At 41.4% G+C, this 57,671-nt stretch carries 46 protein-coding genes and 2 pseudogenes (1 of these 48 running past the window's edge); 17 read left to right on the top strand and 31 right to left on the bottom strand.

The features are described from left to right. A protein-coding gene (locus ASL19_RS09360; protein ID WP_057178128.1) for a Fur family transcriptional regulator crosses the window boundary here: on the bottom strand, positions 1-351 show its 5' portion. 135 nt of this gene lie to the left of the window's left edge; 351 of the gene's 486 nt are visible here — the first part of the coding sequence; it begins with the start codon at positions 349-351; the stop codon falls past the left edge of the window. Between the two features lie 156 nt (positions 352-507). Between ASL19_RS09360 and ASL19_RS09355 the strand changes: the two genes are divergently transcribed. Continuing rightward, on the top strand, positions 508-987 hold the full coding sequence (locus tag ASL19_RS09355; RefSeq protein ID WP_057178127.1) for a CRR6 family NdhI maturation factor: 480 nt from the start codon (positions 508-510) through the stop codon (positions 985-987). Positions 988-1,057: 70 nt separating this feature from the next. On the opposite strand, the gene ASL19_RS09350 is transcribed toward ASL19_RS09355, so the two are convergent. Then, positions 1,058-2,011, bottom strand: a complete 954-nt coding sequence (locus tag ASL19_RS09350; protein ID WP_057178126.1) for a glycosyltransferase family 9 protein — start codon at positions 2,009-2,011, stop codon at positions 1,058-1,060. A 102-nt stretch (positions 2,012-2,113) separates the two neighbouring features. Here ASL19_RS09350 and ispD point away from each other — a divergent pair, with 102 nt between their 5' ends. The 3 genes from ispD to ASL19_RS09335 all read left to right on the top strand — a co-directional run bounded on the left by ispD (position 2,114) and on the right by ASL19_RS09335 (position 3,752). After that, a complete protein-coding gene (gene ispD / locus ASL19_RS09345) occupies positions 2,114-2,791 on the top strand; it encodes a 2-C-methyl-D-erythritol 4-phosphate cytidylyltransferase (RefSeq protein WP_057178125.1) in 678 nt (225 codons plus the stop codon). A 32-nt stretch (positions 2,792-2,823) separates the two neighbouring features. After that, the gene (scpB, locus tag ASL19_RS09340) at positions 2,824-3,327 is read left to right on the top strand and encodes an SMC-Scp complex subunit ScpB (RefSeq protein WP_057178148.1); all 504 of its coding nucleotides are present in this window, start codon (positions 2,824-2,826) and stop codon (positions 3,325-3,327) included. 80 nt (positions 3,328-3,407) lie between these two features. Continuing rightward, complete coding sequence (locus tag ASL19_RS09335) at positions 3,408-3,752, top strand: DUF760 domain-containing protein (protein ID WP_006277113.1); 345 nt, start codon at positions 3,408-3,410, stop codon at positions 3,750-3,752. Positions 3,753-3,887: 135 nt separating this feature from the next. Here ASL19_RS09335 and ASL19_RS09330 read toward each other — a convergent pair whose 3' ends face one another. From ASL19_RS09330 to ASL19_RS09280, 11 genes are all read right to left on the bottom strand, one after another. Further along, positions 3,888-4,457, bottom strand: a complete 570-nt coding sequence (locus tag ASL19_RS09330; protein ID WP_006277112.1) for a peptidylprolyl isomerase — start codon at positions 4,455-4,457, stop codon at positions 3,888-3,890. A 42-nt stretch (positions 4,458-4,499) separates the two neighbouring features. Then, entirely contained in the window at positions 4,500-4,961 is a 462-nt protein-coding gene (locus ASL19_RS09325; protein ID WP_057178124.1) for a DUF29 domain-containing protein, read from the bottom strand. Between the two features lie 29 nt (positions 4,962-4,990). After that, the gene (locus ASL19_RS09320) at positions 4,991-5,443 is read right to left on the bottom strand and encodes a DUF29 domain-containing protein (protein ID WP_006277110.1); all 453 of its coding nucleotides are present in this window, start codon (positions 5,441-5,443) and stop codon (positions 4,991-4,993) included. Between the two features lie 31 nt (positions 5,444-5,474). After that, positions 5,475-7,697, bottom strand: coding sequence for a GumC family protein (locus ASL19_RS09315; protein WP_235528969.1), 2,223 nt, complete (start codon positions 7,695-7,697; stop codon positions 5,475-5,477). Between the two features lie 241 nt (positions 7,698-7,938). Next, the gene (locus tag ASL19_RS09310; protein ID WP_057178123.1) at positions 7,939-9,135 is read right to left on the bottom strand and encodes an RNA-binding domain-containing protein; all 1,197 of its coding nucleotides are present in this window, start codon (positions 9,133-9,135) and stop codon (positions 7,939-7,941) included. A 4-nt stretch (positions 9,136-9,139) separates the two neighbouring features. Then, positions 9,140-10,891, bottom strand: a complete 1,752-nt coding sequence (locus tag ASL19_RS09305) for an NFACT family protein (RefSeq protein ID WP_057178122.1) — start codon at positions 10,889-10,891, stop codon at positions 9,140-9,142. 12 nt (positions 10,892-10,903) lie between these two features. Continuing rightward, positions 10,904-11,176 (bottom strand): hypothetical protein, encoded by a 273-nt coding sequence (locus ASL19_RS09300; protein ID WP_057178121.1) that lies wholly within the window; start codon positions 11,174-11,176, stop codon positions 10,904-10,906. Positions 11,177-11,416: 240 nt separating this feature from the next. After that, positions 11,417-11,908, bottom strand: coding sequence for an RNA-binding protein (locus ASL19_RS09295; RefSeq protein WP_006277102.1), 492 nt, complete (start codon positions 11,906-11,908; stop codon positions 11,417-11,419). 171 nt (positions 11,909-12,079) lie between these two features. Next, a complete protein-coding gene (locus ASL19_RS09290; RefSeq protein ID WP_057178120.1) occupies positions 12,080-14,281 on the bottom strand; it encodes a M48 family metalloprotease in 2,202 nt (733 codons plus the stop codon). Between the two features lie 39 nt (positions 14,282-14,320). Continuing rightward, positions 14,321-15,946 (bottom strand): peptide chain release factor 3, encoded by a 1,626-nt coding sequence (prfC, locus tag ASL19_RS09285; RefSeq protein WP_057178119.1) that lies wholly within the window; start codon positions 15,944-15,946, stop codon positions 14,321-14,323. Between the two features lie 32 nt (positions 15,947-15,978). Next, positions 15,979-16,533: a GNAT family N-acetyltransferase gene (locus ASL19_RS09280; protein WP_057178118.1), complete on the bottom strand. Its 555-nt coding sequence runs from the start codon at positions 16,531-16,533 to the stop codon at positions 15,979-15,981. Between the two features lie 49 nt (positions 16,534-16,582). Here ASL19_RS09280 and ASL19_RS18615 point away from each other — a divergent pair. The 6 genes and pseudogenes from ASL19_RS18615 to ASL19_RS09255 all read left to right on the top strand — a co-directional run. Continuing rightward, a pseudogene (locus ASL19_RS18615) lies at positions 16,583-17,440 on the top strand (sulfurtransferase); the annotation flags it as partial. A 30-nt stretch (positions 17,441-17,470) separates the two neighbouring features. After that, positions 17,471-18,592, top strand: coding sequence for a histidinol-phosphate transaminase (locus ASL19_RS18610; RefSeq protein ID WP_057178146.1), 1,122 nt, complete (start codon positions 17,471-17,473; stop codon positions 18,590-18,592). 10 nt (positions 18,593-18,602) lie between these two features. After that, positions 18,603-19,493: a tRNA (5-methylaminomethyl-2-thiouridine)(34)-methyltransferase MnmD gene (locus ASL19_RS09270; protein WP_057178117.1), complete on the top strand. Its 891-nt coding sequence runs from the start codon at positions 18,603-18,605 to the stop codon at positions 19,491-19,493. A 52-nt stretch (positions 19,494-19,545) separates the two neighbouring features. Next, entirely contained in the window at positions 19,546-21,993 is a 2,448-nt protein-coding gene (locus ASL19_RS09265; protein WP_057178116.1) for an endonuclease MutS2, read from the top strand. A 156-nt stretch (positions 21,994-22,149) separates the two neighbouring features. Further along, on the top strand, positions 22,150-22,752 hold the full coding sequence (locus ASL19_RS09260; RefSeq protein WP_369806395.1) for a DUF3038 domain-containing protein: 603 nt from the start codon (positions 22,150-22,152) through the stop codon (positions 22,750-22,752). Positions 22,753-22,765: 13 nt separating this feature from the next. Further along, positions 22,766-24,226 (top strand): DUF4335 domain-containing protein, encoded by a 1,461-nt coding sequence (locus ASL19_RS09255; protein ID WP_057178115.1) that lies wholly within the window; start codon positions 22,766-22,768, stop codon positions 24,224-24,226. A gap of 5 nt (positions 24,227-24,231) precedes the next feature. Here ASL19_RS09255 and bchD read toward each other — a convergent pair whose 3' ends face one another. Continuing rightward, a complete protein-coding gene (gene bchD, locus ASL19_RS09250; protein WP_057178114.1) occupies positions 24,232-26,241 on the bottom strand; it encodes a magnesium chelatase ATPase subunit D in 2,010 nt (669 codons plus the stop codon). Positions 26,242-26,347: 106 nt separating this feature from the next. Between bchD and ASL19_RS09245 the strand changes: the two genes are divergently transcribed. The 4 genes from ASL19_RS09245 to ASL19_RS09230 all read left to right on the top strand — a co-directional run bounded on the left by ASL19_RS09245 (position 26,348) and on the right by ASL19_RS09230 (position 31,868). Then, positions 26,348-27,145, top strand: coding sequence for a PD-(D/E)XK nuclease family protein (locus ASL19_RS09245; protein WP_057178113.1), 798 nt, complete (start codon positions 26,348-26,350; stop codon positions 27,143-27,145). A gap of 109 nt (positions 27,146-27,254) precedes the next feature. Further along, on the top strand, positions 27,255-29,627 hold the full coding sequence (recJ, locus tag ASL19_RS09240) for a single-stranded-DNA-specific exonuclease RecJ (protein ID WP_057178112.1): 2,373 nt from the start codon (positions 27,255-27,257) through the stop codon (positions 29,625-29,627). Positions 29,628-29,791: 164 nt separating this feature from the next. Continuing rightward, positions 29,792-31,096, top strand: coding sequence for a carboxyl-terminal processing protease CtpB (gene ctpB / locus ASL19_RS09235; RefSeq protein ID WP_057178111.1), 1,305 nt, complete (start codon positions 29,792-29,794; stop codon positions 31,094-31,096). A 76-nt stretch (positions 31,097-31,172) separates the two neighbouring features. Continuing rightward, positions 31,173-31,868 (top strand): response regulator transcription factor, encoded by a 696-nt coding sequence (locus ASL19_RS09230; RefSeq protein ID WP_057178110.1) that lies wholly within the window; start codon positions 31,173-31,175, stop codon positions 31,866-31,868. Positions 31,869-31,933: 65 nt separating this feature from the next. On the opposite strand, the gene ASL19_RS09225 is transcribed toward ASL19_RS09230, so the two are convergent. The 5 genes from ASL19_RS09225 to ASL19_RS09205 form a co-directional block, all read right to left on the bottom strand. After that, complete coding sequence (locus tag ASL19_RS09225; protein WP_057178109.1) at positions 31,934-33,397, bottom strand: serine protease; 1,464 nt, start codon at positions 33,395-33,397, stop codon at positions 31,934-31,936. Between the two features lie 32 nt (positions 33,398-33,429). Further along, positions 33,430-34,296 (bottom strand): outer membrane protein, encoded by an 867-nt coding sequence (locus tag ASL19_RS09220; protein WP_161808593.1) that lies wholly within the window; start codon positions 34,294-34,296, stop codon positions 33,430-33,432. Between the two features lie 67 nt (positions 34,297-34,363). Continuing rightward, positions 34,364-36,928: a tetratricopeptide repeat-containing serine protease family protein gene (locus ASL19_RS09215; protein ID WP_057178107.1), complete on the bottom strand. Its 2,565-nt coding sequence runs from the start codon at positions 36,926-36,928 to the stop codon at positions 34,364-34,366. Between the two features lie 95 nt (positions 36,929-37,023). Continuing rightward, positions 37,024-37,581: a COP23 domain-containing protein gene (locus tag ASL19_RS09210; protein WP_006277083.1), complete on the bottom strand. Its 558-nt coding sequence runs from the start codon at positions 37,579-37,581 to the stop codon at positions 37,024-37,026. Between the two features lie 166 nt (positions 37,582-37,747). Then, entirely contained in the window at positions 37,748-42,820 is a 5,073-nt protein-coding gene (locus tag ASL19_RS09205; protein WP_057178106.1) for an FG-GAP-like repeat-containing protein, read from the bottom strand. Between the two features lie 215 nt (positions 42,821-43,035). On the opposite strand from ASL19_RS09205, the pseudogene ASL19_RS18605 reads away from it, so the two are divergent. The 3 genes and pseudogenes from ASL19_RS18605 to ASL19_RS09195 form a co-directional block, all read left to right on the top strand. After that, a pseudogene (locus tag ASL19_RS18605) lies at positions 43,036-43,143 on the top strand (RNA-guided endonuclease TnpB family protein); the annotation flags it as partial. Positions 43,144-43,191: 48 nt separating this feature from the next. Further along, positions 43,192-44,340 carry a DNA polymerase III subunit beta gene (gene dnaN / locus ASL19_RS09200; RefSeq protein ID WP_057178105.1) on the top strand — a complete coding sequence of 383 codons (1,149 nt, stop codon included), beginning with the start codon at positions 43,192-43,194 and terminating at the stop codon, positions 44,338-44,340. Positions 44,341-44,461: 121 nt separating this feature from the next. Continuing rightward, positions 44,462-45,052, top strand: coding sequence for a peroxiredoxin (locus ASL19_RS09195; protein ID WP_006275732.1), 591 nt, complete (start codon positions 44,462-44,464; stop codon positions 45,050-45,052). Positions 45,053-45,099: 47 nt separating this feature from the next. Here ASL19_RS09195 and ASL19_RS09190 read toward each other — a convergent pair whose 3' ends face one another. The 12 genes from ASL19_RS09190 to ASL19_RS09135 all read right to left on the bottom strand — a co-directional run bounded on the left by ASL19_RS09190 (position 45,100) and on the right by ASL19_RS09135 (position 57,312). Further along, positions 45,100-45,927: a hypothetical protein gene (locus ASL19_RS09190; protein WP_057178104.1), complete on the bottom strand. Its 828-nt coding sequence runs from the start codon at positions 45,925-45,927 to the stop codon at positions 45,100-45,102. Positions 45,928-45,961: 34 nt separating this feature from the next. Further along, on the bottom strand, positions 45,962-46,918 hold the full coding sequence (locus ASL19_RS09185; protein ID WP_235528968.1) for a hypothetical protein: 957 nt from the start codon (positions 46,916-46,918) through the stop codon (positions 45,962-45,964). A 311-nt stretch (positions 46,919-47,229) separates the two neighbouring features. Next, positions 47,230-48,756 carry a tetratricopeptide repeat-containing serine protease family protein gene (locus tag ASL19_RS09180; RefSeq protein WP_057178102.1) on the bottom strand — a complete coding sequence of 509 codons (1,527 nt, stop codon included), beginning with the start codon at positions 48,754-48,756 and terminating at the stop codon, positions 47,230-47,232. Then, positions 48,753-49,538 (bottom strand): serine protease, encoded by a 786-nt coding sequence (locus tag ASL19_RS09175; protein WP_057178145.1) that lies wholly within the window; start codon positions 49,536-49,538, stop codon positions 48,753-48,755. The genes ASL19_RS09180 and ASL19_RS09175 overlap by 4 nt, the downstream gene beginning before the upstream one ends. An 84-nt stretch (positions 49,539-49,622) precedes the next feature. Next, positions 49,623-50,240, bottom strand: a complete 618-nt coding sequence (locus ASL19_RS09170; protein ID WP_235528967.1) for a COP23 domain-containing protein — start codon at positions 50,238-50,240, stop codon at positions 49,623-49,625. 30 nt (positions 50,241-50,270) lie between these two features. Further along, positions 50,271-50,966, bottom strand: a complete 696-nt coding sequence (locus ASL19_RS09165; RefSeq protein WP_057178100.1) for a COP23 domain-containing protein — start codon at positions 50,964-50,966, stop codon at positions 50,271-50,273. 51 nt (positions 50,967-51,017) lie between these two features. Then, positions 51,018-51,674 (bottom strand): COP23 domain-containing protein, encoded by a 657-nt coding sequence (locus tag ASL19_RS09160; RefSeq protein WP_057178144.1) that lies wholly within the window; start codon positions 51,672-51,674, stop codon positions 51,018-51,020. 94 nt (positions 51,675-51,768) lie between these two features. After that, the gene (locus ASL19_RS09155; protein ID WP_057178099.1) at positions 51,769-52,428 is read right to left on the bottom strand and encodes a COP23 domain-containing protein; all 660 of its coding nucleotides are present in this window, start codon (positions 52,426-52,428) and stop codon (positions 51,769-51,771) included. Between the two features lie 55 nt (positions 52,429-52,483). Then, a complete protein-coding gene (locus tag ASL19_RS09150) occupies positions 52,484-53,701 on the bottom strand; it encodes a DUF1565 domain-containing protein (RefSeq protein ID WP_115538679.1) in 1,218 nt (405 codons plus the stop codon). Between the two features lie 136 nt (positions 53,702-53,837). Beyond that, positions 53,838-54,497, bottom strand: coding sequence for a COP23 domain-containing protein (locus ASL19_RS09145; RefSeq protein ID WP_057178097.1), 660 nt, complete (start codon positions 54,495-54,497; stop codon positions 53,838-53,840). Positions 54,498-54,857: 360 nt separating this feature from the next. Then, complete coding sequence (locus tag ASL19_RS09140; protein WP_057178096.1) at positions 54,858-55,823, bottom strand: DnaJ C-terminal domain-containing protein; 966 nt, start codon at positions 55,821-55,823, stop codon at positions 54,858-54,860. A gap of 199 nt (positions 55,824-56,022) precedes the next feature. Then, on the bottom strand, positions 56,023-57,312 hold the full coding sequence (locus tag ASL19_RS09135) for a glucose-1-phosphate adenylyltransferase (RefSeq protein WP_057178095.1): 1,290 nt from the start codon (positions 57,310-57,312) through the stop codon (positions 56,023-56,025). Between the last annotated feature and the right edge of the window lie 359 nt (positions 57,313-57,671).

Raw genomic sequence — 57,671 nt, 5'->3', positions numbered from 1 at the left:
AGGTAATTCCACGTGTACATCAATAACTTCATGATTGTCAATACAGCTAACATGACTATGAGCTTGGGTAACACTGCCATATAATCTGCCATGACTATGTTCAATACACTCAATAATCCCTTGACTGGAGAGCAATTCCAAATTTTGATAAACAGACGTATGACCTATTTCCTTACCTTTTCTATTCAGACGATCATAAATCTCCCTAGCTGAGAGATGTTCCTTAGATTCCCAAAGTAACTCTAATATAAAGCGACGCTGACGGCTAATTCGCAGGCCTAAAAGTTGACATCGTTCTAAAGCATCTTCCAGGGAATGAATCCCCAGTGTAGAAATAACAGGTTTCTGCATATTTTTAGTTTTAAATGTATGAATATGGCTTTAGCTGGAACTGGCTTCGCTCCATTTGATTTCCCCCCCCCACTGGGAATCGGCAAATTGCTGGCATTAGGAAATGAAAACTGCTACCGTTGATGTAGAAGTACAGATCAATAAGCCAACAGGTCAATGACAATCAGCATTCAGGTAGGTCGGGATTCTATCAATAACTTAGATTTATCACCCGCACTAAAAGTAATTGAATCAATTCTCCAAAAAGAGTCAATCATATCCCAGGAGCAGCAACTGCGCTTTGATATTGACTACCCAAGACAAGATGACGATCCCAGAGAAATCTCAGAAATTCCAGAGATCCGACTATGGTTTGTGCGATTAGATGCCCAATATCCATGGCTACCATTTTTACTAGACTGGAAATCTGGCGAGCTAGGACGTTATACAGCCATGTTAGTACCTCACGAATTTCACAAGAAAGAAGGTATACAATATAACCCTGAATCTCTAGAAATTTTCTTGATGCACAAAATTTTTATTTTGAGTAACTGGTTAAAGCAGAATCAGATACCTGCCAGGTTCCGTTTAAAATCTCTAGCGCAAATGTTAGGTTATGAATTAGAAGATGGTTTTTTTGAAATGATTGATAGTTAAGAGGATTTAGCTATTAACTACGACTATAATAGCAAATAGCAAAAATTTTGTCCCCTTCCCTCTTAACTACCTAACCCCCCCAAATTGTTTTTAAAACACTTGCTGGTGGAATATCAGCTGTTTTACCTGTGGGGGATTTAATAGCTAAGAACTTGTAATTAACGGGCATTAACTTAGTTGAATCCGCAGAGCTTAGTAAGGCAATAGTATAGGTTTGTATAGCTATGGCTAATTGTAAAGGAGAACCATTAACAGTAATCATTAAACTGGCACCACCAATAATAGCAGCCAATTTACCAATGTCGGGAACGGGAATAGCCTTAATGTCAGGGAAAGATTCTAATAAAGAAGGGACAAAATAGTCATCACCCTGTTCCTTAACCACTAAGATGGGCAAATCTGCCTGTTTTTGCTCACATTCTCCAATAATTTGCCGCCAACTATCTATAGGGTAGATATTGTCGGGATCAGAAGATAAATCACCATAACCACCATAAATCAAAATGTAGCCTGTTTCACCAATACCTAATCGTTTTTGTTGCTGTTTAGCCCACTCCACATCTGGTTTGAGCAAGTTGATGGCTAGGGGTGGACAAGCTGTGTTAATGCCTAAAGGCTGTAATAGATCATGGTAGATATGAGGTATGTATTGGGAAGTGTTGGGAGAAATGACATGGGTAAGAAAATTGGACCCACTACCCTGGAAGCCAATACGGGTAGGAATACCACTCAACCAAAGAAACAAACCAACAAACCAACTTTCTCCCGCAGTAATAGCTACGTCATACTCACGGTCGCGGATTGTTCCCAACAGGTTGCTCCAATCTGCTAAACTATTACGGTCTTTGTAATCAAAGAGAAATACCTCGTGAACACACTTGTTCACCTGGTAAGCAACCTTTGATCTAGGTTCCACAATCACATCTATCCAGGCATTTGGATAAGAACGCTGTAGAGAATCTAAAGTAGGAAAGAAAAGAATCTGATCGGCAATGGAACCAGGTACAAGGGCTACTACTCGCATAAATAATATATTTATTGAGGCTTATCGTTCCTATTTTATCGAAAATCGGGATCAGAAAATTCCTTTTCTCAAGTCTTAGTGGTCGTAAAATCGAGGAAAACAGTGTATTTATTAATTCCAGCCGCCGGTAGCGGCAAAAGAATGGGTGCTAATTGCAACAAATTGCTATTGAAGGTTCACTCTCAGTCTATTATCGCTTGGACCTTATTGGCCGCAGAAGCTGCCAGCCAGATCCGTTGGATCGGGATTATTTCTCAACCCTCAGAATGGCACGATTTTAAAGCTATTGTGGCTGGTTTGGCTATGACTAAACCTGTGGAGTTTATTCCGGGCGGTACTACTAGACAAGAATCTGTTTACAATGGATTACAAGCATTGCCATCAGAGGCTAAGGAAGTGTTGATTCACGATGGAGCACGCTGTTTAGCAACACCAGAATTATTTAATGCCTGTGCGATCGCCATTCTCAATTGCCCAGGACTGATTGCTGCAGTACCAGTAAAAGATACAATCAAGGTGGTGGGTGAAAGTGGTATAATTGAGTCCACGCCAAAACGGGAAAAGCTTTGGGCAGCTCAAACCCCCCAGGGTTTCAATGTGCAGTTGTTAAAACAATGTCATGCAGAAGGGGTACGTCAAGGGTGGGAAGTAACCGATGATGCAGCCCTATTTGAAAAGTGTGGCATCCAAGTACGCATAGTCCCAGGAGAAGAAACCAACCTAAAAGTGACAACTCCCCAAGATTTAGCGATCGCTGAATTGATCCTCAGTCTCAGATGATTGCCCTCCATATCAACAGCAAATCTCCCAACATGTCCCAAGAAAATATACCTATATCTCTGAAAATAGAGGCAGTTTTATACTTAAAGGGTCAATCCTTGTCTTTGAGTGAAATTGCTGAATATGTAGGATGCGATCGCTACACAATTGAAGAGGGAATAATAGAACTAATGGACAATTATGCCCGTAGGGAAAGTGCCCTAGAAATTGTAGAAACAGAAGGTAGTTATGGTTTACAACTAAGAGCAGACTTTCAAGATTTAGTACAAACCCTAATACCGGTAGAGTTGGGAGTCGGGTCCTTACGAACATTAGCAGCGATCGCCTTAAATAGTCCTATTTTGCAAACTGACTTAATTAATTTACGAGGGTCCAGTGCATATCCGCATGTTGCTGAACTGGTAGAGTTAGGATTTATTCGCAAAAAGAAGGATCCCAATTCCCGGTCTTACTCCCTACAGGTAACATCAAAATTTCATCAATATTTTCAGATAGACGAGCTACCGCAGCAGAAAATCAAGGAGAGAGAAATATAAAAGGTTTCTCACCCGGGCTACCCTTTTTCTTCCACTATGAGCTAAAGTAGGATTAGCAACTAAGGTAAGAAGAATTGCCAATGGTGTTTGATCCTGACTTTTTGAATGACAACTCTGAGGAACACGGTAATCAGGTTCTGAACGGTCAATTTGGGGAAAATCCAAACCAACTATTAAAATATTTACAGCATCAATCTCCTGACGTTCTAGCCCGTGTTGCCCAGTCCGTCACGCCGGAAATCAAACAGATTATCTCCCAAAATGTCCAAGGTTTGGTAGGAATGCTACCACCAGATCATTTTAATATCCAAATTACTACGGATAGGGATAATTTGGCTGGACTTTTAGCATCGGCCATGATGACCGGTTACTTTCTCAGACAAATGGAACAAAGAATGGAGTTGGACTACCTATCCAATCAATAGAAGTACCCACCTAAGAGAGCAGGGGATTGAAACAGCCTAAGTCCACATTACCTATCTAAGGATAGTTATAGCTATGTTGCTTAGACCTTACCCCTCCCCCACCTAAGAGAGTGGGGGGTCTCCAGGAGGGAACAATTACTGACGGAAAATTTCTACACTATCCAGGGTCACATCTTGGTTAGGGCGATCGCGCGTGGTAGAAACATTAGCGATCTTATTGACCACATCCATACCATCAACCACATAACCAAAAACACTGTGTCTTCGATCTAAATGGGGAGTTGGTCCTTCCGTAATAAACCACTGAGAACCATTAGTTCCAGGTCCTGCATTAGCCATGGATAAAATACCCGGTGCATCATGCTTTAGATCGGGATGAAATTCATCAGGGAACTTGTATCCGGGACCACCGGTGCCCCAACGACGAGCCAAATCGGGGTAAAGGGTGAGAGGGTCTCCACATTGAATCATAAAACCAGGAATCACACGGTGAAACCTGACACCGCTATAAGCGGAGGTTCCTTGCATAGATTTGCCAGTTTGTGGGTCTTTCCAGTCAATTGCTCCGGTTGCTAGACCAACAAAGTTTTTAACGGTGTTGGGGGCACGCTCTTCTTCTAGTCTCACCACAATTTTACCCAGAGAAGTATTTAGGTTGGCGTGAAGTTTTCCCTCACCGGCGATATTAATTTCTGGAAAGTTCATTACTTATCCTGCTTTTCAAACTGTCTTAGCTATTATATCTCATTATGGCAAACCCCAGGTTTCATCCAAGAACTCTCCTAGGTTCCCGAGGGGAGCAAGGGGGATTGTTTCCGTGGAAAGACTAGCTTGGGTGAGGACAATTTTTCTAGCATCTGCATAGGATTGATCAAGTATCTGTTCTAAATATGACCTTAAACTAGGACTATCTTCCAACTCTTGTCTGATTTGCTGGCGAAAATTGAGAATTTCTGATTTCCAGTGGTTAGCATTTCTTTCCACTTCCGTTTGCCAATATTTGAGCTTGAGCAAATGCTCAATAAGCCGTTTTAAGAGATTTTGCACTTTCCTCTTTTGTCTTCTACTCAGATCGAACACTTCCTCAATTAAATTATCCCAGTCTAGGGAAGAGAGATTTCTATCTTGTAACTGTTTAACAGTTTCCAATACCCATAAATGGTAATCAGCATTATACAAACTTCCAGTAGTTTTTTCCACCTCAATCATAGGTTCCACCTCACTGATAGCATGAGTAACTAGTTAATTCCGTTATTTTCCTCTTCTAGAACGAACGGGAATTTGTCATCCATTAAGGATTCCCAAGTGTAAGGACAAGCGGAGGGAAATAGCTCCTCGGGAAGATTTGTCTGTTTAATTGCTCCTTTGCGCCCATATTTATAACCTTTTGCAATCATTTCATCCAGCTGCTGTCTTAACCCAGGATTATCCTCCAATAAACGCTCTAACTGAATACGCTGTTTATCAATGGACATTTTCCAGCTAGGGGAACGGTGATTGGGTTGAAACTGCCATTTGAGCAGATGCAATGATAACTGCTCTATAGCTGATACAAGGGCTCTATATTCACTCCTTCCCAAATCTTCAATTTCCTCAATAATATGATCCCAGTCAACCTGCTGAAATTTTTTCTCCCGTAGTAATTGAGCTTGTTGTAATGCCCATGTGTAAAAGTCTTGATGGTACAGCATATAGTCTTAGTGTGGTTTGATCAAATGACCATTATCTTTTTATAGCCAGTGAGTCACCCTCCCGTTTGTCTTTTAAATCACCATAATAACCTCTATAATAATAATATCCTCCATATCCGCTATCTTCACTGACACCATTGACCACCATACCTAAAACTGGCACTTTTGACTGAATCAGTAATGAATTGGATGCTTTCACAGCTGAAGATTCTACCTGACCAGGGCGGACAACTAATAACACTCCATCCACCAACTTGCCCACAATCAGTGCATCAGCTACAGCAGTTAGGGGTGGTGTGTCAATAATTACAAAGTCATAGTCCTGGCGAGCTGCTGCGATTAAACTGGCCATGGATTGGGAATCGAGTAGCTTAACTGGATTGGGCGGAACCTTACCAGCTGTTAAAACATTTACCGAGGATACATCCTGTAAGCAATTTTCCAGTTGTGTTTGGGCAACTAGCACGTTACTGAGTCCCACAAAGTTGGGCAGTCCCCACACTTTGTGTTGACGGGGACGACGTAGATCCGCATCTACTATCAAGACTCTTTTGCCTAAATGGGATGCTGCTAGGGCTAAATTGGCCGATACAAAGGACTTACCTTCACTGGGAGAGGAACTGGTGAGTAAAATGACCCGCAATTCTTTATCCGTAGCAAAGCCCAGATTAGTTTGCAACATTTCAATGGATGTGCTAACAGGTGAATAGGGGTTGTCAAGAACGGGTAACTCTCTTTGATTTTCTTCCTGCTCTTGATTTTTCCGTCTTTTAGTGTTCTCGTACTGGGGAATAGTTCCCAACATGGGTAAATCTAGTATTCGATTTAACTCCTCAATATTCTTGACGGATTTATCCAAGGTTTCTAATAGTAGTGCTGTTCCCACACCCAAAACCAGACCTACAAGCGCCCCAATACCAATATTGAGTGCTGTTCTGGGGGAGATTGGTATTTCAGGAACTAACGCGCTGGATATGACCCTGGCATTACCAACATTTTGATTCTCCAGTACCTGAACTTCTTGTAATTGTTTTAATAATTGTTGATAAGTGCCTTGTGCTACCTGTAATTGTCTTTGCAGTTGCAGTTGTTGCTGCTCCAATCGGGGTAAGCTGTCTAAACGTCTTCTGTTAATGATAAATACACTCTGTAAAGCTTTAACCTGATTAGCTAGTGCTAGTCTTTCTACTTCCGATCTCACCAAATCTTGAGTTAGTCCTTGTTTTAACTCTCCTATTTGCAAGTTACTCTGTTGTAAAACTTCCGCATTACCTAGGGTTTGGGATACTCTCTCTTGCAATTGCTTTTTCAGGGCCTGTTCCTTGAGCTGCAAATTGACCACCTTGGGGTTGTCACTGGTATAGGTTGTTTCAGCTATAGCCAACTCCTGCTGGGTCTTCTGATATTCTGTCAGCACCTGCTGCACTCCTGGAATTTGACTGATGTTACTGAGAGCGACTGCTTGCTGGGTACTCAGTTGTAACTCATTTTGTAGTGCTAATGATCTAGTAGAAGCTGCTGCCAATTGACCTTGGGCTTGGGTAATTACCTCATCTATCTTACCCAGGGTTTCTATACCTACTTTAGCTTCCGCATCTAGGGCTACTACTCTATTAATTTCTTTAAACCGACGTAATTCCAGTTCTGCTTTAATAACTTGTTTTTCTATCCTTGGTAATTCCTGAGATAAGAATTTCCTTGCTGCTGTTGCTTCTGAACGATTGATGAGAATATTATTATCTAGGTAATATTTCATTAGGGTGTTGACTGTATCCGCTGCTTCCTGGGGGTTTGTACTATTATAAGAAAGCTCCATTACGTCCGTACCCCGAATTGTTTGCAGTTTCAGTTGTTTCAGAAACCGGTCAATTTCTATGGGTTCACCTTTGGTATTTTTTATCCCTAGTTGATTAATAGTCTTTGTAATCAGAGGATGGGAACGAATCACTTCCGCTTCTGTGTCTATAGGGTTACTATTATTTCCAATTCCTCCTAGTTCTCCCACACTTGTGGCTAAACTTGTTAGGGAAGAAACTCCATCTTTTTTCTCAAACAGCAGTTTTCCCTTGGCTTGGTAAACTGGTTTCTGGGAATAAGTGTAGGAAATGGCAGCCCCCAACACTGAGGCCATGACTAGTAATATTACTAGCCAACGTCTTTTAAGTATTAGCCAATATACTTGTAGATCAATTACATCTGTTTCCTCTTGGTTAATGGCCATATAAACTCCAGTCGCAATAACAGGTTCTACCATAACACAAAATATTAGCACAACAAAAAGACCAGCTTCCCACAGCTGGTCTCAAGAATGTTGTTCGTTTTTTCTTCTTAGTAGAGTCAAACCAAATTGCACGCGTCTAATATACAATGAGCAATGGTTAAACTGAACCGTTCGACGTAGTCAAAGACGTATTTTCCCGACTTTCTGTCATCAAGAATTGTAACAGAAGAATTGTAACAGTCGGTACAGATTTTGGAAAACGGCAAGAAATTGCTCAGTCCTCATCGCTCGTATAAGAGTTTGATGTGGCATCTATATGCTCTTTTTTATAGATAGTTGTTTTAAAAAATGCGTTGGTACTCTCAAAGTTAGGTAGAAGAAGGTTTTGAGAACGATAAAATTTGATGATTTTAAATAGTCCTCTCCCCAATCTATCCATCAGACCATAATCTTTGAGCATTTGGGCAATCAGAGGATTGCGATAATAGGAAATTCCAGCTAAAGCTCTCTCTAAGCTCAGGGTGTTAGGTAAACTACCAGGGGAAAATATTTCCAGGCGATCGCCAAATAAAGACAGACGAATACGTTGACCGAAAATAGACCAGTCTCGGTGGGCAAAAGCATTAACTAGTAGTTCTCTAATGACAAATGGTTGATAGTCAGGTAGGTCATGACGACGGGTTTCTTCTGGGTTAAAAATAGGAAGATGACGAGAATTTCTTCTGACAAAGGATTCACTAAATTCTATAGCTTCAGGAATGGTTTCGGTTAAGGTTAAACTATCAATTATAGGAGAGGTAATATCATTACCACTAAAGGCATTTAATTCAATTCCTGCTTGTGGTAATATTCTGGCTACTTGTCTGGAAAAAAAAAGACTTCCTGCAATGGTCAATCTTTCTTGTTCATCGATTATTTGTAGGTTATACCAGGTACGTGGGTTGTTCTCTTCTGCTGATAAATCTCTCATTTTTTGACAATAGTAACCCAGTCTTAATGGTTCTAGATCTATTATTCCCGTTCCGGGTAAGGAGGAAATCTCAAAGTGAAATTGTCCGCCATCTTGTAATAATCTGACCAATTCTTCTTGGGTTGGCTCAATGGCCACCGTACCCGCTCTAATATAATAGCGATTTAGGGATTTTACCTTATAAGGTTTGCACATACCTTTTTCAATTTCTATAACCACAATATATTTATCCTGATGAGGAATTGATATCAGTTCGGGAATTAATGGTGGTTGAATGTTATTGCGGCAAATTTGAATGATTCTCTCCATCAATTCCTGGGAATTTTCTACTCCTGAAATTTCGCCATTATCTTCCACCCCCACGAATATTGTCCCACCCTTCATATTAGCAAATGCCACAATTTCTTTGGCTAAACTTTCATTGCGAAAGCCACCAGATTTAAACTCTACCCGGGAATTTTCTCCCAGTTTAATTAGGTCTAAAAACCTACTAATAGACATACTTCTATACTCCCTGCTGCAAGTGATTAATTACCTGACTAATTTTCCCTGGGTTACCCCATATAATTTTCTCTTGCTTATAAATTACTAGTCCTGGCTTGGCACCTTTGGGTTTATATACTCTATTGGGTCGAGTATACACTACGGGAACCTGTTCGCTATGACGAGCGCGACTAAAATAGGCTGCTATGTTGGCTGTATATTTTAAATCCGCTTCTTCAGGAACTGTGCCAGGTGGCAATCTCAATAAAACATGACTTCCGGGTATTTCCTGCGCGTGAAACCACAGGTCATAATCCCCTGCTACTCTAAATGTTAAATAATCATTCTGATGATTATTACGACCAATTAAAATTTCTAACCCACTGGGGGTGCGATAATGGTGAAAATTATGGCTGACTGTTTCACTCTGACTGGGACGACGATATTCTAATTCCTCTAAGTACTTTTGTTCTATTAGTTCGTCTCTAATTTCTTCTATTGCTTCTAAATCTTCTTTTGTTTGATAACTATCTATTTGATTAATAGCAGCTTCTACTTGCTCTAGATACTCTATTTCTCTATTTACTTCCAGTAGTAAAGGATATACTGCATTTCGGGCGCGTTTCAATTTCTGATGTTGTTTATAAAACCGTTGGGCATTTTGCACAGCATTTTTGTCCGCTTCCAGGACAATCCTCTGGGGTTGATCTGTCTCAAAGTCTGGAAGGATAATTTCTGTCATACCTGGTTGCCATTGATGCAAGTGCGCCATTAACAAGTCAGCTTGCTGTTTGTACTTATCCGCATCCTCGGACTGTTCTAACCTATCCTTAAACGCTTTGGCTTTAGTATTTAATTTACCAAGAATATTTTGCAGTTTCTGGTTCAATTGATGGCGCAGTTGATAAAATCCTTGTTGATTAAGCTGCTGCGTATAATACTGATTAATGAGTTCTTGAATGTTCTCAACTGATTGGATTTCACCCCATCCCATAACAGTATAACCTTGGTTTGTCCACCCCGGTTTAAAATTACCCTCCTCTAGCCTCCGTAACCACTCTTGCCATTTAGCAAATAGTCTAGACCAGTCTTGATTAGTTAAACTGGTAGTGGTAGTTTCAGGAGATATGTGGGCTACTAATAACAGGGAGTCCAATAATGCAGCACTAACTCCACTATAACTTTTCAATATTTGCTTTTTAATACTTCCTGGGACTAAACTTACCCTTTCTTGCCATCTGGCCTCAGTTTCCGTTAAATTTGGTATATTCCCGGTAAGTTTGGGCGGAATTTCGTAGGGTTGACCAGTTTGAATAGGACGAACACTAGATTGTTGTTGACTCACCTGATGAGCAGCAGTAATGATTTCATTTTTGGCATCGGTAAGAATGACATTACTGTACTTACCCATAATTTCCACATACAAATGATAAAGGGGCGATTCCCCTGGACGACGGGCAAATTTTAGGTCTATTACCCTTTCCCAAGGGGCGATAAAGTCCATAGCTACTAGTGCTAACCCCCCTAACTGATGTACAAGCTGGTGGCTAAAGGTAAAAGTATCAGGAATACGTGGCGGCGGTTCGCCGATGCAAATACGAGTAGCTTGCGGATGCCATGATATATCTAGCCAGTCCCGCTTTTTCATGGTCCGCAGGGCCAGAGATATGGTGTGGCGATCGCGCTGGTAGACCTGTTCTGTACGAGCTGGTAGCCAGTTAGTTCTCAGTTGACTACAGATTGCGGTGAGGGTAGTGAAGTCGAGGGGTTGCAAAATAGTTAGAGATTATCCCCAAGGTGAGGGAATAGCTGTGGTGGATAAGATTTTACTGGCCATCAGTCTAATTGCAGTTTTACCACAATTGGGACAGGGAACTTCTAAGAACTGTGAGGATGTGATATCTACCTCACTCAAAATCCCTTGTCTACAATGCCAGCATTCAAATATGACCCTACTAACTGGTTGATTACAATCCAGTACTTTGATATGTTGTGAAGGGGTTGGTTGGGTTGATATTTTTCTGGGCTTAGGCAGTTGTTTAATTTCTTGGGTTTCCATATTTTTGCTTGTGCGTTAGCTGTATCCGATAGGTACACGCGCTTATTTTTTGGTTGTGTAACTCAACCTAAGTTGAACTACTGGTAAAATCATATTACAGCAACTGTTGAGTTGTCAACTTTGTTGGTTCTGCTCATTTCCATATTCCGCCTAATTTACATGGAAAAGATAGATATAGCCCATACAAATATTAGTTGTTGCATGGACTTGATTAACTTACCCCACTTCCCAAAGATAGGTTTACGGAGCAGTAGCAGTTAACATCTGCTTGATTTTTGTTAGCTGTTCAGCCCAGCGGGGATCGGGACGAATTGCATCCGTATCAACTGATGTTGTACTTTCCACAGGTGACCCACCACGCTTGGATTTTTTGGAACTTTTTTCACGACGACTCTGTTTGTTGGTGCTGGGAACTGGAGCTGGTGTACTAGAAGATTGTAGAACTGGTTTGGGGGTTTGCTCCTCACCCTCTTCACCTTTGGTTCTAGGTAATGCCTTTTCTAGTTTAATGGCCGCATCCTTGAACATTTGACCATTATATTTTTCGATAATTTGGTCTGCTTGGTCGTCATTGTTAACTGTCAAGAAGCCAAAACCACGACACTTACCTGTTTTTCTGTCTTTTATTAGTTTGGTAGTAACTGCATCACCCTCAGCAGCAAATACAGCTTGCAACTCTTGACGGTCAATTTCTTCTTTGGGTAAATTACCTATATACAGACGAACGGACATGAATTTTTCCTCCGAGGTTTACATGAAAGTGAGAAAAGAAAAGTATTGACTTTTGGCTCTTACATAGGCTCTTATATAAATGCTACTAATAAAATCGCCGCAAACCAATTTTTTTAATCCCATCTGTTAAACTATAGTTTCAAACGACATGAATACATGCTTCCAAAGTTTTTAAAGTCCACCGACAACAGGTTCCATTAATAGAATATAAGCACCCCAGAACTGAGCAATCAGTGCTATTACTGTTGACCAGATGGGATGGTGACCATAAATAATCTTACCATTTATGGTTTCTAAACTGTGAACATCAACCCAGGGTGTAGCTCCCCGTCGTAACCAACCCGTTAGGGTAATCTGCTCTCCCATTAGTTTTCGCCAGGTCGGGAACCATACATGGTGTAATTTGATTAAACCAATTTCCGATTCCAAAATTAGATCCTGACCTACACAGTTACCAGAACCCCTCCTACCCAAAAGTCTACCGGAGATTCGGATGTTGAGGCTATTAATTGGTAGAACTACAGGGTTAGTTAGGAATTTTAGCATTTGTTTTTCACTGTTTAGGTTCTCCGGTTTAATTCCGGGAAACAAGGCGTTTAACCTCACAATTGTGCCAATACTAAATCCAATCATTAAGAATCCTACCAAAAAAGACCACCCATCATAAATCCATTTTAAGTGAAACAGCTCCAACCCATAACCTATTTGCCAAGTTAACCACAGTATCACCCCCATTCCTAAACCTATAGGGATTCCTAAAAATGGGGCGATTTGTAATAAAAATGACTGCATTGTTATCTGGGGTGAATTTGGTTTCATCGGGTACAGTTCTGTATCTAAGTACCACTGGTGAGCAATTTGACACAGATTTTCCAGGCGATCGCCCAGGAGGGGATGGCTATTATTTAGTGTAAACCATTGGCGGTATGGTTGATTGTTTTCCCATATTAATAATGATTCCCAGGTGAATTGACCAGCAGTACTGCCTAAAAAAAGGCTGTGTTTATAATCTACAGGAGCAACTATATTTAAACTTTCTAGTTCCCAGCTTGTCTGTTGTTGATTTTTAATGTTTCTGGCTATGCCAATGGTAGTCTTTAACAGGGCGCGAATTAGTCCATTGGGATTTCCTGTCATTTCTACTGCCTGGCGATCGCTATTTTTGAAACGTAGGCGAGAATTAATGAAGGTTGTAGCGGTAAACAAACTCCAGATTCCATAACTCACACTACCCAACGCCGTGGTAATCCAGTGCCATAATATATTTTGATTTTTAGTTGACCAGATGGCTGTTTGCTGATAAATTAGGTAAAATGGTAGACTTATTAAAACAGCTAAGGACATAATCCCCAAACCCCAGGAGTCAATTTGCCCTAGGGCGAGGGCATAAACTGTCCCTATTTCATCCTCTGCTAGTTGTGTGAGCATTCCTTGGCTGACCACGATTCTGGCAGTCTGAGGTAGGTTTCCATAGGTAAATATAATTGGTACTGTTAGGGGTAGGATTTTTAGTTGAGGTAGGGGGAACTTTCTCAGTTGACAGGTTCTTTGGATAATCCTTACAGACTCTCGACTGTATCGGTGTAAAGCTTCCTTGGAAAATGCCTGTTGGTGATAGAATTTTGCCAGTAATCCATCCAATAACCAAGGAGACATTATAAATAATAACAGGAATAATAAGCTAGTTAAAATCAATAAAGTTGGGTTTACATATAAAAAAGGCAATGGATCTACATAAGGCAATCTATGTAAAACCTCATTCATTGAAATAAATATCAGGCTGATCACAAATTGCCAAATAAAAAATAAGGCCATCATAGTGATCATTCCTGGAATTGCAAAACGGATAAAGTGGTACTTCCGCAACGGTTGCCACACTTTAGCCCGTTTAGCCTGTCGCCAATAAATACTTGCTGTTTCTATGTTAGGACTATTAGCAATATTTGATTTAGTATTGGTACGCTCAACCTGATCAGAGTCCTCATAATCTTCATTAGATATGGTTTGTTTTGAATCTACTAAATGGCGGTCATTCTGTAAATTATACTGAGCAACTAAACGAGACTGTTTAGCTTGTTGTCTTTGTTGCCGCTTAATTAAATGTTCAATAGCAACCTTTGCCCATTGTTGTACCTGGGAATTAGTTGGTTGAGCATTATCATTACCAACTAAAGTCCTACACACAGCGATCGCCTTAGAAAGTTCCCCTGTGTGTGCATAAGCCATAACTAGACCCACTTGAGCCTGTAACTTAATATGATGGTTATCTGGTCTATTCACAATAGGCACAAGACTACTAATTGCCGCGTAGTAACTGCCTTGTTTAAGAGCAGACAAACCCTTCTCTAGAGAGGACTTTTGGGATGGAACCATAGGAGGAGTAGGAAAGAGTAAAAGAGCGATCGCTGGGGATTATTCGACAGTTTGCCCAGCGGAGAACACTGGTGCAATTGAGCTGAGTTTTAACTCTGGATGGTCTCCTTGTAATTGTTGACAGTTCCACTCGTTACGGAATAGTAAAACGGGTCTTCCCATAGAATCCTTCACCGTAATAGTATTAAATAAACGTCCTACCTTATTCAAAGTATCCCAACCACCATCTACCCATCGAGCTACGGTATATGGCAATAGGTCAAGGATCGTTTCCACACCATACTCATTTTGTAGTCGGAACTGAACAACCTCAAATTGTAACTGACCAACTGCTGCCAAAATCGGATCTCGTTTAGCCTCATCCGTTGAATACATAATTTGTACAGCACCTTCTTCTCTTAACTCAGAAACACCTTTTTGAAATTGCTTGAATTTTGATGGGTTAGGATTTCTTAAGGTGGCAAAAAGTTCTGGAGAAAAATAGGGAATTCCCTCATATTCTAGCTTTTGTCCCGTATAAATTGTATCCCCAATAGCAAACACACCGGGATTATTTAACCCAATCACATCACCCGGGTAAGCGACATCTATAGATTCTCTTTCCTGGGCAAAAAGTTTCTGAGGTCGAGATAGACGAACTGCTTTACCTGTGCGAGCATGATTGACTGTCATATCTTTTTCAAATTTGCCTGTGCAAACCCGGACAAAAGCGACTCTATCTCTATGTTTAGGGTCCATATTGGCTTGCAGTTTAAATACAAAACCCGTAAACTCTGGGTAAGTCGGTGCAATTTTACCTGCGCTGCTGTGATGATCTCCAGGTTTGAGGGCATATTCTAAAAAGCATTTAAGAAACAACTCCACCCCGAAATTGGTCATAGCACTGCCAAAAAATATGGGAGTCATTTTTCCCTGGTGGACTAAATCTAAATCCAGTTCTTCGCCAGCACCTTCCAGCAATTCTAACTCATCCTTGAGTTGGTGGTAAAGATCCTGATCTAACAATTCCTGAATTTTAGCATCTCCCAGATTGACCATTGTACTGCGAGCTTCCTTACTTCCATGGGCGCTCCGTTCAAATAGATGGATCTGGTTATGGTTACGGTCAAATACCCCTTTAAATCTATCTCCCATACCTATGGGCCAATTTACGGCGTATGTCTGTAAACCCAATTCCTGTTCAATTTCATCCAATAATTCCAGAGGTTCTCTCCCGGGACGGTCAAGTTTATTGACAAAGGTAAATATGGGAATACCTCTTAATTTACATACTTCAAACAGTTTACGAGTTTGAGGTTCTAGACCCTTCGCAGCATCAATTAACATTACCGCATTATCAGCTGCTGCTAAAGTTCTATAAGTGTCCTCACTAAAATCTTGGTGTCCAGGGGTATCCAGCAAGTTAATTTGACAGCTATGATAGACAAATTGTAAAACTGTAGAGGTAATAGAAATACCCCGTTGTTGTTCCATAGCCATCCAGTCAGAAGTCACCTTACGTTGGTCTCTTCGAGCTTTAACCGCCCCAGCTTCATGAATAGCACCCCCGTATAATAACAGTTTTTCTGTCAGAGTAGTTTTACCAGCATCCGGGTGAGAAATAATGGCAAAATTGCGCCGTTGCTCTACTGCTTGACTCAGTTCTTCAGTTAGTTCAATTGTCATAGTTGTTAGTAAGCTTAACTTGAGATATTATTTTACTTAAGACGTTTATGCAAAAAAAACTGTCGGGAGGGTAAGAAAAAATCCTGCCAACTGGACTCCACCCTATAGATTTCATATCCCATCTTCAAGTATAGCTTCCTAGCTTGATGATTTTTTTCCAAAACATGAAGATAAATGTCTTGAAATCCCCAACTTTTACACACTTGTTCACAACTAGTTAGTAAACTAGAACCCAAACCATATCTCCGATATCTTGGATCAACAGCCAAGTTAGACACATAAGGCGATAACCTGTTGTAGTTTGTCCAGCTATGGACAAATCGCACTCCCAGTTCTACTGTGCCAAGAACCTGATGGTTACCTGACTGGCTGGTATGGATAGCGACTAAACAAGTCTGGTGAGGCATTAATGTTTGGAGACGGTATCTGAGATCTTCATAAATGCCAATTTTAAACAATGGGAAGGCCCATCCCCATAAACCATTCTGGGAATAAAAGCTTTCGGTTATTATTTGGGCAATTCCAGACAAATCACTAGAAGTGGCCACACGAACTTGCCAATCACAAGCGTTTAAACTCACAAGCATTTAAGGGAGATGTCATTGTATTATCAATGTTGTTGAGATTCCTGGGAACATGAACCAATTAAAATATTGTCAGCAATTGTTTGTTAGTCCACAGTGGTTATTTGGTAATATTACCAATCCAGATAATAATACACAGGATGACTCGTGTATAGTAGTTGTGGATTGTCGATTTTCCCTGACGGATCCCCTACTGGGAAGGAGTCAATACCAGATGGGTCACATACCAGGTGCTTACTACTTGGATTTAAACCAAGATTTGTCTGGTGCGGTTGGTCAACATGGGGGAAGACACCCTTTACCAGATGTGTCTATTTTGGCTGATAAGCTGGCACAAATGGGGATTAATCATGGGGAATCTTTGGTAGTCGCTTATGATGATTCTCGATTGGCATTTGCATCTCGACTATGGTGGCTATTACGTTACCTAGGCCACGAAAATGTGGCCGTTTTAGATGGCGGTTTTTCCGGATGGCAAAGTTTGGGTTACCCCATCTCTAATATACCATCTACCATACCGGGAACCAGGGGAAATTTTACTCCCCACCCACAAGCAACAAAAATTGTGGATTTTAATTATGTTAAACATTATGTAGAACAAATTAATCAGTCTACACTAACAGAAAACAAACCAGTTTTAATAGACGCAAGGGAAGGCGATCGCTATCGTGGGGAAAGGGAACCCATTGATCCAATTGCTGGTCATATTCCGGGTGCTATAAATTACCCTTGGCAAGGGGTAACAAATGGCCAGGGCTATTTAGTGTCAGAACAAGGAGAAAGATGGCAAGCAATAGCAAATAGTCCGGAAATCATTGTTTATTGTGGTTCAGGTGTCACCGCTTGTGTTAATTTGCTATCCTTAGAAATGGCGGGAATTTCCACTGCTAAACTTTATCCTGGTAGTTGGAGTGATTGGATTAGTTATCAGACAAACAATATGTTTTCTTTTATTCGCCCGGATTTATCCGAATTCACATCTTATAAACCTCATCCCAGTAGTGATACGTTAGAACCAGTAAAGACTGAACTGGATAGGCTTGATACTAATGAAAGTCCTTACGATTTGCCACAGGAAATTAAGAAAAAACTGGCTGAGACTTTTCAATACACTATAGAGTCTAATCGCTATCCCGATGGAGGGCACGAAGCACTAAAAGCGGAAATAGCTCAATATGTGAGTGAATCCGCTGGTCTATCTTCTGATTCTTTCAGTGCTGTTAACATTTCTGTGGGTAATGGTTCGGATGAGTTAATTCGTTCCCTACTAATTTCCACCTGTTTGGGAGGAGCAGGCTCTATTTTGGTTGCCAATCCTACCTTCTCCATGTACGCTATCCTGGCACAAACCTTGGGTATTTCCGTAGTTAGTGTGGGTAGGAACCATGATCACTTTGAAATGGACTTAGCTGCTGCTCAAACAGCTTTAAAAGGAGCAAATCCCCCCGTGCGGGCGGTTTTTGTTGTCCATCCTAACTCTCCCACCGCCAACTGCTTGACCATATCAGAGTTAAATTGGTTGCAAGGTTTACCACCGGACATATTAGTGGTTATTGATGAGGCTTATTTTGAATTCAGTCAAAACACCCTGGTAGAAAAATTAATCAAACATCCTAATTGGGTAATTTTACGGACATTTTCCAAAGCTTTTCGACTGGCCGCCATGCGGGTAGGTTATTGTGTAGGTCATCCCCAAGTAATTTCTATTTTAGAAAAGGTTCGTCTACCCTATAATTTACCGAGTTTTTCCTTAGCTGGTGCTTTGGTGGCACTACAAAATCGCCAACTTTTACTGAGTTCTATCGTTGAAACTCTCACAGAAAGAGATAAATTGATTCGAGATTTATCCACACACCCCATTTTAGAGGTAGTTCCCAGTAATACTAATTTTATTTATGTCCGGTTAAAACACAATCATTCCCCCGATGGAGTGTTAAAAACCATCAGTCAGAAATTAAGGAGTCAAGGTACTCTAATTAGATTATTACCTGGTGGATTACGAATCACCATAGGGACACCCGAGGAAAATGCCCGCACATTAAACAGACTTGGGCAAATCTGAGAGAAATACTATGGATTTTCTACCCCAGGTCACAAAAGATGGTTCCCTCACTTTTTTCTCTGGAGAGTTTCAAGAGTCTTTCCACAGTCTTTATGGTGCTAAACAGGAGAGTTTTCTCAAGTTTGTGATTCCCACTCAAGTACCCCTATTCGCCCAAACAGGAAATGTTAAAATTTTAGATGTTTGTTACGGATTAGGTTACAACACCGCCGTAGCGTTACAATCTATTTGGGGAGAAAATCCCAATTGTCGGATAGAGGTTATAGGTTTAGAGTCGGATCCTCTGGTTCCCCAAGCCGCAATTTGTCACAATGTTTTTGCCGATTGGCATCAAGAGCATAAACTAATTTTGAGGGAGATTGCCTTTAAACACTGTTATCAAGATGATAATTTAAGTGTTAGACTAATTATAAATGACGGGAGAAAATCCATTCAGGAGGTATTTTCCTCTGGTTTTTTAGCAGATGTGATTTTTCTAGATCCTTTTTCTCCACCCCATTGTCCCCAACTATGGACTGTAGAGTTTATTAAAAAGGTTGCTCTTTGCTTGCAACCAGGTGGATTGCTGGCAACTTACTCGTGTGCTGCTGCTGTTCGTACAGCTTTAATGTCTGCTGGATTGATAATTGGCTCTACCACTCCTGTGGGAAGACGCACTCCAGGAACCATTGCTGGTTATGCTCCACATCAGCACAAGTACATCACAGAAACTTATCCCCTGGGTGCAGCAGAAATAGAACACTTAAAAACCCGTGCGGCCATTCCCTATCGTGACCCTCAACTTCAAGACCAAGCTCCTGATATCATGAAACGACGAGAACAGGAAGTTCTCACATCTACTCTAGAATCTACTTCTCAGTGGAGAAAAAGATGGCTGACAAATCACCCCCCAACTCAATAAAAGATAAAACTATTTAAGTCTACATTTAAACTCAGTTAAAACTTGACAATTCATGATAGCAACGGAAACTTTAGAATTATTAGAATGGTCTAGGCTTTGTCAACATCTTTCTAGCTTTGCTGCAACTAAGTTAGGCACAATAGTTACTCGCTCCCTACCAATTCCATCCACACTGGAGGAAAGTGAAGGGTTATTGTGCCAAACCAAGGAGGTGTATCAGTTAGAAAGCCAACTGATTTCAGGATTATCTTTTGAGGGAATTCAAGATATTGGTGATTCCCTAGAAAGAGCTGAACTTCATGGTTTGTTATCAAGTGAAGAACTGTTGGCTATAGCTACTACCTTAGCAGGAGCAAGAAATTTACGTCGAGTAATTGATAATCAGGAAGATTTACCCATTCTCTGTAATTTGGTCTCCCAATTGCGAACTTATCCTGAGTTAGAGCAGGAAATTCATCACTGTATCGATGAGCGGGCCCAGATTGCAGACCGCGCTAGTCAAAAATTGTCCGAAATCCGCGAGGATTTACGTAAATTACGTAGTCAAATTACCCAGAAACTCCATAATATTATTCAAGTTAAGTCTAATGCTCTACAGGAACTGATTATTACTCAAAGAGGCGATCGCTATGTATTGCCTGTTAAAGCACCACAAAAAGATGCAGTTCCCGGGATTGTTCATGACTCTTCTACTAGTGGTGCTACCTTGTATATTGAACCCAATAGTATTGTTTCTATGGGCAACCAATTGCGTCAAACCTTAAAACGAGAACAGGTAGAAATAGAAGCCATACTGAGAATATTAACTACAAAAGTAGCAGAAGTAAAACCGGATTTAGAAAAGTTACTAGCCATTGTCACCACTATAGATGTAGCTGCAGCTAAAGCTAGATATAGTCTTTGGATAGAGGGTAATCCGCCTAGATTGATTCACCCTTCCATACCAGGAGGTTCATCTTCCGAAATTATCACTCTGCGGCAATTACGTCATCCTTTGTTAGTTTGGCAACAAAAACACGAACAGGGACATCCAGTGGTTCCAGTAGACTTACTAATTAGTCCCCATATTAAAGTTGTCACTATTACTGGACCAAATACCGGTGGTAAAACTGTAACCTTGAAAACTTTGGGTTTGGCCGCATTAATGGCTAAAGTAGGTTTATTTATTCCCGCACGTGAACCGGTGGAAATACCCTGGTTTAGTCACGTTTTAGCTGATATTGGAGATGAACAGTCCTTGGCACAAAGTTTATCCACCTTTTCTGGTCATATTCGTCGCATTAGTCGCATTTTAAATGCTATTGGCGAAGAAAGACAGTCCTCACCCTACCAAACCAGTCATTCCCTGATTCTTTTGGACGAAGTAGGAGCAGGTACTGATCCAGTGGAAGGTAGCGCCCTGGCGATCGCACTGTTGAAATATCTTGGAGATCACGCTCAATTAACCATTGCCACTACGCACTTTGGGGAATTAAAATCCTTAAAATATGAGGATATTCGTTTTGAAAATGCCTCAGTAGAATTTAATGAAACCACCCTTTCTCCCACCTACAGATTATTGTGGGGGATTCCGGGACGTTCTAATGCGCTGGCCATAGCTTTGCGGTTGGGGTTAAAACCAGAGGTAGTGGAGAATGCTAAAAGCCAACTAGGAGAAACAACGGATGAAGTTAATCAAGTAATTGCAGGACTAGAAGCTCAAAGACGGAGTCAGGAAACAAAAGCTGCAGCGGCCCAGGAACTACTCAAGCAGACGGAGAAATTATACAAAGAAGTTTCCCAGAGAGCCACAGCGTTAGAAGAAAGGGAAAAAGATCTGCGAGCTTCCCAAGAGATAGCGGTACAGAAAGCCATTACTCAAGCCAAGGGAGAAATTGCCCAGGTAATTCGCCAGCTCCAACAAGGTAAACCCACAGCTCAAGATGCACAAAAAGCAACTAAGTTACTAACTGAAATTGCGGATAAATACCAACCGGTAGCTCCCCCAAAAGTGAAACAAGGATTTATCCCCGAACCTGGTGAAAGGGTGCGCATACCTAAATTAGGGCAAACTGCCCAGGTAATATCTGCTGCGGATGGAAATGGGGAATTGACAGTGCGATTTGGAATGATGAAAATGACGGTAAACCTGGAGGATGTGGAATCCCTAGATGGGGAAAAACCATTAGTACCCAGCAAAACCAAGGTCCCACTTGCTGTAGTTTCTGGGCAAAAACAAGAACTTATAGCAGCATCATCAACATCGACTGAGAATTTAGAGATGCGCACATCCAAAAATACTGTTGATTTACGCGGAAAAAGGGTAGGGGATGCTGAATATATCTTAGACCAAGTTATTTCCCAAGCAGCAGGACCAGTATGGATTATTCATGGACATGGAACTGGTAAACTAAAACAAGGAGTTCATGAGTTCTTGCAACAGCACCCTAGGGTCAGTCATTATGAAGCAGCATCCCGGGTGGACGGTGGTACTGGTGTAACTATCGCCCATATCAAATAGGCAAAACTTAAAAACTTCTCACAATTAAGACAATAAATTTTCATTTCCCATAAAACCAAGACCTATTCTCTTGTTTAAACTGGGTAGTTGAGTCAACCAAAACCAATCAATCTTTGTTGTTGTCATGCTTGATAGCTTTTATTTACCGGATCACCTATGACAAAAGTTATGCAATCGACTGATAAGTCAGTCAAAGCCAATTCCCCATGGCAAGAATTAAGTCAGTTTCCAACTCCTAACTCGGTAGAATGGGATAACATTAAAACTCAATTGGATTTAGTGCTTTTAGCCCTGGAAACTTTAACTGGTATTGGCTCAGATGCGATGTTATCTGCAGCTACCCATCTGGATTTGGAATCAAAAGTACCCGATAGAATAGCTTTATGGCGATTACGCCAATCTAACCCCCTACGCAAAAGTCCAGGAGGGAGAAAAAAGCTAGATGTGGATGAGGCTAGATCTCTGGTTTTAATTACTTGTTATCTTGCTAAACAACATCAAGAGTTAATTCGGCGCGCTGTAGGTTTATTAGAAAAAATAGCGGCTAATCACCAACAACTTCATCAAAATGCTTTACTGGCAGATTATACAGATAACTTCTGCAATGTTTACCAGGAAAGAATGGAGGAAGATGATAAAATTTCTACTGATTTGTTGACTAATTTAGCAGTTAAACTACTGATAGATTTACTCTTTTATAGCTCTCCTACTGGACATCGCCGACTCTGGTTAACATTGCTAGACCGTTCCACAAGATAATGGTATTTTTACTATGCCTGGATCCAATTCTGTTGTTCGCCGTTATACACCGCCCACTTGTACGTTAGAAATTCTAGCGGAAAGCTCACCCTTATCTCGTTGGATGAGTCAAACTGTGGTGGATCAGCTACGTTTTCAATTGCATTTTGATGATCCAACTTTACCACAAGATTTGAGAATACCTATTGAGGGTAATCGGGAACAGTTGGAGGTTTTATGTAATGCTGTAAGCAGCTACGTGCAGCAACTTTTGCAAGAGTCATCCGATAGGTTTTGTGTGATTTTTCGGGAATCTACACCTTCCAAACCCCCTACGTTACCCTCGGAAGCGGAAGATATTGCTTCTAGTGCGTCTCCAGCATCTGCTTCCCTTCCCCATCATAGGGATAATACGGGGGTTTTAGAGGCTACTATTTATCTAGAATTCCAGGAGAATCTAACTCATAAACTATACCTAGGTTCCCTAGCTACCCAAAGATCTGGACCGGTGATTGAACTGACTCTATTACAGTTATTTGATTTATCTAGTGCTTTGGATGAGTATTCTGCTGATATAATTGCATTACCAACTATGGGAGCTGAAAGGTTCATAAGTTCCAAATTGCCCAGATGGGCTCCTGTAGCAGCAGTGTTAACTTTGGCTTTGGGTCTAACTCCCTTCACCTGGCAATATGCTAGTAATATGCGCTCGGTGCGAGTAAGTGAGCAACAAAAACCTCAAGAACCTATGTCAACCGGGGCACCTACTATGAACCCGGATGCTGGTGTTAAGTCACCTGATTTAGCTGACCTACCTTCTGGTTTACCCAATTTTAATTTACCCAGTCCTAACCAGGAAAATTTGGATGTTCTTAGATCGGGCACAGTCTTCCCCACACCAACCCCTGGTACAACAGGTAAAAATCCCCTAAAAACACCAGAAATTGCAGGAGACATTATCCCTAATAGTCCTAATAGCACCCAAGTGCCCCCTAAAATACTGGGATATCCTACAGATCCACGAATACAAGGTAGAATGCCTAATTCTAACATACCTCCGGGAGATGTCAACAGGTTACCCGACAGTCTACCTAATCCTTCCCTACCTCAGACACAACCATTAAATAGAAGTAATAGAACTGGGGAGAATGACACAGCAGGAACTGCAAAACAAGACCTAACCACCATAACCAGTCAGGAAAACAAATCTTACGATACACCCCAAGTAGCAGAAGCAGGAAAGTATCTTCAAGGTAAATGGCGCCCACCCGCAGATTTTACTCAAACCCTAGAATATAGTGTTACCCTGGAGGTTGATGGCACAATTCAGCGGATTTTGCCCTTAAATCAAGCTGCTAGAGAATACATTGATAATACAGGTATGCCAGAAATTGGTAAACCCTTTGTTTCTAGTAATAAAGCAGGAAAAACTCTCAGAATTAGAGTTGTTTACTCCCCCGATGGCAAAGTCAAAACCTTTACAGAAACTCCATAAGTCCCCTACTTTCTCATCTCCTCCATGGCCCCCCTGGCCATAGCTGCGATCGCTCTATCAGTTGCTTTCGGTAGTTGATAATATTTGCCTCCCGCTGTTTTCGCTAGTTCTTTGGCAAAACCAGTTGAAACAAATTTACTTTCTGTATCTATTACCAGTAACTGCATCCCGGAAGCTCTAATCCTCCCTGCAATATCTAGGAGCTCTCCCTTAATATCTGGTTTTTCTCCTGGTTCCTGGGACTCCCCTAGGGATCTGGAGAGCGGTATATTACCTCTACCGTCGGTAATTGCCACTATCACCACTTGTCCAATGTCTCCTCCCATTTGGGCGTTGACACCCACTCTGACCGCTTGGGTTAATCCATGGGCCAAGGGGGAACCACCTCCACAAGGTAATTTTTCTAACCGGGTTTTTGCTAAAGCAATAGACCGGGTAGGAGGTAATAACACTTCCGCTTGTTCTCCCCTAAAGGGAATTAGGGCAATTTGATCTCGGTTTTGATAGGATTCAGTTAAAAGTTGCATTACTGCTCCCTTAGCTGACTGCATTCTATTTAAAGCCATTGAACCGGAAGCATCAACAACAAATACTACCAGGGCACCAGCTTTTCTCACTAACCGTTTTGTTCGCATATCCCCCTGTTCCACTATCACCCTTTTCCCTGGCTGTCGTAAACGACGCGCTTTTTGATATGGAGCGGCAGCTCTTAAAGTAGCATCAACGGCAATGCGTTTAACCTTGCCCTTGGGTAACATAGGTTTGATATAACGGCCCCTATCTTCTGAAAATATCAGACTGCGACTGCCCGATTTTCCTTGTCTTTGAGCCATCTGGGTGAAATATAGTACCTCTGGATCGAGAATTACTCCCTCGGGGTCAAAAACAAACTCTTGGGGAATATCTGGAGGTTCCTGTTGCTCCTCTTGTTGTTCTTGTTGTTGTTCCTCTTCTTGTTGCTCCTCTTGTTGTTCTGGTGAGTCCTGCTGATTTTGGGGTGGTGGTGGTGGTGGTTGGTCTGGTGGTGGAGTTTGAATAACCGTGGTTCTGGGAACTATAACTAATTCTACTGCACGGCGTAGGTCTTCAGCACTAACACTATTACGTCCATCCAATGCTGCTGATGCTTTAGCAACACGGACAGCAAATAATTCTGCTCGGTGTCCTTCCACTCCTGCACGAATAGCTTCGTTGACCAGGTAGGTAATCTGCTCGGAGGAGATAGTTACTTCTTTTAACCATTCCCTGGCCAGTAATATTTGGGTTTTGAGAGAGTCTATATCCTCATTGTATTGCTGTATGAATTCTTGAGGAGATATGGAATAAGCGATCGCCTGTTCAACTGCTTGCACTCTTTGGTCTAACCCGAGTACTCCGTCTGCACTAAGAGCTATAGCGATTCTATCAAGGAGATGTTCTCTCAGGGGGCCTTCTTCAGGGTTATAGGTAGCAATAAAAAGGGGTTTACAGGGGTGTTGAAAACTTATCCCTTCCCTTTCTATTTGGTTACGTCCTTCCGAAAGGACGGCCAACAATTGATTACTAATTTGATCATCGAGCAAATTGATTTCATCTATATATAATACACCCCGGTTAGCGGTAGCTAGAAGTCCTGGTTGAAATACGGTTTTACCTTGTTTGACCGACTGCTCCACATCTACTGAACCTAAAAGCCGATCCTCCGTTACTCCCAGGGGTATTTGTACAAAAGGGACAGGTATAATTTCTGTGACTATTTCCTCTGACGTTTGTGCCACTAGTTGGTCATCCCAGGATTCTGGTTGTTCTGGATCACAATTGCTCATGGAGTCTTTGACAACTTCTATCCCTGGTAATAAAGCGTGAATACCTCGTGCCATAACCGATTTAGCCGTACCACGACGACCAGCAATTACCACACCTCCCAAACCGGGATCTACTGCTGCTAATAGCAGGGCAGTTTTAATTGCCTCTTGACCGACTACAGCGGCAAGGGGAAAAGCTGTGACTTTTGGAGTAGTTGTGGGTGTTGGCATTCTCGGTTTAGTGGTTATCATGTTTTTGAGGATAGCATTTATTTGAGTATTTGGATTTTCTTAGGGATATAATTTTCCATATTAAACTTAGGTAAAACCCAGCAAAATGGTAGGAGTGGAACAGGAATTATTTAGAATTTCCCAGGGACATCTGAACTTAATTGAGAACTGTCCCAGGAAGTTTCAGCATACATGTTTAGATATGCTAACAACACCCACAGATCCTAAACAGGAAGAGTATAAAACATTGGGTAGTCGTTTTCACTTGCTAATGCAACAGCAAGCCATGGGACTACCGATTGAGAGTTTTATGGAGGAGGATGAGCGACTCAAAAGTTTAATATTGGATTTAACTGGAGTGATACCGGAAATCCTGACAGCGGGAAAGGAGGGGGAGACATTTCAGGAAAGTGAACATTCTAGAAATCTACAAGTGGGAGATTATTTAATAACCGTCATTTATGACCTGTTGATAGCCAACAATGAAAAGGCGAAAATATTTGACTGGAAAACCTATCGTCAACTACCAGACTTAAAGGATATCAAGTCTTTAGCCAGTCATTGGCAAACTAAACTTTACATGTATGTTTTGGCAGAAACTAGCACATACCTACCCAAAAATATATCTATGACCTATTGGTTTATCCCAGGAAAAGGGAATTCAAAAAAAATTGAGTTTAGATATAGTAATGTGGAGCATAAAAAAAACGGAAATCAGTTAAAACAGCTGCTGGAGAATCTATCTATTTGGCTAGAACAATATAAAAAAAATCAACCATTACCTCAGCAGCCAAAACATAGAAAACTTTGTGAATATTGTCCATATAGCTATCGTTGTTATGGTGAAATAGACAATCAATTACCGAGGGCAAATATTCAACCCATTCCAGAAATAGAATGTTAAAACTAAGTAGCTCCCATGAGTTACCCTACCGCTAACCCATCCTATAAATAATCGTACTCCCTACTTAACGGGTGTAATTAAATATAAGTTGACAACATAAATCAATGCCATGAAGTGGATTTTATTAGAAAACATAGAAATTCCCCAAGATTTTCTGCAAGCAGTTCAAAAACAGTATCACATCCGTCATGGATCGAAATCAAAAGCCAAATTTGTGGCGCAAATCCTATGGCAAAGAGGAATTAGAACTGAATTAGAACTAGTCAATTTTCTCGATTTTAAAAACTATCGACCTGCAAGTTCCTTTGAATTTGGAGAAGAGATGAATTTAGCAGTCAATCGGTTAAAAGCAGCAGTAATCTCCAAGGAGAAAGTAGGGATTTGGGGAGATTTTGACGCCGATGGTATTACATCCACCGCATTACTATGGGATGGATTAGGAGAGTTTTTCCCTCAGTATGAACAATTAACCTATTACATTCCCAACCGACTAACAGAATCCCATGGGTTAAATTTTGCCGGAATTGAACGTCTAGCCCAACAAGGTTGTAGATTAATAATCACCTGCGACACTGGAAGTACAAACATTGACGAGATTGTTTATGCCCAGAAATTAGGTATAGACCTAATTGTCACCGATCATCACACCCTACCAACAGAACGTCCTCCCGTCAGCGCTATTATCAATCCTCGTTACTTACCCGAAACACATTCATTATTTCATCTTTCTGGAGTTGCGGTAGCTTATAAATTAGTCGAAGCATTATATGAAACTTTGCCAGACATACCACAAAACCCCCTGGAAGATTTATTAGATTTGGTTGCCATAGGATTAATTGCTGACCTGGTACAATTGAAGGGTGATTGTCGCTATTTGGCTCAGATTGGAATTGATAAATTACACCAAGAATCTAAAAAAGGTATCTTACATAGCAGGAGACCAGGAATCAAAAAACTACTGGAACTGTGCCACAAAAATGGCGATCGCCCTATGGATATTTCTTTTGGATTAGGTCCACGTATTAATGCTGTTAGCAGGATTCATGGTGATGGAAGTTTCTGTGTAGAGCTATTAACTAGTAGAGATATTAAAAGGTGTTGTCAACTAGCACAAGAGACAGAATTAGCCAATTCTCGACGTAAATCATTGCAAAAAGATGTTCAAGAACAGGCCAGAAAAAAACTGGGGGAATTAGATTTATCTACCACCCATGTGATTGTTTTAGTAGATAGTCAATGGCCAGGTGGGGTCTTGGGTTTAGTTGCGGGTCAAATTGCTCAAGAAACAGGAAAACCAACTATCTTATTAAGTACAGATTCACTAGATAGTAAAACAAACTTAGCTCGCGGATCAGCTCGTTCAATTAACTCTATTGATTTATACCAACTAGTTCAAAAGCAGGCACATTTATTACATCGTTTTGGCGGACATCCCTTTGCTGCTGGACTAAGTTTATCTGTGGAAAATATCGGATTATTTACCGATGCGATTAACCAACAATTCCGATTATCTGTAGGGGGAATAAACCTCACACCCACAGTGCACGCGGATCTAGTAGTAACTGTGGCAGATTTAGGCAGAGAATTATTTTTAGAGCTGAAACTTATGGAACCCTGTGGTATGGGAAATCCAGTGCCAAAATTACTAATTAAGAACTGTTGGTTTGAAAATATTTCCCATGAGAAAATTCAAGATTACCAGGGGAATAAAATTCAATATCTGAAAACCAAATTTCTGATGGGAGATGATTCTAGTCAACAACGGTTTCCCGGGATTTGGTGGGGACATGATAAAAATGACCTACCCCAGGGGAGATGTGATTGTATAGTGGAAATAGATATCAATAACAATAAAGCACAACCAGAGCATCAAATTAGATTAATTGATGTCCGTCCTACTAGTGACTTAGGAATTCACTTGGAAGTTCAATCTCACAAATCGGCAATGATTATAGATTGGAGAAATCAACCAAGTGAAAATTACCACGATTCAATATTGACCATTAAACACTGTCCCACCAGCTGGAATGAGGTAAAAGGTTGGTTGAAAACTGCCATTTCTCATCAAAAACACTTAGCTTTGGCTTGGTCACAGCCCAATTATCTCACACCTGAAGAAATTTGGTTGAACTTGGTGGGTATTGCCAAATTTTTGAGTCGCACCAATCAAAAAACAACTCGGTTAAAAGTTTTGCAGAAATTGGGTATCAATGACCAGAGCTTACATCTGGGATTGGAATCTTTAAAATCTCTAGGGTTTAGGGTTGATGGTGAGGGAGAGTTTTTAAAAATCACTTACCAGAATCCAGTTACTAGTTCAATGGATTATGAATTTGGCCCTCCAGCTAGTGATTATGGAAATATTAAAACTAAAATCGACTGTTTTTGCGCAGCAATCAGGGAAGAACAATTTCAAAAAGACTATTTTACCACAGTTCCCCTATCTATCATACAGTCCATTCTTTTAGTACAAATGTTTTAAACATATTTCTTAAAAACCCCCCACCAGTTCAACAAAATGCTATAATGGGGAAGGAATTTGGGCCTTTAAAGCAAAGAGTGATCAGGGTAACACCAATATGGTTGTTGATTGTGCGGTAAGGCAAGCAAATTCTAACTCTCCACGCGTTATTAGAGATGACCTACATGAATCAATCTGCGAAACCTTACTCACCACTGCGTGTAGCCCTAGTTGGTACAATGGTTGCTACCAGTGCTACCCTGTCTTTATTTGGTCAAGCATGGAATAAACAGGTTAAAGCCGCTTTACAAGACAGTCCGAAAGCACTGGTAGACCAAGTATGGCAACTTGTCAATCGGGACTATGTTGATGGTAAATTCAATCAACAAAATTGGCAAGCAATTAGACAAAGTCTATTAAGCAAAAACTACACATCCAAGCAAGAAGCTTATGTAGCCATCAGATCAGCTCTCCAAAAACTGGAAGATCCCTACACCAGATTTATGGATCCCAAACAATTTGAAGCCCTGACTAATCAAACCTCTGGTGAGGTGACAGGTATAGGGATTCGCATGGAAATCAATGAGCAAACCAAACGCTTGACTGTGGTAGAGCCTATACAAAATTCACCAGCAGATAAAGCGGGTATTAAAGCAGGGGATGAAATTATTGCCATAAATGGTAAATCCACTAGTAAAATGAAGATAGATGAAGCATCTAGCTTGATTCGCGGTCCTGCAGGAACTGCCATCACCCTGAAAATATCCAGACCAGGAAACAGTTTTCTTGATATCAAGTTAACAAGAGCAACTATTGAAGTACCAACCGTAAGATATATTTTAAAACGAGATAATGGACGTCGTATTGGCTATATTCGATTACAAGAATTTAGTAGTCATGCAGCGGAGCAGATGGATCGGGCAATTCGAGATTTGAATAATCAAAAGGTGGAATTTTATGTATTAGACCTGCGTGGTAATCCTGGTGGTTTACTGCAAGCTAGTATTGAAATAGCACGCATGTGGTTAGATAAAGGCGGTATTGTCAAGACTGTAGATCGGGTAGGCGGTAGCGAAGAAACCAAAGCCAATGGCACTGCGTTAACTAATAGACCCCTGGCCATATTGGTAGATGGTAACTCCGCCAGCGCCAGTGAAATTCTGACCGGCGCTCTTAAGGATAATAACCGAGCAGTAGTGGTAGGTAGTCAAACCTATGGTAAGGCCCTAGTACAATCAGTTCATGAGTTAATTGATGGATCTGGTTTAGCAATCACCATTGCCCATTATTATACTCCTAAAGGCACGGATATCAACAAAAAGGGTATTACACCCGATATTCAGCTAGATTTAACTCAAGCCCAAGAACGAGAGTTAGCAGCTAATCCCAATTTAATTGGAACCTTGAGTGACCCACAGTACGCTCGTGCAATTTCCGCTATCTTGGACAGTAAATTTGCCCAACCACCACAAAAAGTTGAAAATTTCTAGATTGGAGGGTGAGAATGACTAATGATATGCTAAGTTATTAGTAATTAGGTCAACGGTAAAATAGGGAAAATTTTCAATGTCAGCACAACTGTTACTGGTAGATGATGAACCGGGGTTACGCGAAGCTGTAAAGGAATACTTACAAGAAAGCGGTTTCGGTGTTCGAGTTGCCAGTAACGCCCGCGAAGGGTGGGAATTAATACAACAAAATACTCCCGACTTGGTAATTTCCGATATTATGATGCCCCAAGTTGATGGCTATCAGTTCCTCAAACAACTGCGAGATGACCCCCGATTGGCTTCGCTACCAGTTATATTTTTAACCGCTAAAGGTATGACAGGCGATCGCATTCAAGGATATCAAGCAGGGGTAGATGCCTATTTATCAAAGCCTTTTGACCCAGATGAGCTGATCGCCATTATCAACAATTTACTAGAAAAGCGTATTTCCCAGACTACAGTTGCGGGTGAAGACAGTGAAAACATGGAAATTGCCAAGTTGGCCCATGAGATTGCCAAAATTAAAGATTTATTAACTCCTAGGATCGGTATATCTCAGACACCACCACCGTTTACAATTGATTTAACCCCAAGGGAGCAAAGCGTCTTAAATCTCGTTGCCCAAGGATTAATGAACAAAGAAATTGCTCGTAAGTTGGAAACAAGTGTTCGTAATGTGGAGAAGTATGTCAGTCGTCTATTTAGCAAAACTGGTACCAATAGTCGTACGGAACTGGTGAGATTCGCTTTGGAACATGGACTGGCTCAATAGAACTGCGATCGCGAAGCACTTCCTTATCTAAAGTTAAATCTTGCAATCGCATGATTACCCTCTTCCTAATTGCCAAGCGACAAAGATAAATTGTAATCTGCAATCATTTGAGGTTCAGCTGTGGACAGAAAAACCCTTATGGGTAAACCCCAACTCAATTTTCTAAACTGCTCAATTTCTCGGTCTGTGGGACGCTCTCCATTAGTGTAAACATACCAATTGCTAATGGGATAGGAACTTCTTCCATTAATACCTATAAGATGTCCGCGAAAATTGAGAATAGGTCCACCACTCATACCCTGGTCAATTTCACTCGTGTAACCAATTTCATAACCATCTTTAAAACTAGGTTGAGAAATAATTTCTTCCACTTCTCCAGGTCTAAATACTATTTTATCGCGCAAATTAGGATATCCAGCTGCCAAAATTCCTGCACTTTTAGCAGGATTGCGAGGACTAACTCTCTTAGGTGTACAGTAAGGTCGCTTGGAAGTAAATTCTAGTACTGCTAAATCCAGACGATTAAAAATATTTAATGCTTTAGCAGGATATACCTTAGCATCATGGGTGCGGACTCTTAACTTACTTATATCTAAGCCTGACAAAACATGGGAATTAGTTAATAGTAGATAGCGGTCTTGATTTTTGCCCACAATTGTTCCCGAACCGCTGTTTTGATTACCAATTACCTTCACAGTAATTTGATTGATCATGGTTTGTAATTGGTTTTCTGAGTACACTTGCTCAGTGTTTTGCTTTAGATTACATATAAGGGGTTCACCATCAGCTCCCAATTGCAGGGACAAAAAGGTATTGATGGGAATTCCCGCATTGAACCCAGTTTTTATTGGGGAGGGGTTTTCCCCCGATCCTGTTGCATCTGCTAGTCCATGAATAGCAATCACCTGACCATTACTATCAAATACCGGACCACCACTGTTGCCAATAAACGTGTTAGCATTGTACACTAAACTGTAACCCTCCAATGCGTCAGGATTTTTACTGACCACCTTTCCCACGGTAGCAGTATAGTTTCTCCCAGTTCCCCGCTTGCCAAAAATACTAGGAAACCCGGTGACAATAATATCCGTGCCAATTTGCACCTCATCGGAATTACCTAACTGAGCAACTGGGTAATCTTCCTTAGCTTCAAAAGTGACCGTAGCTAAGTCCGGGTCTTTAGTTCTATGCTGTTGAAATATCCGACGGGTTTTAATATTGACCGGATATTCTTGCCCAGTGTAAGTGCCAATTGTGTAACGTAAGTCCCTAGCGCAATTAACCTGTGTTGTAGATATGTCTTCACACACAACATGATTGGCCGTGAGCACGGTGTAAGTGTCACCCTTTTTATCAATAATGACACCAGATCCGCCTGGTAAATTAGTACCACTACCATATATATTGACTTGAACCGTGGTTGCTTTTAAAGTCTCTTCTATAGTTTGTGACCTTATCCTTATGGCTGTTGTTGCAGTGAGAGCTATTGATATTGCAACGGAGATAATAACACTGTTTTGTTTTATCATTAGGGAAATTGCGTTTTTAAATATGACATCAACTAGAAACCTTGCTTATAACCAATGCTCAGTCCATAGGAATTGGCAGATCCCAGTTCAATGTCAGATACGTCATTAACATTTGGTTTACTATTATAACCACCAACATTCAGGTATTTGACATCTACAAAAACACTGCGTTTCTTGGCAATTTCATATTGAACTCCCAATTTCAACTGATAGGATAGGGAAGTACCACTTACGGTAAATGAATCACCGGATTGAGGTTGTTTGATATTACCCCCATTGAAACCAACACCCACACCAGCACCAAGGTAAGGACGTAATCTGGAACCGGTAAAGACATCATAGTAGCCATTGAGAAGGACTGTTACTCTATCTATATTGCCCTCCAAAGGTTGAGAACTATTATTAACCTTGTATTTAATACCATTGATAACAGTAGAGGTGTAACCCAATTCCAGTTCAGTTCGAAAAAGTTTCCACTGGTAACCTCCCGCTACATTAAATCGAAAGGGAGAAACTAAACTGAGGTCTCCTGGTACTTGACCAGTTATGTTTCTGGTCACCTTGATGGGAATATCACTTTGAGAGCTAAACAGTCCTGAACTACCACTTACATACCAATAATTATTTACAGGTAACCTATAACTTTGAGAAGGGTCAATTACAGCATCCTGATCTAACCTAATCTCCTGTGTAGAGGATTCATTAGTTTGAGCCAAACTAGAACCATCAGGTTGCACCCCTGGGGACTGGGTAATAATCAAGTCAGCTGCTTTTCCTGAGACTTGTTTCCCCTGACCATTGCTATCTTGGGTATGGTGGTCACATATCTCTTCTCCCCAAGCAGGGGTAGCTACACACAGAGTAGCTAATATCATGGGTAGATACAGGGAATTTTTCATGGTCTGGGTTAGTAATTTGGTTGATTGGGTTTGGAAAATAGTTTTTGGGATTATGGTATATTCAGGACTAAAATCCTTGAAGAATACTGACGGTTTCCCTATAGTCAGCATTCCTCCTTTGGTCTTGAAATAGTCTTGCTGCTTGCTGCAAGTTTTCCCGTGCTTTTTGGATATCACCAAATTGAGCATACACCTCCCCAAGATGCTTATAGCCTCGTGCATAACGAGGTTCTAAGGTAACCACCTTGCTAAAATCGTTCAAAGCTAATTGCCACTGTTCATTGTTGTAGTAAGCAACTCCCCTATTGTTATAGTATAGTGGGTATTGGGGGTCAATCTCTATAGCTTTCGTGTAGCTGGATATAACTGAATTCCATATACCCTTGTTGTAGTAGACAAATGCGCCATTGGCATAGGCGTGAGCATATTGGGGATTACCTTCTAAAGCCCTCTTAAAGTCAACCAGAGCTAACTCCCACTTTTTATTACGACTGTAAACAACCCCGCGATTATTGTAAAAAGGAGCAATAGGATTGATTTCAATAGCTTTACTTATTGATTCTTCTGCTTGAGCATATCTTTTAGCATCCATGAGAATCAAGAACTTTTGATTATACAGACGAGAGTCATTAGGTTGTAACTTAATTGCTTGATCAACTTCTGTTAAAGCCAAATCTAGTTGCTTCAATTCTCGATAAATTACACTCAAATAAAACCGGGCTGGGACAAAATCTGGTCTACTTTCCAGAACTTGTTTAAAAGCAGTTATCGCCTCTTCATACTGTTTATTGCCATAATGTCCTAGACCCTTACCATAATAGCCAAGATAAACAAAATCAGGTTTTTGCTCAATTGCCTGTTCAAAAGCCTGTATAGAGTCATTATAACGACGTAAGCGCCACAGTTGATTTCCCCGTTCTAACCATTGACTAGCGCTGGTATTAGTCTTAGTTACATCCACAGATAGGATTGCATTTCTAATAGATTCCACCTCCGTAGCAGTCAATTGTGGAGGGGGAGTAGTTTCTAAAATTTGGGGCTGAACATTTATCCGACTAGCCACAGCCAAAAACGTACTAGTAGGAATACCCAGACTATTACCTATTTGCACCTTATTTCCATCACTAGTACCACTATCACCAGTTATTGCATCGTATGCGTGTTCCCCCTCAGATTTGCCGTGAATACCAATCACCCTTCCCTGGGAATCTAACACTGGGCCCCCACTCATACCACCGAAGGTGATAGTAGTATAAACCAACTCATATCCTCCAGCCAAAGAAGCAGCACTCTGGGTCACACTGTTTAATCCACCCGCACTACTGTTAGGTAAATCTAGCTGACTAGTAGTAGTTAATAGTCCTCTTTCCTTACTGTAAACCTGACCCAAACTAAAACGCCAATCGGATTTTTCCTTTAATTTAGGGTAACCTGTGGTAAACACATAATCATCAGTGGTGGGGTTATAATTGGCTAGGGTAGCTACGGGATAATTTTCTCGACTGTTAAATTTAACTACTGCTAAATCCACCCCCGGTTGAAATTGAATAGTGCTTTTATCTATAGGATATACATTACCATCATGGGTCATTAACTTATAGTTAAAATTTCCACAGGGTTGGGCAACTAATTGTCTTTCACAAACCACATGGTTAGCAGTCAAAACAGTATAAACATCCCCATCTTTGGCAATAATTACCCCTGAACCATTAGATTCACTGCTGCTGTCAATTTTAACAGTAATTTTTTTAGCCTTTGCTTCTACTTCTTGTAACCAACCTACTAATTTAGATTCGGGAACAATCTGTTTAATCCTGGGTATGGGCAATCTATATGCAACCATCAGTTCCGGTTCAATTTGAGCTAAAACCGTTTTCAGAGTAATTCCCCAGCTTAGCTTACGCAATTCTCGCAGCTCAGAAAAAGTAGGACGTTTGCCATCTGCATATACATAGGCATGATTTAACACCGGATAGGGAGCCATAGCATTAATACCAACTAATTCCCCATCCCTATTAATAATGGGACCACCACTCATTCCCTGTTCGATATCACTGGTGTAACCAATTTCATAGCCCTTTTTAAAAACCAGTTCAGTAATTTTTTCCACCATTCCCTCTTTGGAGATAAAAGAATTATCCCCACCGGAATAACCAGCAGCTATAATTGGTAGTTGTTTATTAATCTCATTATTGGCGATTTTGGGCAAACAATAGGTTTTATTGGAAGTAAATTTTAGGATAGTTAAATCCAGATTATTTTCCTGAAAATTGACATTAGGAATTATTTGAGCAGGATATACCTGACCATCAATTGTTTCCACACGAATATTATTTAGATTAGCACCCACCAGAGTATGGGAATTAGAAGCCACCAGATAGTTATTACCTTGACGAGCCAAAAGGGTTCCCGAACCCCCATTATTATCGCCAATTACCTTAACCGTAATTTGACGGAGGATAGCTTCTTGTTGTTGAGGAGAATAAGCACCATCCTCCCCCTCCTTTTCTGGATTACAGTTCACAGATTGACTTTGATCTATAGGACTAGGAACTTGTGTTAGACCAGCCAAATTTAGACCAGGGGAGAATAGTAAAAGCAAAGAAGAAATAATAGTGAAGTAAGGCTTCATAGTATTACACAGGAAAAAATACGCCTAGGGAATTACATCCGACCGTCAATCAACAATTAATTTGTTCCCAGAGTGAACCTGGGAACAAAACATACTTACTTTTCAAGACCCATATCAGGTGCTTGTTGTAAGAAACTAGACATATTCAGGAACTTGCGATTATTAGCACTTTGCACAATAGGTTGAGAACTTGCGCCAACCAAGATATTACCCATGCGGTCTAGAACTTGAGCAGAATCACTACTAGATCTCAAGGTAAACAATTGGTTGTTGTTATTGCAAAGTTCTTCTTGTGACTGCACAGCGCAAATTACAGAGGAACCATTATTTACACCAGTTGCCAAATACTGTAGTTGACCCGACTCTTGAAACTTCTGGAACTTCCCAGAAACCACCTCGCAGCGTTTCTGAGGGGTCCATTGTTTGAAACCTTCACTTTTCCAATTAATAATGTACACATACTTTTTCCGTTGGGGAATCCAAGCCACGGTTGCGGGAGCTTGACTACCATTTCTATCCACTGCGGATACCTTGCAAGAGAAGGTAACGTCACCGGAAATATTACCAACATCCTGGCTAAAAGTGGGTACTGCGGTTGCAGTTAGGGTCAGGGCGCTGATTCCTAAAGCAGTGCAGAGTGATCTTAGTTTCATGATTTTTACATCCTGGATTAACAATGACTGATTAAAACTGGCAAAAATAACGACGGACTCTTGTGGACACTCGTGTGAGGTTTCTCCCCTAAGCAAATACTCCCCCAGTAACAGTGTAGCATATTTTATAGAATTGGGGGAGAAAATCTTGTTAAGTTATGTTAACTTAACCAAAGGAGAACACGGTGTCGTTGAAGTCTCTATCACTGACATTTAGGGGTAAATCTTCAAAGCCAAAGATACCGTTACCAAAGTGCTTAATTTGACTCATACCACCTGGATTTGCTGCGCCAAAGCTAAAATAGGCAACAGATTTGTCTTGATATTCAGCAGAGCTATTGCTGCGCTTTATAATTTCCCCAATTTCCGCAGTAATATCTTTACTGCCAATGTTAGCAATTAAGAAAGGAGCAAGGTACCTAACATCATTAATTTTTGATGGATCTCCCACTGGTGTTTGGTTTTGAGCAAAAACGCCATTGGTAGTAATATTTGTAGCTGACCCCCCTGCTTTGACATAAAAATTTTGAACCCTTCTGCTCAGAGCAGCTTCCGCATAACCAGGGTCTCCAGGGAAAAAACCATTCACAGCTCCGGTGTTAGGATCATCTACTTCATAGAGTCCCAAGAAGTTGGTGAAGACAGAATTTGTGAGATTTAGGGCGCTGTCTAGTTTTGCTCTGACAGTAGGAGAGTTGTAGTCCAAAAATTGGTAGCTTAGTTTAGACAATTCTTCTCCTGGCTTGATATTTTTTGGAAGCATTTCCATATTTTTTGGTATCGAGGTAATAAGAGGAACTCGCTCCTGCTTTGCGTCTCGGATAATCCCCTTCACTGGTGTATTTGTACCAACAGTGTATTCTTGCGATTGCAATAAGGTCAATTCTAAAGTTTCATCCCCTTCACTGCTCAGATCTTGTCTAGTGGTAATCTCGAGTTCTACCTTATTCTTATGCTTCTTAAAGACAGCTGACCCTGATATTATACCAATGTAGTCGCTAAAATCTGCAGTACCTCCTCTATCATAAGTAACTGTTAATTCTTGGGTTAGATCCCCTGTGCGGGTAAAAGTATATACTAGTTTTTCACCCTCTTTCACTATGGTGTTTGATACTGCTAGGGTAATGTCTGGTAGACCTGTTGGAGATAAAGTAGCGGTAAAGAATGTTTTATCTCCTGATGATGTGTTTCTGTACACTTGAGAAATTCGCCCATAATCGGACTCCCCTGTTAAGAGCAAGTCTTGGCGACCATCACCATCGTAATCTCCCCAATTCACCGAACCCAATGCTAAACCAGGAAGGGAAATAGAGTTGTCTTCTTCAAATTTACCATCCTTGTTTTTTTTGTACAGTTTAGAAATCCGACCATCTGATGATAAACCAGTTAAGATAAAATCCTGCTTTCTATCGCCATCATAATCCGCCCATGCTACTGAACTATCTCTGACACCGGGAAGGGAAATAGAGTTGTCTTCTTCAAATTTACCATCTTTGTTTTTTTTATACAGTTTGGCAACAGACTTTGAACCATCCCAACCAGTTAATAGGAAATATTCTCCATCCTTAGACCAGGCTACTGAACCATTTTCTACACCTGTAACAGGATTATCAGTAACAAGTAGTCTTCTAGAACCGTTTTCAACGCTATTTTTATAAACTCTAGAAACTAAACCCGATGCTGACTGACCAGTTAGGAGTAAATATTCCCCATTCTCGGACCATGCTACAGAACTATTATACACACCGGTCAGAGAAACATTAGAAGGTTCTTTAAATCCATTGCCTGTGTTTTCATACAGTTTTGCAACGGACCTTGAACCATCCCAACCAGTTAGCACGAAATCCTGATCCCCGTCTTTGTCATAATCCGCCCATGCTACTGAACTATTTCTAACACCGGGAAGGCCTTTTGGTGTCTTATCTTCAAACCCATTACCTGTGTTTTCATACAGTTTGGCAATGGGATTTGAACCATCCCAACCAGTTAATAGGAAATATTTTCCATCCTTAGACCATGCTACTGAACCTCCTATCACACCGGGAAGATCTTGGCTTTCTTTAAACAACCCATTTCCCTCGCTGGTGTAGAGTTTAGCAATGGGCTTTGAACCATCAAAACCAGTTAGTAGGAAATATTTTCCATCCTTAGACCATGCTACTGAACTATCTTCTACACCAGGAAACTTATCGATTTTACCGATACCGATATCGGTAGCATCTTTAAACCCATTACCTGTGTTTCTATACAGTTTGGCAATTGGAGTGAAATCTGATGAGTAACCAGTTAGTAGGAAATCCTGCCTTCCATCCCCATCATAATCTGCCCATGCTACTGAACTATCAGAGACACCGGGAAGGGGAACAGTAGTATCCTCTTCAAACCCATTACCTGTGTTTCTATACAGTTTGGCAATTTGACCATCTGATGAGTAACCAGTTAGTAGGAAATCCTGCTTTCCATCCCCATCATAATCCGCCCATGCTACTGAACTATATCCTACACCGGGAAGGGAAACGTTAGTATCCTCTTCAAACCCATTACCTGTGTTTCTATACAGTTTGGCAATTGGAGTGAAATCTGATGAGTAACCAGTTAGTAGGAAATCCTGCTTTCCATCCCCATCATAATCCGCCCATGCTACTGAACTATCTCTGACACCGGGAAGGTCTTTTGGTGTCTTCTCTTCAAACCCATTACCTGTGTTTCTATACAGTTTGGCAATTGGAGTGAAATCTGATGAGTCACCAGTTAGTAGGAAATCCTGCTTTCCATCCCCATCATAATCCGCCCATGCTACTGAACTATATCCTACACCGGGAAGGGAAACGTTAGTATCCTCTTCAAACCCATTACCTGTGTTTCTATACAGTTTGGCAATTGGAGTGAAATCTGATGAGAAACCAGTTAGTAGGAAATCCTGCTTTCCATCCCCATCATAATCCGCCCATGCTACTGAACTTGCTGCAACACCGGGAAGGGAAACGTTAGTATCCTCTTCAAACCCATCACCTGTGTTTCTATACAGTTTGGCAATTCGACCATCTGATGAGGAACCAGTTAGTAGGAAATCCTGATCCCCGTCTTTGTCATAATCCGCCCATGCTACTGAACTATATTCTACACCGGGAAGGCCTTTTGGTGTCTTATCTTCAAACCCATTACCTGTGTTTCTATACAGTTTGGCAATGGGATTTGAACCATCAAAACCAGTTAGTAGGAAATCCTGCTTTCCATCCCCATCATAATCCGCCCATGCTACTGAACTATATTCTACACCGGGAAGGTCATCATTTTCAATAGTGCCAGTTACAGGGGTGGTTGTACCAACAGTATAACCATCTCCCTCAACTAAAGTTAACCTTACAGTTTCATTAAACTCAGATAAATTGTCTGCAGTGGGATTAATCTCGAGTTTTACCGTTGGACTATTCGCTGTGAACTTGATGGTTTTTCCCTCTCCCGGGGTGGCACCAATGTAGTCTCTTGCATCCGCAGTACCTCCTATATTAGCAGTACCTCCTATATTACCTATATTATAAGTAACTGTTAACTCTTGGGCTAGATCTCCTCTGCGGGTGAAAGTGTAAACCAAATTTTCCCGACCATCTTCGTTTACTATAGTAGGCGACACAGCTAGGGTCACATCATTGATTTCGTTTGGTTCAGATAGAGTTTCAGTGAAACCATTACCTGTGTTTCTATACAGTTTGGCAATTGGACCATCTGATGAGTCACCAGTTAGTAGGAAATCCTGATCCCCGTCTTTGTCATAATCTGCCCATACTACTGAACTAAATACAACACCGGGAAGGGAAACGTTAGTATCCTCTTCAAACCCATTACCTGTGTTTCTATACAGTTTGGCAATTCGACCATCTGATGAGGAACCAGTTAGTAGGAAATCCTGATCCCCGTCTTTGTCATAATCCGCCCATGCTACTGAAATAAATACAACACCGGGAAGGGAAACGTTAGTATCCTCTTTAAACCCATTACCTGTGTTTATATACAGTTTGGCAATTGGAGTGAAACCTGATGAGAAACCAGTTAGTAGGAAATCCTGATCCCCGTCTTTGTCATAATCCGCCCATGCTACTGAACTATATTCTACACCGGGAAGGGAAACCGTAGTATCCTCTTCAAACCCATTACCTGTGTTTCTATACAGTTTGGCAATTGGACCACTTGATGAGTAACCAGTTAGTAGGAAATCCTGGTTTCCATCCCCATCATAATCCGCCCATGCTACTGAACTATATTCTACACCGGGAAGGGAAACCGTAGTATCCTCTTCAAACCCATTACCTGTGTTTCTATACAGTTTGGCAATTGGACCACTTGATGAGAAACCAGTTAGTAGGAAATCCTGCTTTCCATCCCCATCATAATCCGCCCATGCTACTGAACTTGCTGCAACACCGGGAAGGGAAACGTTAGTATCCTCTTCAAACCCATTACCTGTGTTTCTATACAGTTTGGCAATTGGACCACTTGATGAGAAACCAGTTAGTAGGAAATCCTGATCCCCGTCTTTGTCATAATCCGCCCATGCTACTGAACTATATTCTACACCGGGAAGGGAAACCGTAGTATCCTCTTGAAACCCATTAACTGTGTTTATATACAGTTTGGCAATTGGACCACTTGATGAGTAACCAGTTAGTAGGAAATCCTGCTTTTTATCCCCATCATAATCCGCCCATGCTACTGAACTAAATCTAACACCGGGAAGGGAAAGACTACTAGACTGTTCAACATGAACTTGCTGACCATTGAGAGTAATGATACCAAAATCGCTCTCAGTCCTGAGTTTCCGTAAAGCCTGATCATCCAAACTATTACCCACCACCAACTCAGCAAAAATCGCCCCCTCATCTCCCTCACTATCCTCAACATTAAGCTGACCATCAACAAAATGCCCAACTTCCTCCAAAATCACCCGACCAATAACTTCCGCAGTATTATTAGTAACAAAATTCCTTGATAAGTAAATCTTATTTGTCTCTCGTGCATAAGCCCCATAAGCACTACCAAGAATGCCACCATCCAGAATCTCAATCTGAGGAATTTGCGTAAAATTAACCTGTTGCCAATGTAACTTTAACTTTTCCGCAATGTCACGGTCATAGTTATTGCCAAAAGCAGTAGACAGTACCTGGTAATAGTTGCTGGACTCAGAAAAATAAGAAAGCTGAGTGTAGACCAGACTCAAAGCTTGATTAATTAGGGGAGTCATAAGGGGGAATTCAGTTATATGTTTATGTTAGTTCAAAGATTCGGTCAAATTATGTAGTAGTTGATAAAACAACACAACATCACTATAACATAAAAACAATTCCAAGACACAACAAATAATCTGAGGAATTTGTTTCACCAAAAATCTAAGGATAGTAATTGGTTTTCATCAAAAAATACAGGTTTAAAACTGCTACTCCCCTATAGCATACATTACCTAAGTTTCTACGCAAAGCTGAACGCAAGTTAAAATCTGCGAAACGTCGTGTCTCTCGTCTGAAGAGAGGTTCTAATCGCCGTAAAAATTGGAAGCATAAGCTAGGATAGCGGAAAATTTGCTAGGATGATCCTTCACTATTTGTGTTCAGATTTATGAAATTAATTTGCTCTCAAAGCGATCTTAGTACCAATCTCGCCCTGGTCAGTCGTGCAGTACCATCTAGACCTACCCATCCCATATTAGCTAATGTACTCTTGCAAGCGGATGTAAATACGAATCAAGTTAGTTTAACAGCTTTTGATTTAAGCTTGGGTATTCGTACTAGTTTCACTGCGGAGGTGATAGAAGGTGGAGCAGTTGCTCTCCCTGCTAAAATCTTAGTGGATATTACTTCCCGTTTACCAGAGGGGGATATTACCCTAGATGACCAATCGGGAGACTCTACTACAGAAGGTATAAATTTTATTCTAAAGCCCAAAAATGGTAAGTATGAACTTAGGTCCATGGGGGCAGAAGAATTTCCTGAATTACCCTTAATTGAGAGTTCCAATCCTATCCAAATAACCACTGCAGCTCTAGTTGAGGGTTTAAAAGGTTCATTATTTGCTACTAGTAGTGATGAAACCAAGCAGGTTCTAACAGGGGTACATTTAACAGTTAAACAGGATGTCTTAGAGTTTGCAGCTACGGATGGACATCGGTTGGCGGTTTTAGAAACCATTAATGAACGTCCCCTGGAAAATGATGAACAACTGGAAGTGACCGTACCTGCTAGGGCATTACGAGAACTACAAAGAATGCTAAACCATAGTGCTTCAGAAGAGGCAGTATCTTTATGTTTAGACGAAGGTCAAATAGTATTTGCTTGGCAAAATCAACGTTTAACTAGTCGCACCCTGGAGGGTCAATACCCTTCCTATAGACAATTAATACCTCGTCAGTTTGAAAGACAACTGGTGTTGGAAAGGAAGCAGTTTATTAGCACTTTGGAACGAATTGCCATATTAGCTGACCAGAAAAATAATATTGTTAAAATCAGTATGAATACTGGAGACCAGGAAATTACTTTATCTTGTGAAGCCCAAGATGTGGGTAATGCCACTGAGTCAATGCCCGCACAAATTTCCGGAGAGGATATTGATATTGCCTTTAATGTCAAGTATCTCCTAGAAGGACTGAAGGAATTGCCATCTACGGAAATTCAGATGCACTTGAATCAAAATCTCACCCCGGTGATTTTTACTCCCCTAGGTGGTTTAAAGATGACCTATTTAGCTATGCCCGTACAGTTGAGAAATTAAATTTAGTATTTAACTACTCAAAATCGTAATGACTGTGATATAGTTGGAATAGACTGTAAATAAACTGTCACAAAACCCACGCCGAAAATTTGATACAATGTGCTGAAGGAGAAGTACTTTAATGACTAGTCTTCGTGTTGGCCAACAGGCTCCCGATTTTACAGCCACAGCTGTGGTAGACCAAGATTTTAAGGCTGTCAAACTTGCTGAATATCGTGGCAAGTATGTGGTTCTGTTTTTCTATCCCTTGGATTTTACCTTTGTTTGCCCCACTGAGATCACAGCATTTAGCGATCGCTACGAAGAGTTTAAGAAATTGAACACAGAGGTATTAGGTGTTTCTGTGGATAGTGAATTTTCTCACTTGGCGTGGATTCAAGCAGACCGCAAATCTGGTGGTGTTGGCGATTTGAACTATCCCCTGGTTTCAGATATTAAAAAAGAAATTAGCACTGCTTACAATGTTCTTGACCCCGATGCTGGGATTGCTTTGCGTGGTTTGTTTATCATTGACAAGGATGGGGTTATTCAACACGCTACCATAAATAACTTGGCTTTTGGTCGCAGTGTGGATGAGACTTTGCGTACTTTGCAAGCAATTCAGCATGTACAATCACATCCTGATGAAGTTTGTCCAGCTGGCTGGCAACCGGGTGAAAAGACCATGATTCCTGATCCTGTGAAGTCCAAAGTGTACTTTGCAGCAGTATAGAGTAAAATAGACCAGCGGAAAAATTCCTCCGCTGGTTATTCTTGACTTTAGGGGATAGCGTTTCTCAATTGTTTAAGGGTACGACCAATACCAACGAAACTTGCGTCTTGAGACAGACGTTTGAGAGTAGGTGGTTTACTTTCGATAACAATACCGTTGTAAGCAGTAATGGCAGCACTGAGCTTGTCAATGTTGACGCTAAATGCCGCACCCGCTTGTGCAACTGTATTATTACCTTTCCAATCCTTAGTGCTAACTAACATAGCACCGGGTGAAGATGCAGTGGAAGGTGAGAATAAACCATTCAGGGCATTAACAAGTGCGATCGCGAGCTGGGGACTAATACCCGCCGATGTTAAAGCTGCTGTTATTCTCGCAGCAGCTTCCGTTACCCCTGGACGTGCAAGCACGAGGGTGACCAAGTCAGTAGTATTAGCGCTTGTGCCAAGCACTTGAACTATATTGGGAACTAGCTGGTTTAGGGCTGATTGAACTTCTTGTGTAACCGCTAGGGTTGCACTTTGCCCCTGTCTGGTTACAATTATGCTCTCTGCATTAGGTATGAAGGTGACACCGCTTCCACCACTAGAACCTCCTGGAGTTGTTTTCCCGGTTGGTCGTTCCGGTTGTGGTGGTTGTACAGGATCTTGTGGGTTTGGTCGTTCCGGTTGTGGTCGTTGTACAGGATCTTGTGGGTTTGGTGGTGGTGGTTGTGTTGGTTGTACAGGATCTTGTGGAATTGATGGTGGTGAAGGCAATACATTTCCACTAGGACCTCCTGGTGTTGTGCTACCTCCCTCACTGGTCAATTGCAAAGATGCTAATAAGAACGGGACTAGACTTAAGGTAAAAATGAGACTTTTGGGTTTTAACATGATGATTATCTAATAAACTATAGTACCTATGTAATTACTTAGGTAAAAAATTGAACCCATAGCTGACGCTCAAAGAAAGTATGGTGCCACCAGGGCTATTATTAGTGATATCCGCACCCTGGGCTGTAATTGTTAAAGGTAAGGTAGGTATGGGAACATAGGAAGCACCAAGGTTAAAACCCACTCCACTCCAACCGAAACCTACACCCAATTGGGGTTGAACCTGCATACCCACACTGCCAAACACACCTGTGCTAGCAAATTCTTGTCTAAACGGACCACCCCCAGCACCGAAAGAGACGGAGATAGGCATTTTATTAACTTCATCATCTGGCTGTAATAGGGAGTAACTAGTAACTACACCATAAACTCCAGAAGGGGTAACACCATCAGTACCATACTGGGCAAAATAGTTCCAACCTGCGGCCACAGCCACCTGGTTGTTACCCTGGGCATAGACAAGACGGTGAACTTTCAGGTCAAAGCTGCCATTGGCACCAAATTTTCTAATACTATTGTTGCTGAAGCCCAATTCCAAGGCTGCAAGTTTGTTAGATTCCCCTATACCAGCGCCAAGGTTAATGCCGCCATCATACTGGCCATCTCTAAGTTTACCGGGGGTAGTACCTGTTATTCCTATAAACACATCACCTGTGTTAGCACCAAAAGCACTTACACCCGCAAAAGTAAGTCCGGGGGGATAAGTAGGCTTTTGCACTTCCCGTGGTTTGGTTTTTACCAGAGGTTCAATTAGCAATTCTTGCCGAATTCTTCTTACTTCTTCCGGACTGATATTCTCAGCTTGTGAAATCTGTGGGGGAACGGATCTGGTTTCGTAGCCATTCTGATTCGTAACACCCTCTTCCGCAAATACAAGATCTGGAGACAGTACCAAAGTTAAAAGGATACTGGGCAAGGTTAGGGAGATTGCTGAAAAAACTAAACCCCGGTGATTGTAACCTGATGTAAAATAAGGCTGTGTGCTGTTCAAAATATTACTCCTCACTGGACATTCTACCATAGTAAATGTTTGCCCGGCTATATTTTGTTGCTATAAGTAAGTTGGCGTTAAAAGACCAAACTATGTAAAGATAAATAGGATAAGTGGGTGAGTGGAATTAAACGCAAGATGAGCGTAGGTTGGGTTGAGGAACGAAACCCAACGCCCCCATGGGCATCCTACAAATAATTGTGCCTCCCTACTTAAACCTTTGCTTAGTGTATCATTAAAGTACCGGTTCATAAAACCCCTAGGTTTCGTATTTTTGTGTAAATTTTTGTGATGTTGTTATTTACTTGGAGTTATGGTTTAGGTGTTGTTCGGGAATTGTCTGTTGCTGGAGAAGGTTTTTTGGTATAACGACGTTCAAAAATTTCTGCGGACTTCTGATAGTCCACCAGGGCGGCTGAAAAATTCCCAGTCAGAGTATATGCTGTAGCACGATTGATGTAGGCGTTAAAATCATCTGGATCAATTATAATTGCTAAGGTTGACACCTTGATAGAAGCAGCGTAGTCCTTTAAATAGTTAAACACATCACTCTGAATTGTATAACCATAACTGTTATTAGGGTCTAGACGAATAGCTTGCTTGGAAGATTCCAGTGCTGCTTGATACTTACCCAGCTTAATATAAGCCATACCTTGATGGGCATAAGCTATAGAATAACTGGGATTGAGGCGAATTGCCCGATTGAAATCCTCAAGAGCGGCCTGATCATTTTGTAACCAAATATAAGTCCAACCACGATTTAGATAACCATCCAAATAATTTGGATCCAAGGCAATTACCTGGTTAAAGTCGGAGAGGGCTTCTTCGTATCTTCTAAGCCAACTGAGGGCATACCCACGCTTGAAATAAGCTTCTGCATATTTGGGGTCAATTTTGATTGCCTGATCAAAATCATCTAGGGACTCTTTATAACTAAACTGGTCTAGCTTAGTAATACCTCTGGCATAAAAATCTCGTGCAGATTGGGGAGAATTTAAGCGCTGCTGTGGCACTTCCCCAGTGGCGGTGGTATTCCTTTGAATTGGCAGCTCTTTGAGCAAGGGGTTATTGAAGTTCAAAAAAGTATTAATGGGAATGCCAGCATTAAATCCCGTTTTCTGTGATACTATTTCTCCCGTTTCTGTTTTACTCTTAGCTGATGTGTCAGCTAACCCGTGAATTCCCACCACCCTACCCTTAATATCAAAAACTGGGCCCCCGCTATTACCGGTAAGAGTTTTAGCATCGTAAATTAAACTATAACCGTTGATAGAAGTTCTACCGCGAGAAAGAACGATCCCTTTGGTAAAAGTAAAGTCCCTAGCTGAGCCAATTTTATTAAATACAGCTGGAAATCCGCCCACAAACACATCGGATGCTTCCGTCATTTGGTCAGAATCACCTACATTGGCTGTGGGATATTCCTGTGTAGCTACAAAGCTAACTAGGGCCAAATCAGGATCATTTTTAGTTGACTGTAGGACTACAATGTCTTTTGATTTAATAGGGTATTCTTTGCCATCATTTGTTCTTACAGAATAGGTAATGTCTTTAGCGCAGAGGATTTTTCCAGGTCTGTCTATAATATCACAGACCACGTGATTGGCGGTTAGTACAGAATAACGATTACCTTGTTTGGCAATAATTACTCCTGAACCCCCAGGGGTAACGTCACCCTCCGTATTAATTTGTACAGATGTCTTCTTAGCAATTTGTGCTATATCTTGGATACTGATAGTATCAGCAGCTATTGAAGTAGTAGATAAAACAGCTGTTGCAGCAGTGATAAGAGTTGTTACTAGTAGGGAGTTATTTGTTATTCCAAGTTTAAAATTCATTGTTTCTGCTCTTGAATGAAATCAACCACAGTAGCAATGGGGATGGCCCAACTTAAGGACTCAATTCTACGGTAATCTGCCCTGTTGGGTTTAGTCCCATCAGTAAAAATAAAGGCATTAATTCCTTGAAAGGGATACTTTAATAACCCGCTGATACCAACAAGTTCCCCCCGTTGGTTTAAAACGGGTCCTCCACTCATACCTTGGGTAAAATCATTGGTGAAACCCACCTTATAGCCACCAACTAGGGTTTTACGGAGATACATTTTGATCTTACCCGGTTGTAGCTTGAAAGCACCCAGTCCCCAATCCCGGGTTGTTTCTACTTTGGTGATATTGTCACCATTAAAAACAAAATGCCACGCTGGAAACCCAGATACATATACCACTTCCCCCTCAGATATATTTGGCGATCGGGAAAATTGCACAAATTGATAGTTTTCCCCACTGGTAAATTCCACCAGTGCTAGATCTAAAGAATGGGGATTGACTGTTGGTACTTGCTGTGCTTTGTAAATCTTACCATCAGGTGTTAAAACTTCATAACCACTCTCAGGACTATCCACTACCACGTGATCATTGGTCAAAACCGTGTAGGTTTGTCCTTCACGGTTGATAATCACTCCTGACCCAGATCCAGATTTAGTAAAAATTCTTACTGTTACTTTACTGGCAGTCCTGGCAGCGGCAAATTCAAATCCGGGATGGGGTGTGGAAGCTAGCAAGTTGGGTACAGTATGAGGATACACAATGGGGGAAAAAATTGTTGTCAGTAATGCCACAGACAATCTAAAGGATATGGGGTAAAACACAGTGATTCACTTAAAAAAGGAGCAGTTGATTGATTCTTTTCATTCGGGTAGAATTTACAGTTTGAACCTCCGATCAGAGTTTGCTGGTGGTCTTATTTGGTCGGAATCCTGCGGTTTTAGGTCATTCTGGTCGAGGACCTCACTTAATTCAAGTTGCAGACGACTGCTTGTTTCTCGGACAACACCTGCGCTGGAACCTTGTTTACTAATTCCCGTCAGTTGGGCCAGAATCTCATTGGCTTTCTGAGCATTTTCCGGTTTAAGAGTAAACAATAAATTCTTGTCACTACAACCTGTTCCACTAGTTGTAGAGGCTATACAAATAACCGTCTCTTTGTTAACACGACCTTTAATTAGAGCTACGTTTTTTAGGCGTCCACCATTTTGTTTCACGGCCTGATTAAATCTAGATGTTACCATTCGGCAACGATTTTGAGGAGTATAGTTATCTCCAAAATATTTAGAACCCGCGTCTGTCCAAGTAATTACGGTAATTGGACTACCACCAGGACGCTGGCCAACCGTAGCCCAATTGCCATTGCCTTGGGAAACACATGTAAACTTGGTGCCATTGTAGGCTTCAGTAGGGGGCTTAGCTTGTACTCCAGTCTGAATCAAAGTTCCTGCTAGGGTTAAACTAGCAACTAGAACTGTCGTGGATAGTTTCATCATGCATCATTCCCTTTTCCCATTATAATTACTTTACAAACCAGGTTGATTACGTCGGTTATTTTGAACTTTTGGCCTTTTAACAGGTGAAGAGGATGAGCGTCGAGCTGCTAGCACATCACTCAGTTTGACTGTAACCCGTTGGCGACTACTTCTTGTTTCGGTAATCACACCTCCTTCCGATCCCTTCTTGCTAATCTCCAGGAGTTGAGATAAAACCTTATCAGGGTTTTTGGCATTTTCCGGTTTCAGGGTAAATAGGGTATTTTTATCTTGACAACGATTATCTCGGTCGGAAATTACACAAATAACAACCTGACCATTAACATTGCCACTGATTAATAAAACATCTTGAAGCCTACCACCACTCTCTTGTACTGCTGTGTTGAACTTGCGGGTGACAATTTGGCACCGGTTTTCGGGGGCAAATTGGCTACCAAAATATTTGGAAGCTGATTGAGTCCAAATAATCACAGGTATTGGTTGGCCACCAGGGCGCTGACCAACGGTAGCCCACTTGCCATTACCCTGGGATACACAGGCAAATTTCGTCCCATTATAGCTTTCATCACCAGTCGGTTCTGAGTCTGATGGGTTGTCGGATGCAGGAATAGTGGGGGGGTTAGGGGGGTTATCTCCACTTTCCACTGGCACAGCTCTCACCATGCTAGGATGCCAACCGGCTGATACAGCTATAAAAGTAGCTAAAACTGTTGCTGAAAATTTCATAATATCCTGTTATTTTTTACCAAAGAAGTGTGAAAAGTTCTGAGTTTTCTATCACAGACCACCTGTATTGGGTCTGGGAGTTTTGCGGGTTCTGGGTGTTTGTTGAGGCAAGCGCTTGGCTGCTTTGGAGATAACTTCACCTAGGTTTACTGTGGCACGAGAACGACCTCTTGTTTCAGTAATAACCCCTGCACTGGAACCTCTAATACTAATTTGAGTCAGGGTTTCTAAAACCCTATTAGGGTCTTTGGCATTTTCGGGTTTCAGGGCAAACAGGGTATTGTTACCATCACAACCTCCTGTGTCCTTTAAAGAAAGTGCGCAAATAACAGTTTTGTCACCGACTTCTCCCCAGGTTAAAACTACGTCGTAAAGATTGCCAGCGCTATCTTCTACGGCTTGGTTGAGATTGGCTGTGACGATTTCACAACGGCTCTTGGGATTATAATTTTCGCCAAAGGACTGTGCTCCTTTTTTTGTCCACACAATTATTGGAATTGGTCTACCACCAGGGCGCTGTCCAACTGTGGCCCAGTTACTACCTTGAGCTACACAAGCAAATCTCGTCCCATTGTATTGACTGGGATCGCTCGGATCAAAGAATGCGTCATCAGATGATTGGGCTTTTAATTGACCATGTCCTAAACCCAAAATGCTTGATAGGGTTAGGGTGGCTACTAAACACGTGGTTGAGAATTTGCTACTCATCATATTTCCATACCTCCTTATTTTTTGCCGATGGCGCGTGGAAAGTTTTGGTTATTCCCCACGCGTTCGACACTTTTGCAATATTTGCCAGTCCTTAAACAGAACCTTTAGTTGATCTGGGAGTTTTGCGGGTTCTGGGTGTTTGTTGAGGCAATCGCTTGGCTGCTTGCGATACAACCCTACCTAAGTTTACACTTAAACGACCTCTTGGTTTAGTTTCACTAACAACCCCTGCACTAGAGCCTTTAATACTAATTTGAGTCAGGGTTTCTAAAACCTTATTAGGGTCTTTGGCATTTTCAGGTTTCAGAGCAAACAGAGTATTGCTACCATCACAACCTCCTTCGTCTTTTAAAGAAAGTGCGCAAATCACAGTTTTGCCATCATCAAGTTTACCCCAGGTTAGGACTACGTCGTAAAGATTGCCAGCGCTATCTTCTACCGCTTGGTTGAGATTGGCTGTGACGATTTCACAACGGCTCTTAGGATTATAATTTTCGCCAAAGGACTGTGCTCCTTGTTTTGTCCACACAATTATGGGAATTGGTCTACCACCAGGGCGCTGTCCAACTGTGGCCCAGTTACTACCTTGGGCTACACAGGTAAATTTAGTTCCGTTGTATTGACTGCGATCGCTCGGATCAAAGAATGAGTCATCTGATGATTGGGCTTTTAATTGACCATGTCCTAAACCCAAAATGCCTGATAGGGCTAGGGTACCTACTAAAAACGCGGCTGAGAATTTGCTGTTCATAATTTCCCCTTGATCTAGTGTTGGTTTTAATGGTGAGATCTTGCTGGAGCAAAATCTACAGGTTACCTGGTTTGGTGGGACGCGGGCCAGTTCTTAAAGCTCTGAGTGTGCCGGTAGTAGGATTGTACTCATAAGCCTTAGCGGTTAAGTCTGGGTGGGGACTGACACAATATTGTTTATCACCTATAAAGATGCCAATTACTGGAGTAGAGCTGCAGGAAACAGCTGTTAATTGCCATTTTCTTAACAGGGCTAAATTCGGGTCGTTGGATGATACTGGTTTCCTGTTCCCTGTAATTTGGATTCCATCTATTTCTACTTCACCTAAAATCCCTGAGTCATCGATAGTATTGCCTAATGCGGAAATGGCAACACCAGTTGTGGCGGCGTTATAAATGTTGTAACGACCATTGTTGACGATGACATTGCCACCTGGATTACTACGAGTACCTAGATCGGGGGAAGAATTAAGAGTGATGACTATGCCATCCCGTTCGTTATCCTTAACCACATTGCTGCGTAATAAGGGTTGAGCTGAATCGGTGATAACTATTCCGTCTCTATTATTGGTGATCTGATTTTTGGTCAAGACTGGTTTGGAATCGTCATTAATGCTTAATCCAAAGCCACTCTTCTCAAATACATTATTGCTGATTTTCCCCTTGCTGGATTTGGTTATGGAAATACCATTGCCATTGTTTGCTGTAAATTGGTTGTTCTCAATGGTAGGATCCCCACCAGCTGTGACAAATATCCCCTCTCGCAAACTCTGAGCAAATGTGCTATTTTTAATGACGGGGTTAGTGGACTCTACCCATACACCTGTTCCTCGGTCATTTCTGTTGGTCACGGTTACACCATTAATTGTGCTGTCTTGTTCCGCCAGAATAGTTACATTTTGTCTGGCAAAACTACGACTGTTGTGGTCACCACCACCGGAAATAACTACGGTCTTTCCTTTAGTCGATTCATCACCACGCAAGGTGATTCCCTGTTTAAGTTTGATGGGGAAGGACTCATTAGTGTAACTACCGGGAGCTAACTGAATTATGGTTCCCGGTTGGGCTTGCTCTAAGGCAAAGGTGATGGTTTTATAGGGATTGGTGACGGAGTTGCCAGTGCTGACAATGTTGACACCACTAATGGGATCCACATAGATAACTGGCGCCACTGAAGGCAATTGAGCGCCCACGGGAAGTGTAACTGACAAAGATCCGCAGATGGACGCCATAACTACGGAAGATTTTAGATGTGATTTTGATATAATGTTCATAATGTTCATAATGTTCCTAAATGACTCCCTAATTTTGTTGTGTACATCCTAGAGAAAATTGACTAGGGTGGAATTGTGAAAGTTCCCAATGCTGATAACTTCCAATACAGATTGACTTCTCCTGGCTGTTACCAACTCACAGAGTACCTTTAGTGGGTCTATTTACGGGAGTTGTGCGAGTTTTGGGTGTTTCTTGGGGCAATCGCTTGGCTGCTTGTGAGACAACTTTACCCAGGTTTACACTTAAACGACTTGTTGTTTCACGAACAGTCCCTGCACTAGAACCTTTAATGCTAATTTGAGTCAGGGTTTCTAAAACCTTATTAGGGTCTTTGGCATTTTCAGGTTTCAGAGCGAACAGGGTATTGTTACCATCACAACCTCCTTCATCCTTTAAAGAAAGTGCGCAAATAACAGTCTTGCCATCGTCAAGTTTACCCCAGGTTAGGACTACGTCGTAAAGATTGCCAGCGCTATCTTCTACCGCTTGGTTGAGATTGGCTGTGACGATTTCACAACGGCTCTTAGGATTATAATTTTCGCCAAAGGACTGTGCTCCTTTTTTTGTCCACATAATTATGGGAATTGGTCTACCACCAGGGCGCTGTCCAACGGTGGACCAGTCGCTACCTTGGGCTACACAGGTAAATTTAGTTCCGTTGTATTGACTGGGATCGCTCGGATCAAAAAATGCGTCATCTGATGATTGGGCTTTTAATTGACCATGTCCTAAACCCAAAATGCCTGATAGGGCTAGGGTTGCTACTAAAACTGTGGACGGGAATTTGCCGTTCATAAATATCTCCTAATTTTATTCCGTATATACTAGCAAGAAACCGCTAGGATTTAAGTATGAAAATGCCTAAAGCCGATAATTTTTACTGACCCAACTGCACATTATTATATACTCGTGGTCTAACCTTCACTACAAAGGCACCTCTTATATTCACCGAACCTGCTCAGGGAGATGACAAGGACTTATCACCTACAAACAAAAAGTCTTTTAACTAGCATATAATATTGTACTATGCGTGAATTTACTCCGTCAATAGTAAAAAGTAGAAAATTTAGCATTTTCTACTTCGGCAAAAAACACGATCGGTGTTCAGGTTGATATTATTAATAGTTCAGGGTTTGCTCCCCTGGTGAGCTAGAATCAGAATTTAATTTGCTGTAAATGAGCACGAGGATCATAACTACGGATAGCACGCAGTTTCTCGTAATATTCCCGCTCTTGGGGAGTCAGGTCTTTAGGGGGTACAACGGCAACTTTTACCAACTGGTCACCACGACCGCCCTTGGGTAAGGGCCATCCCTTGCCGCGTAAGCGCAGGGACTGACCAGAACGCACTCCTGCGGGTAATTTTACGCTTGCATGACCATCAGGTGTGGGAACCTGGATAGTCGCACCTAAAGCTGCTTCATCTGGTGCGATTGGCACTTCGCAAATTAGTTGGTCACCTTCAAGTTGAAAAAATGAATGGGGTGATAGTTCTGTTTTTAAATATAAATCTCCCCTTTGTCCAGTCTTAGGGTTAACTGCACCTTTACCTCTCACCCGTAAACGAGTGCCAGTTTTTGCCCCTGCGGGAATACGCACTTCAATGGTTTCATTTCCTAAACTGAATCGTTTTTGCACTCCTGTAAATGCCTCTGCGAAGCTTAGGGTAATGACAAATTCACTATCTTGGGCACCCATATCCGGAAACCCAAAGTCTCCAAAACCACCAAAACCACCCGGTCTACCACCGGAGCGAGAAGAAGTTGAACTGCGAGGTCCTACCCCACCAAATAAATCATTGAGGAAATCATTAAAACTACCGTATTGACCAAAGTCAAAACCACTCATATCTACTCCCGCACCACCAGGAAAACCACCTTCTCCCACTTGTTTCCAATATTGACCATATTGGTCATATTTTTTCCGTTTATCTGGATCCGAGAGAACTTCATAGGCTTCATTAATCTCTTTGAATCTTGCTTCAGCTTGTTTGTTTCCAGGATTAACGTCGGGGTGGTATTTACGAGCTAGTTTGCGAAAAGCTTGTTTAATTTCTTCTGGACTGGCAGTTTTACTGATTCCTAAAATTGAATAATAGTCTTTAAAATCCGTTCCAGCCATCCACAAGCCTCCTGTTACAATATAGGCGAAATATAGGTTATGTTTTTTCTAGGATAAGATGATGATCCTAAACTAGCAAAGCATAGCAAAAATTCATTGTGGTTGTCGCTCATACATCCAGGGCAATTACCGTACTTTAAAGGTTAGGGAGATGATCCCCACAAGCTTGTGGGGATAAATTTGTGGGTTAGTTCCCTAACTAGATGATAGTTCCATCGGGAATAACAGCATTTTTTAAAACCACAACTATACCGCTACGGATGTAGAAACCTTGTTTTTCTCGCTCCGCTTCCTGAACGTTGTCTTTGTTGATTATCCTGACATTATGACCAATTCGGGCATTCTTGTCAATGATCGCTCGGCGAATAATTGTATCCGTACCAATACCTAAAGGAATGTCTCCTTTGTCTAGGTTACACACTCGTTCCACGGAAGGCTGATAAAAGTCTGAACCCATAATTAAAGATTCCTCAACTATGGAACCTGACTCTACACGCGATCGCACTCCCAATACTGAATGCTGAATGCGGCAGTTTTTCAAAATACAGCCTTCACCAATCATGGATTCTTTGATATCACAGTCCAATAATTTGGAAGGTGGTAGGTAGCGGGCGCGGGTATAAATGGGTGCTTCCTCATCATAGAAGCTAAAGGGAGGGACTGGTTGTTGGGTGAGGGCGAGGTTAGCATTGTAGAAGGCTTCAATGGTACCTATGTCTTCCCAGTAACCATCAAATAGATATGCTTGAACATTGTGATCTTTGGCAGCGTCGGGGATAATTTCTTTGCCAAAATCGGTTTTTTCTAAGGACTCCCTCAAAAGTTTAATGAGAACGTCTTTTTTAAAGACATAAATGCCCATAGAGGCAATATAGGGCTGTGATCGGGCTTCTTCGCTGGTTAGACCCAAAACAGTGGTATCTACCTGCATTTTTGCCAGTGCTTCACCTTTGGGTTTCTCACTAAAGTCAATTACCCGACCAGCACTGTCAATTTTCATTAAACCAAAATCCGAGGCCCGACGACCATCTATGGGAATTACCGAAAGGGTAATATCAGCGTTGGTCTCCCGATGGCGCTGGACAAATAAACGGTAATCCATCCGATATAGATGATCGCCAGAAAGAATCAGAAATTCATCTACATCCCACTCCTGTAACATCCAAATGTACTGACGCACAGCATCAGCGGTTCCCTGGAACCAATTGGGGTTTTCCGGAGTTTGTTGTGCTGCTAGTACCTCTACAAAACCATCGCTGAAGCCACTAAAATTGTAAGCACGAGCAATATGACGATTTAGGGACGCTGAGTTAAACTGTGTAAGAACATAAATTTTAAAAATCTCTGAATTTATACAGTTACTAACGGGGATATCTATTAACCGGTATTTACCAGCCACAGGTACTGCTGGTTTAGCCCTGAGCTTAGTCAGGGGGTACAGTCTTGTACCCGCTCCCCCACCTAGAATAATTGCTAAAACTCTTTTCACAAAATTTCTCCAGACTACCTTTCAACTCTCATCTTTAGTTTAGAACTATGGGTTACAAATGATAAGAGGGGGGGATCAAAGAATGTGAGCCAAGAATTTTCAGCAATTGATTCAGTGGGTGGGCTAGACGCGGGAAATAAGGCTAAAATGAGTGTAAACTTTCTTGATTATATCCCTTGTTTGGTGTTTACATGTATAAACTAGTTATATTCTTATTACTTCCAATAAGACGGGACTGATAATCATTTCTGAGCGAGCTTTTTCTGTGTTAATTGCAACTGCTAAATCAATACTTTCTGTCTGAGGATGTTCTGCTGGCTATTATATATACAGATTTTCTACATTAAGGTGAAGGTTTT

Origin of the sequence: Cylindrospermopsis sp. CR12 (genome assembly GCF_001432185.1) — a bacterium.
Classification (GTDB): Bacteria; Cyanobacteriota; Cyanobacteriia; order Cyanobacteriales; family Nostocaceae; genus Raphidiopsis; species Raphidiopsis raciborskii.
The sequence above is the reverse complement of the archived record's forward strand: the minus strand, read 5'-3'. Positions and strand labels throughout refer to the sequence as shown.

Excerpts from the sequence above, each read along its gene's own strand:
- ASL19_RS09350 (WP_057178126.1), bottom strand. The coding sequence starts at position 2,011 with ATGCGAGTAGTAGCCCTTGTACCTGGTTCCATTGCCGATCAGATTCTT.
- ASL19_RS09215 (WP_057178107.1), bottom strand. The coding sequence starts at position 36,928 with ATGAAGCCTTACTTCACTATTATTTCTTCTTTGCTTTTACTATTCTCC.
- ASL19_RS09255 (WP_057178115.1), top strand. The coding sequence starts at position 22,766 with ATGCCTGGATCCAATTCTGTTGTTCGCCGTTATACACCGCCCACTTGT.
- ASL19_RS09320 (WP_006277110.1), bottom strand. The coding sequence starts at position 5,443 with ATGCTGTACCATCAAGACTTTTACACATGGGCATTACAACAAGCTCAA.
- ASL19_RS09220 (WP_161808593.1), bottom strand. The coding sequence starts at position 34,296 with ATGAAAAATTCCCTGTATCTACCCATGATATTAGCTACTCTGTGTGTA.
- ASL19_RS09225 (WP_057178109.1), bottom strand. The coding sequence starts at position 33,397 with ATGATAAAACAAAACAGTGTTATTATCTCCGTTGCAATATCAATAGCT.
- ASL19_RS09140 (WP_057178096.1), bottom strand. The coding sequence starts at position 55,823 with ATGGCTGGAACGGATTTTAAAGACTATTATTCAATTTTAGGAATCAGT.
- ASL19_RS09280 (WP_057178118.1), bottom strand. The coding sequence starts at position 16,533 with ATGCTTGTGAGTTTAAACGCTTGTGATTGGCAAGTTCGTGTGGCCACT.
- ctpB (WP_057178111.1), top strand. The coding sequence starts at position 29,792 with ATGAATCAATCTGCGAAACCTTACTCACCACTGCGTGTAGCCCTAGTT.
- prfC (WP_057178119.1), bottom strand. The coding sequence starts at position 15,946 with ATGACAATTGAACTAACTGAAGAACTGAGTCAAGCAGTAGAGCAACGG.
- bchD (WP_057178114.1), bottom strand. The coding sequence starts at position 26,241 with ATGCCAACACCCACAACTACTCCAAAAGTCACAGCTTTTCCCCTTGCC.
- ASL19_RS09290 (WP_057178120.1), bottom strand. The coding sequence starts at position 14,281 with ATGGTTCCATCCCAAAAGTCCTCTCTAGAGAAGGGTTTGTCTGCTCTT.
- ASL19_RS09165 (WP_057178100.1), bottom strand. The coding sequence starts at position 50,966 with ATGAAATTTTCAGCAACAGTTTTAGCTACTTTTATAGCTGTATCAGCC.
- dnaN (WP_057178105.1), top strand. The coding sequence starts at position 43,192 with ATGAAATTAATTTGCTCTCAAAGCGATCTTAGTACCAATCTCGCCCTG.
- ASL19_RS09160 (WP_057178144.1), bottom strand. The coding sequence starts at position 51,674 with ATGAGTAGCAAATTCTCAACCACGTGTTTAGTAGCCACCCTAACCCTA.
- scpB (WP_057178148.1), top strand. The coding sequence starts at position 2,824 with ATGTCCCAAGAAAATATACCTATATCTCTGAAAATAGAGGCAGTTTTA.
- ASL19_RS09150 (WP_115538679.1), bottom strand. The coding sequence starts at position 53,701 with ATGAACATTATATCAAAATCACATCTAAAATCTTCCGTAGTTATGGCG.
- ASL19_RS09260 (WP_369806395.1), top strand. The coding sequence starts at position 22,150 with ATGACAAAAGTTATGCAATCGACTGATAAGTCAGTCAAAGCCAATTCC.
- ASL19_RS18610 (WP_057178146.1), top strand. The coding sequence starts at position 17,471 with ATGTTTTCTTTTATTCGCCCGGATTTATCCGAATTCACATCTTATAAA.
- ASL19_RS09335 (WP_006277113.1), top strand. The coding sequence starts at position 3,408 with ATGGTGTTTGATCCTGACTTTTTGAATGACAACTCTGAGGAACACGGT.
- recJ (WP_057178112.1), top strand. The coding sequence starts at position 27,255 with ATGAAGTGGATTTTATTAGAAAACATAGAAATTCCCCAAGATTTTCTG.
- ASL19_RS09270 (WP_057178117.1), top strand. The coding sequence starts at position 18,603 with ATGGATTTTCTACCCCAGGTCACAAAAGATGGTTCCCTCACTTTTTTC.
- ASL19_RS09265 (WP_057178116.1), top strand. The coding sequence starts at position 19,546 with ATGATAGCAACGGAAACTTTAGAATTATTAGAATGGTCTAGGCTTTGT.
- ASL19_RS09310 (WP_057178123.1), bottom strand. The coding sequence starts at position 9,135 with ATGTCTATTAGTAGGTTTTTAGACCTAATTAAACTGGGAGAAAATTCC.
- ASL19_RS09180 (WP_057178102.1), bottom strand. The coding sequence starts at position 48,756 with ATGAATTTTAAACTTGGAATAACAAATAACTCCCTACTAGTAACAACT.
- ASL19_RS09195 (WP_006275732.1), top strand. The coding sequence starts at position 44,462 with ATGACTAGTCTTCGTGTTGGCCAACAGGCTCCCGATTTTACAGCCACA.
- ASL19_RS09355 (WP_057178127.1), top strand. The coding sequence starts at position 508 with ATGACAATCAGCATTCAGGTAGGTCGGGATTCTATCAATAACTTAGAT.
- ASL19_RS09210 (WP_006277083.1), bottom strand. The coding sequence starts at position 37,581 with ATGAAACTAAGATCACTCTGCACTGCTTTAGGAATCAGCGCCCTGACC.
- ASL19_RS09300 (WP_057178121.1), bottom strand. The coding sequence starts at position 11,176 with ATGGAAACCCAAGAAATTAAACAACTGCCTAAGCCCAGAAAAATATCA.
- ASL19_RS09170 (WP_235528967.1), bottom strand. The coding sequence starts at position 50,240 with ATGATGAAACTATCCACGACAGTTCTAGTTGCTAGTTTAACCCTAGCA.
- ASL19_RS09145 (WP_057178097.1), bottom strand. The coding sequence starts at position 54,497 with ATGAACGGCAAATTCCCGTCCACAGTTTTAGTAGCAACCCTAGCCCTA.
- ASL19_RS09245 (WP_057178113.1), top strand. The coding sequence starts at position 26,348 with ATGGTAGGAGTGGAACAGGAATTATTTAGAATTTCCCAGGGACATCTG.
- ASL19_RS09315 (WP_235528969.1), bottom strand. The coding sequence starts at position 7,697 with ATGGTAGAACCTGTTATTGCGACTGGAGTTTATATGGCCATTAACCAA.
- ASL19_RS09155 (WP_057178099.1), bottom strand. The coding sequence starts at position 52,428 with ATGAACAGCAAATTCTCAGCCGCGTTTTTAGTAGGTACCCTAGCCCTA.
- ASL19_RS09230 (WP_057178110.1), top strand. The coding sequence starts at position 31,173 with ATGTCAGCACAACTGTTACTGGTAGATGATGAACCGGGGTTACGCGAA.
- ASL19_RS09325 (WP_057178124.1), bottom strand. The coding sequence starts at position 4,961 with ATGATTGAGGTGGAAAAAACTACTGGAAGTTTGTATAATGCTGATTAC.
- ASL19_RS09205 (WP_057178106.1), bottom strand. The coding sequence starts at position 42,820 with ATGACTCCCCTAATTAATCAAGCTTTGAGTCTGGTCTACACTCAGCTT.
- ASL19_RS09190 (WP_057178104.1), bottom strand. The coding sequence starts at position 45,927 with ATGTTAAAACCCAAAAGTCTCATTTTTACCTTAAGTCTAGTCCCGTTC.
- ASL19_RS09295 (WP_006277102.1), bottom strand. The coding sequence starts at position 11,908 with ATGTCCGTTCGTCTGTATATAGGTAATTTACCCAAAGAAGAAATTGAC.
- ASL19_RS09330 (WP_006277112.1), bottom strand. The coding sequence starts at position 4,457 with ATGAACTTTCCAGAAATTAATATCGCCGGTGAGGGAAAACTTCACGCC.